Genomic DNA, 45,261 nt, shown 5'->3' on the forward strand with positions numbered 1-45,261 from the left:
CGGGCCCGGCTGCCCGCCCGGTCAGCCGTCGGCCCCCGCCGCGGGCCGCGCGAGGGGCCGTCGGCACCATCGGCCGGCCGCTGGCCGGCCCGCGCGCCGTCGGCCGGTCGTGGGCCGATCCGCACGGCGTCTGCCTGTCGCGGGCCGGCCAGCACGGCGTCGGCCCCCGGCGGGTCGGTGGCGACCGCCGGGGGCGCGGGGACGGTCACCGGCGGGCGTCGCCGGTGCGTACCGGATGGCTTCGTCGACTGAGCCAGACGCGCGTGGTGCGGCGCGGCAGGGCCCGGGCGAGCCGGTCGACCGCGGCCTCGGCGCGCAGCTCGGCGGCGTGCGTACGGTGGATCGAGAGGATGAAGTCTGCGTCGTTGCCGAACATGGCGGGCTCCCTGCGGTCGTCGTCGGCTGTCGACTCCGACTCTGCGCGCGAAGGTGCCCCGGGGGCATGGGTGTGCCGCCCGATCTTCGCCCGCTCCCCCTCCTTACTCCCGGCCCCCGGCGGCGGTGCGGGCGCGTAAGGTACTCAGCCCGGCCGCGGACAAGGCGACGTGCGGCGACCACTAGACTCTTCGGCATGGCAAAGCCCCAGGAGAAGGTCTCGTTCGGCCAGCGGCTGAAGCAGATCGGGATGGTGTTCAAGTTCACCGCCAAGCAGGACCGGTGGTTCGCGCCGTTGGCCGCCGCCGCGGTGCTGATCCCGCTCGCGCTCACCGTGGTCGCGGTCCTGCTCTGGGGCTGGATCTGGCTGCCGCTGGGCATCCTGTTCGCCCTGCTCTGCCTGCTGATCGTGCTCAACCTGCGCTCCAACCGGGCGATGATGAACGCCGCCGAGGGGCAGCCCGGCGCGGCGGCCCAGATCATGGAGAGCATGCGCGGCGACTGGCGGGTCACCCCGGCGGTCAGCTCCACCACGCAGATGGACATGGTCCACCTGGTCATCGGCCGGCCCGGGGTGATCCTGCTGGCGGAGGGCAACCCGCAGCGGGTACGCGGCCTGCTCGGCCAGGAGAAGCGGCGGCTGGCGAAGGTGATCGGCTCCGCCCCGCTCTTCGACTACGTGATCGGCCAGGAGGAGGGCGAGCTGCCCATCCGCAAGCTGCGGATGACGCTGATGCGGCTGCCGCGCAACCTCAGCGGCAAGGACGTCAACTCGCTGGACAAGCGGCTCAAGGCCCTCACCGCCCGCCCGCAGATGCCCAAGGGCGCGATCCCGAAGAACATGCGGCCCGCGCGCGGCGCGTTCCGCCAGACGCGGGGTCGCTGACCCCCGACGCGTACGCGAAGAGCCGGGCCCCGTGCGAAGGGGCCGGCTCTTGCCGTGTCAGGGGCGGGGGGCGTCGGTGACGACGGAGCCCGTGAGGCGGTCGTGCAGGCCGCGGCGGTGACCGTCCATCAGCAGGGCCGGCACGACCAGGGCGAGCAGCAGGCCGCGCAGCAGGGCCCGGGCCACCCCGATGCGACCGCCGTCGGCCCAGGCGACGCAGCGGACCTTCGTGATGAACATGCCCGGCGTCTGCGCGAAGAGCCCGAGGAAGAAGCCGTACTCGACGATCAGCACCAGCACGGGCGCCCACCCGTCGCGGACCGGGTCGGCGAAGACCCCGGCGATGAGCAGGCAGAGCACCCAGTCGATCACCAGCGCCCCGAACCGGCGCCCCAGGCTGGGCGGGGTGAAGGCGGGATCCGTCGCGGGCGGTACGGGGCGATCATGCGGCTTGGTCACAACGGTCAAGGGTATCCAGGGCGGGTGGACGGATCGGGGACGGTCGCCCGCGCCCGGGCGCAAAAAGGGGCTAAAGCGAGCAAGTGTCAATAGAATGGCACAGCCGATGGCGTCCCGCCGCGCGGTCCGGCCCGCCCGAGCGGCGCGGATGACGCTCCGCGAGGGACGTAACACGGCAGAAACACTCAAGACATGGCCGGGCAACCGCGCGGCCATAGCGTCGCCAGGAGCCTAGCCACCCGTGGACGTGCCAGGAGGACGTGTGTTCGCCAATCCCGAGGAACTCCTGCGATACCTCAAGAACGAGGACGTGAAGTTCGTCGACGTACGTTTCTGTGACCTGCCCGGCGTGATGCAGCACTTCAACCTGCCGGTCGAGTCCGTCGACGATGCCTTCTTCACCGAGGGCCTGGCCTTCGACGGTTCGTCGATCCGCGGTTTCCAGGCGATCCACGAGTCGGACATGCTCCTGCTCCCGGACGTCGCCACCGCGTTCATCGACCCCTTCCGGGCGCAGAAGACCCTCGCGCTCAACTTCTTCATCCACGACCCGTTCACCCGCGAGGCCTACAGCCGGGACCCGCGCAACGTGGCGAAGAAGGCCGAGGCCTACCTGGCCGCCAGCGGCATCGCCGACACCGCGTACTTCGGCGCGGAGGCAGAGTTCTACATCTTCGACTCCATCCGCCACGAGACCTCGGCGCACCAGTCGTTCTACTACATCGACTCGATCGAGGGCGCCTGGAACACCGGCCGCGAGGAGCCGGGCGGCAACCGCGGCTACAAGACCGCGTACAAGGGCGGCTACTTCCCGGTGCCGCCGGTCGACCACCTCGCCGACCTGCGCGACAGCATCGTGCGCCGGCTGGTCGACAGCGGGTTCACCGTGGAGCGCTCGCACCACGAGGTGGGCACCGCCGGCCAGTCCGAGATCAACTACCGGTTCTCGACGCTGCTGCACGCCGCTGACCAGCTCCAGCTCTTCAAGTACATCGTGAAGAACGAGACCTGGGCCAACGGCAAGACCGCGACGTTCATGCCGAAGCCGCTCTTCGGCGACAACGGCTCCGGCATGCACACCCACCAGAGCCTCTGGCTGAACGGCGAGCCGCTGTTCTACGACGAGACCGGCTACGCCGGCCTGTCGGACATGGCCCGCTGGTACATCGGCGGCCTGCTGCACCACGCCCCGTCGCTGCTGGCCTTCACCAACCCGACGGTCAACTCGTACCGCCGGCTGGTGCCGGGCTTCGAGGCGCCGGTCAACCTGGTCTACTCGCAGCGCAACCGCTCCGCCTGCACCCGCATCCCGGTGACCGGCAGCAACCCGAAGGCCAAGCGCGTCGAGTTCCGCGTGCCGGACCCGTCGGCCAACGTCTACCTGGCCTTCTCGGCGATGATGATGGCCGGCCTGGACGGCATCAAGAGCAAGATCGAGCCGCCGGCGCCGATCGACAAGGACCTCTACGACCTCCCGCCGGAGGAGTGGGGCGACGTCAAGCAGGTGCCGGGCTCGCTGTCGGCCGTGCTCGACAGCCTGGAGGCCGACCACGACTACCTGCTCGACGGCGGGGTGTTCACCCCCGACCTGATCTCGACCTGGATCGAGTGGAAGCGGGCCAACGAGGTCGACCCGGTGCGCCTGCGCCCCACCCCGCACGAGTTCGCCATGTACTTCGACTGCTGACGCAGCAGAAGAACCGCAGGAAGGCCCCGGGTCCGCCCGGGGCCTTCCTGTCTCTGTGCCCGCCGCACCGACCCACCGCCGGGCGGCGCGGCCGGAACGTTCCTCCGCTCGGCGTGTAACGGGCACCGGCATATCTTCGCGTCCGTTATATTGCGGGCGTGGACACACCGCTGCGCGAACCCACCTTCCTGATCCTCACCGCGCTGGCCGGCCAGCCGATGCACGGCTACGGCCTGATCGGCGAGGTCGCCGCCCTCTCCGACGGGCGCGTGTCGCTGCGGCCGGGCACCCTCTACGGCGCGCTCGACCGGCTGGTCGACGCCGGCCTGGTGGAGGTAGACCGCGAGGAGGTGGTGGACGGCCGGCTGCGCCGCTACTACCGCCTCTCCCCCGCCGGCGACGCCACGCTGACCGCCGAGACCGAGCGCCTGCGCCGCAACGTCGAGGCGGCCACCGCCCGGCTACGCGCCCGCGCGACCCGGCCGCTGGCCCCGCGTACCGCCGGGGGGTTGGCATGAGCGAGCTGGAGCGGCGCTACCACCGCCTGTTGCGCGCCTACCCGGCCGACTACCGCCGGGCGCGCGGCGCGGAGATCGTCGGCACGTACCTCGACCTCGCCGGCCCGGAGCGACGCTGGCCCTCGCCCGCGGACGCCGCGGACCTGCTGCGCGGCGGCCTGCGCCAGCGGCTGCGGGCCGCCGGGGCCGCCGACCTCATCCCGGGCGTACGCCTCGCCGCCGTCCTCGCGTTCCTCACCGCGGCCGCCCTGGCGGCGGCCTGGTCGGTGCTGGAACTGCACCCGCCGCGAGCGGAGTGGGGCGTGCCGAGCGCCGGGCCGTTCGTCTCCATCGGGATCGCGGTGTGGGCCGCCTGGCTGCTCGCCGCGGCGGTGCACGCGGCGGCGCCGGGTCGGTGGACCCGCCACGCCGTGGCCCTCGCCCTGCTGCTCACCGTCGCGGTCGTGCCGGTCGCGGCCCTCGCCGGCCTGCCCCGGCCGCCGCTGTTCGTGCTGCTGCCGCAGGTCGCGCTGGGGTTGGTCGCACTCGGCCTCCCGGAGCGGCCACCCATGCCGGTCCGGTCGGCGCCCCTGCTCGCCGTCGTCGCCGCCGGCCTCGCGAGTGTCAACCTGCTACCCCGCTACGCCTCCTACCTCAGCTACCACGGCTGGACGGCGAGCGGGGTGCTGCCTACCGCCGCCGTGGCCCTGCTCATCCTGGTGCTGCTGCTCGGGGCGGGGCTGGCCCTGCGGGCCGACCACCGGGGCGGCTGGGCGCTGCTGGTGCTGCTGACCCCGATCGGCCTGCTCTTCCTGGACCCGCTGGCCGGCGCGGTCGACGGCAACATGCGCGGCGCGCCCAGCGCGGGATGGGACGCGCTCGCCGCGACGGCCGTCGCGGTCGGCCTGGCCGGCCCCGCGCTGATGCCGCTGACGATCGCCCTGCACAGGCGGATGCGCCGACCCGGCCCGGTCCGAGCCGGCGACCGCTGCCCGACCTGCGGACACACCGCCGAGCGGGCCCCGTAGACCACGGCGGCGGCACCCGCCCGGTCGGTGGAACGCCATGGGTGTCACCCGCGGGTTTTGACACCCATGGCGTTCCACCCGCCCCGGCCGATCGGCGGCGGCGCATGGCGGAGCTGCGGCGGCGCATGGCGGGGCACCGGCCGCGGGGCGGAGCCGCGGCGGTGGGTGGTGGCGCGGCGGTGGGTGGTGGCGCGGATCGGCGCTCGCCGCGAGGGCCGCTCGCGCGGCGGCGGGGCGGTCAGCGCAGGGCGGTCTCCCATGCCTCGACGTGGGCGTCGAGGTAGTCGGCGGTGCCCAGCCAGTACGGGCCGTCCTCGGTCCAGATCCGGGCCCACGGCTCGCGCCGCTGCTCCGCGCCCTCCCGCAGCAGGTCGTACATGGCCCGGGCGCGACGGCCCAGCGTGACGGCCAGGGCCGGGCGGGACGCCTCGTCCAGGCGGTAGCCGTCGGCGAAGGCGCGCAGCCGGGCCGCCGACTCGGCCACCGGCCGGTCCGGGCGCAGGCCGGCCATGCTCTGCGCGGCGTACGCGACGTCCCAGAGCCGGGAGCCCGGCGCGGCGCCGTCCCAGTCGATCAGGACCCAGCCCCGGTCCGCCCTGATCAGGTTCCAGGGGGCCACGTCGTTGTGGCAGACGAGTTCCTCCCGGTCCGGCGGGATGAGCTGCTGCCACGCCGCCCCGGCCGGCGGGGTGAACCCGGCCAGCGCCTCGTGCAGCTCGGCCAGCATCCGGCCGATCGCGCGCAGGTCCGCCACCGGGTACGTGCCCGACGCCGCGCCGACCTCGCCGGGGACGTACTCCAGCACCTGCCGGCCCTGCGCGTCGCGGCCCAACGGTCGGGGCGCGCCGGAGAATCCCACCGCGTGCAGGTGTGCCAGCAGGTCGTCCACCGCGTCGGTCCAGGGGCCCACCGGGCGGCGGACGGTGTCGCCGACGCGCACCACCCCGGCGGTGGCGTTGCCCGGCAACGGTTCCTCGACTGCGCTCATCCCACGATCATGGACCCGCCGGCCGAAGCACGCCGCACGGCCCCGCTGGCCGAAGCACGCGGCACGGCCCCACCGGCCAGAGCACGCGGCACGGCCCCACCGGCCGGAACGCGCGCACGAATCCGCCCGGCAGGGGCGGCGCCGCACGGCCCTGCCACCGCCTGCTCCGGCCCCGCCGGCCGGAACGGGCTCCTCAGCCCGGACGCGCGGCGCCGGGGCGGCGCAGCCGGCGCAGGCCCCACGCCGCCAGCCCGAGCGCCAGCGCGGTCATCGCCAGGGCGCCCGGGGCCTTGCTGAACCGGGCCAGGTTGGTGCCGTCGGGCAGGGCGAGGAAGGCCGCCGCCGCACAGGGCGCCACGAACCAGGTGGTCCGCGTCGCGGCGACCGCGAGCAGCGCCAGCGGCCAGGTGGCGTACCAGGGGTGGAAGACCGGGGCCAGCACGACCGTGGCGACCAGCGCCAGGCCGGCGCCGAGCAGGGCGACCCGGGGCCGGGCGGCGTCCGGACGGCCCACCCGCTGCCGGACGTCGGCCAGGCGGCGCAGCCCCGCCCAGGCCCGCCACCACAGCGCCACCACCGCCACCGCGAGCAGCAGCAGCGCCGCCGCGCGGGTGACCGGCACCGCGCCCGGCTCCCGGCCGACGAGCCCGCCCGCGTAGTCGACGACGAAGCCCACCGCCGTGGGCGGGGACGTCCACTGCTCGGAGTCCCCGCTGCGGGTCAGCCCGCCGACCCAGCCGAGGCCGAGGCCGGACAGCAGCGAGGTGACCGCCACCGCGCCGAGCACCCCGCCGGCCAGCCAGCCGCCGTCGCGCAGCAGCGCCCGGACGGTGTGGCGGCCGTGCACCGCCGCCAGCGCCGCGAACGGGAGCACCACCACAGCGGTCGCCTTAACGGTCACCGCCAGCCCGAGCAGCGCCCCGGCCAGCAACAGCGGCCCCGGCCTGCCGGGCCGGCGCAGGAGCACCAGCAGGCCCGGCAGCAGCAGGCCGAGCATCACCGCGTCGTTGTGCGCGCCGGCGAGCAGGTGCACCCCGACCAGCGGGCTGGCCAGCGCCAGCCAGGCCGCCCGGCGGGTGGGCACGCCGGCGGCCCGGGCCAGGCCCGGCAGGCATCCGGCGGCCAGCAGCACCCCGGCGACCGCAAGCAGCCGGAACGCCACGATCGCGCCCACCAGGCCGCCGCCGAGGGCCACGGCGAGCGCGGCGAGCAGCACGAAGAACGGCCCGTACGGCGCGGGCGTGTCCCGCCAGATCGGCGCGACCGCGTCCACCCACGGGCAGCCGGCCTCGGCGACGCCGGTGGCGTACGGATCGACGCCGTGCGCGTACGCCCAGCCCTGGCAGGCGTAGGAGTAGACGTCCCGGCTGCCCAGCGGCGGGGCGGCCAGCAGCGGCAGCGCCCACAGCCCGGCGGTCAGGTACGCCCACCGCGTCGACGGCGCGCCCCGGCGCAGCGCCCACCAGGCGCCGACCAGCAGGGCGGTGCCGACGAGCCACAACGCGACGGCCCACGGCTCGTCCCAGGGGCCCGGCACACCGGTGGCCCGGGGCAGCGCGCCGCCCAGCCAGCCGGCGACGGTCAGCAGCACCGCCCCGGCCAGGCCGGCGTAGCGGGCGAGCCGGGCGGCACCGGGCGACGGCGGCGGAGGCCGGAGTGGCGGGCCCTCGGGCGGCGGCGGGGGTCCGGGCACCGGCGGGGGGCCAGGCGGGGCCGGCGGGGTGCCGGGATCGGTCACCGACGGCCCTCTCCTCAGTCCACGGCGGCCGGTCGACGGGCCGCCCGGGCCGACCGTACCAAGCGGACCACCACCACGATCACGAACAGCGTCATCAGCGGCGCCCCGACGGTCTTGGTGTACCGGGGCAGCCCCGTGCCGTCGGCGAGCACCAGGAACGACGAGACGATCGCGACCACCGCGAACCAGCCGGTGCGCCGCGCCGTGGCCGCGAGCACGGCCAGCGGCCAGGTCCAGTACCAGGGGTGGAAGAGCGGGGCGAGGGCGACGGTGGCGGCGAGCGCCAGGCCGGCGTGCCAGATCGGCTCCCGGTGGCGGGCCCGCCACCACAGCCAGAGCAGCACCAGCGCCAGCGCCGCCATGCCGATCCCCCGGGTCACCGGCAGCGGGTCGCCGTGCCAGCCGAAGGGCGCGGCGAGGTAGGCGACGGTCTGCCCCACCGCCGTCGGCGGCGAGGTCCAGGCGATCACCAGGCCGCCCTGCTCCAGGCCGGTGATCCAGCCGAAGCCCAGGCCGGTGGCGAGGGTCGCGCCGACCACGGCGGCGACCGCCCCACCGACCACCCACCCGCCGTCGCGCACCAGCGCCCTGATCGAGTACGCCCCGACGATCGCGGCCAGCCCGGCGAACGGCACCACGACCAGCGCGGTCACCTTGATCGCGGCGGCCAGCCCGAGCAGCACTCCCCCGGCGAGCAGCGGGCCGGGGCGGCCGGGCCGGGACACCACCACCGCCAGGCCGGCGACGAGCAGCCCCACCATCAGCGCGTCGTTGTGCGCCCCCGAGATCAGGTGCACCCCGATCAGCGGCGAGCCCAGCGCCAGCCAGACCGCCCGGCCGGCCGGTACGCCGCAGCGCCGGGCCAGCACCGGCAGGCTGGCCGCCGTCAGCCCCACCCCGACGACGGCGAGCAGCCGGAACAGCACGATGCTGCCGACCAGTGACCCGGTCGCCTCGACCACCGCCCCGGCGATCAGCACGAACAGCGGCCCGTACGGGGCCGAGGTGTCCCGCCAGATGTACGAGATGGTGTCCAGCCACGGGCACGGCAGCGCCGAGACGCCCTGCTCGTACGGGTTGATCCCGCCCGAGTAGCTGGCCCCCTGGCAGGCGTACGCGTAGACGTCCCGGCTGCCCAGCGGCGGCGTGAGGAGCAGCGGCAGCAGCCAGAGCCCGACGGTCACCAGTGCCCAGCCGGTCGACGGCACCCGGTCGCGCAGCGCCCACCAGGCGTACGCCATCAGGCCCGTGCCGACCGCCCAGGTGGCGATGATCAGCGGGCCGTGCGGGCCCTGCCAGATGCTGACCGGGGTGGGGCGCAGGTCGCCGTCGGGGAACGCGCCGCCGAGGAACGCGGCCACGGCGAGCAGCGTCGAGCCGGCGAGGCCGAGCCAGCGCGCGAGGTGGTGAGGCACGCCGGACATGCTGCCAGTACGGTGGTCGCGGTACGGAGGTGGGCATGCGGCGCAGTCGGGTGGTGGCGGTGGCCGCCGCGTCCGCCGTGCTCCTCGGGGTGGCCTACGTCGCCCTCCCGCCGACCGGCTCCGACCTCGCCGCGCAGGTCGCGCGGGCCGACTTCTTCGCCGCCCACGGCCTCGCCCCGGTGGACCTGCGCTGGTACGGCGGCGTGCAGCAGTTCGGCTACAGCCTGCTCTCCCAGCCGGTGATGGCGCTGCTCGGGGTGCGGGTCACCGGCGCGCTGGCCCTGGTGGCGGCGGCCACCGCGTTCGCGGCGCTGCTGGTGCGCACCGGGGTGCCCCGCCCGCTGCTCGGCAGCCTCGTCGGGGTGCTCACCATCGCCGGCAACCTGGTTTCGGGCCGGGTGACGTACGGCCTCGGGGTGGCCCTCGGCCTCGGCGCGCTGCTCGCCCTCACCCTCCCCCGGGGCCCCGCCGACGCAGACGCCGACGCAGACGCCGACGTCGACGCCGACGCGGAGCGGCGGGCGCGGCGCCGGCGGCTCGGGCGGCTCGGGCTGGCGGCGGCCGGGGCGCTGCTGGCCTCGGCGACGAGCCCGGTCGCGGGCCTCTTCGTCGGCCTGGCCGGGGCGGCGCTGCTGCTGACCCGCCGGTACGCCGACGGCCTGGTGCTCGGCGTCGCCGCCGCGCTGCCGCTCGGGCTGACCGCCCTGCTCTTCGGCGACGGCGGCTGGATGAACATCAGCCGCATCGACACCGTGCGCGCCGTGCTGACCAGCCTGCTCGTGGCCGCGCTGGTGGGCTACCGGCCGGTGCGGGTGGGGGCGCTGCTCTCGGCGGCCGGGGTGCTGGCGGCGGCGCTGGTGCACACCCCGGTCGGGCTGAACGCCACCCGGCTGGCCGTCATGTTCGCCCTGCCCCTGCTGGCCGCCGCCGCCCGCCCCCCGGCCCGGCCGACCGCGTGGTTCGGCCGGACGGCCGCGTCATCCGGCGCGCGACCCGTCGACGCCACGCGGACCGGAGTCGGGGGCGGCGGGTGGGTCCGGGGCGGCGTCGCGCTGGCCGCGCTGCTGGCGGCGGTGTGCTGGTGGCAGCCGCCGGTGCCCCCCGCCGACCTGCGCAGCGTCGACGACCCGACCGCCCGGGCCGCCTACTTCGCGCCGCTGCGGGCCTTCCTCGGCGGGCACCGACTCACCGGCCGGGTGGAGGTCCCGCCGACCCGCAACTACTGGGAGGCGGCGAGGCTGGGCGAGGTGCCGCTGGCCCGGGGCTGGCTGCGGCAGGCCGACATCGACCGCAACCCGCTCTTCTTCACCACCGTGCCGGGGGCGGCCGGCACCGGAGTGCCGCTGACCGCCGCGAGCTACCGGGACTGGCTCGACGACAACGCGGTGCAGTTCGTCGCGGTGCCGGACGCCCCGCTGTCCTGGGTGGGGCGGGCCGAGGCCGAGCTGGTCGCGGGCGGGCTGCCGTACCTGACGCCCGTCTGGTCCGGCCCGCACTGGCGGGTCTGGGCGGTGGCCGACCCGACCCCGATCGTCGGCGCGCCGGCCGAGCTGGTCGCGCACGACGGCGCCTCGGTGACGTTCCGGGCGCCGGCCGCCGGCACCGTGCCGGTCCGGGTGCGGCACAGCCGCTGGCTCACCGCCTCGGGCGGGGCCACGGTCGCCCCCACCGGCGACTGGACGGCGGTGACCGTGCCGCGCGCCGGGCAGTACCGGCTCGGCAGCTGACCGGTCACCCACCTGCGGCACCCGGCGGCCCTCGTTTTGCCGGTCCGGCAACGTTACTTGCTCCCTCTGCCGGGGTGCGCGCACGATCGACGCGGCAGGGCACGCAGGCAGCGCACCAGGAGGACGAGACGTGCACCACGACGCGACGGCCGGGCAGCACCGGCACGACGGCACCACTGCGGCCACCGCACCCGACGGTGGGCACCACCCGGACGTGGACGAGGAGACCGCGCGGTTCTGGGAGGAGCACTACGGGCGGCACGAGAGGGTCTGGAGCGGCCGGGCGAACCCGATCCTGGTCGACGTCGCCAACTCGCTGCCGGCCGGCAGCGTGCTGGACCTCGGCTGCGGCGAGGGCGGCGACGCGATCTGGCTGGCCGGGCGGGGCTGGCGGGTGACCGCCGTCGACGTCTCCGAGACCGCCCTCGCCCGGGCGGCCGAGGAGGCGACCGCCGCCGGGGTGGCGTCCCGCATCGAGTTCCGCCGGCACGACCTCACCCGGACGTTCCCGCCGGGCGAGTACGACCTGGTCTCCGCGCAGTTCCTCCAGTCGCCGCTGGAGTTTCCCCGGGCGGAACTGCTGCGGTCGGCGGCCCGGGCCGTGGCCCCCGGCGGCCGGCTGCTCGTCGTCGAACACGGCGAGGCCCCGCCGTGGGGACGGCACGACCACGCGCACGCGCGCTTCTCCACCCCCCAGGAGACCCTGGCCGCGCTCGACCTCGACCCCGACCGGTGGGACGCCGAGCGGCTCGACGCCCCGCGCCGCCAGGCCACCGGCCCGAACGGCGAGACCGGCGAGCTGGTCGACCACGTGGTGCTGGTCCACCGCCGGCCCTGAGGCCCGCGCCGGGGGCGGGACCGGTCGGCCCCGGCCCGAAAGCCGGCGGCGCGGGTGGGCCGAGCGCCTGCCGGGCCGCCCGCCGGCGCACCCGGCCGGCTCAGCCGTCGAGGACCCGTTCCATCGCCGCCCGGGAGCGGCGGCCGGTGCGCAGGTACTCGTCGAGGAACTCGCCGGGATCGTCCCGGCCGAGCAGCCGGACCACCCCGGCCAGCTCGACGCCGTGCCGGGGCAACTGGTCGCCCGCCCGGCCGCGGACCAGCATCAGCGCGTTGCGGACCTGCGCGGCCAGCGTCCAGCCGGCCGCCATCTCCACGGCGTCCGTCGGGTCGACCAGGCCCGCGTCCCGGGCCGCCGCGAGGGCGTCGAGCGTACGCGTGCCGCGCAGCGCCGGGATCGTCCCGGCGTGTTGGAGCTGGAGCAGCTGCACCGCCCACTCGACGTCGGCGAGGCCGCCCCGGCCGAGCTTGGTGTGGGTGGCCGGGTCGGCGCCCCGGGGCAGCCGCTCGTGCTCCACCCGCGCCTTGATCCGGCGGATCTCCACCACCTGCTCGCGGGTCAGCCCGTCCGCCGGGTAGCGCACCGGGTCGACCATCGCCTCGAACTCGGCGCCCAGGTCGGCGTCGCCGCAGACGAACCGGGCGCGCAGCAGCGCCTGCGCCTCCCACACCTTCGACCAGCGGGCGTAGTACTGCGCGTACGCGGCGAGGCTGCGCACCAGCGGGCCCTGCCGGCCCTCCGGGCGCAGGTCGGCGTCGACGCCGAGGGGCGGGTCGGGCGCGGGCACGCCGAGCAGCCGGCGCAGTTCCTCGGCGATCGCGCGCGCGGCGGCGCTGGCCGCGCTGTCGCCCGCGCCGGCCGGCGCGTCGTAGACGAAGAGCACGTCGGCGTCGGAGAGGTAGTTCGACTCGTAGCCGCCGAGGCGGCCCATGCCGATCACGGCGAAGCGCAGCCCCGGCACGGGCGGCTGGGCCGCGCGGGCGGCCCGCAGCGCGGCGGCCAGGGTGGCGTCGGTGACGTCCGCCAGGGCGGTGCCGACGGCGGTCACGTCGGCCAGGCCCAGCGCCGCCCGCCCGCCGTCGGGCCGGGGCGGCGACGGGGCCAGCGAGCCGGCCCGGCTCAGCAGGTCGGCGCAGGCGATCCGGACCAGTTCCCGGCGGCGCAGCGCGCGGATCGCCCGGGTGGCCTCGACCGGGTCGGCGTGCCGGGCCGCGGCGGCGGCGAAGCCCTCGCAGAGGACCGCACTGGGTCGGGGGGTCAGCTCGCTCTCCTCGGCCAGCAGTCGCAGCGCCTCCGGCTCGCGGGCGAGCAGGTCGGCGGCGTACCGGGAGGACGAGAGCACCCGGGCCAGCCGGCGGGCCACCGGGCCGGAGTCGCGCAGCAGGCGCAGGTACCAGGGGGTGCTGCCGAGCTTGTCGGAGACCTGCCGGTAGTTGAGCAGGCCGCGGTCCGGCTCGGGGGCGTCGGCGAACTCGCTGAGCAGCACCGGTAGCAGGGTGCGCTGGATGGCGGCGGTGCGGCTCACCCCGCCGGTGAGGGCCTGGAGGTGGCGCAGCGCCCCGGCGGGGTCGGCGAAGCCGAGGATCTCCAGCCGGTGCCGGGCCGCCTCGGGGGTCAGCCGCAGCCCGTCGGCCGGCACCCGGGCCACCGACTCCAGCAGCGGCCGGTAGAGCAGCTTGGCGTGCAGGCGGCGTACCTCGGTGGCGTGGGTGACCCACTCGGCGCGGAACTCCTCGACGGCGCTGCGGCCCGGCGTGGCGGTGTGGCCCAGCGCGGCGGCCAGCCAGCGCAGCGCGGCCGGCTCGGTCGGCACGGTGTGGGTGCGGCGCAGCCCCTGGAGTTGGAGGCGGTGCTCGACGCCGCGCAGGAAGCGGTAGCCGCGCAGCAGCGCCTCGCCGTCGGCCCGGCCGACGTAGCCGCCGGCGACCAGCGCGCGCAGCGCCGGGAGGGTGCCGGGGACCCGCAGCGACTCGTCGCCCCGGCCGTGCACCAGTTGCAGCAGCTGCACGGCGAACTCGATGTCGCGCAGCCCGCCCGAGCCGCGCTTGATCTCGCGCTCCAGCTCCTTCGGCGGGATGTTGTCGATGATCCTGCGCCGCATGGCGCGGACGTCCTCGACCGCCTCGGGTCGCTCGGCGGCCCGCCACACCAGCGGGGCGAGCTGGTCGATCCACTCCCGGCCCAGCGCCAGGTCGCCGGCCGCCGGCCGCGCCTTGAGCAGCGCCTGGAACTCCCAGGTGCGCGCCCAGCGCCGGTAGTAGGCGAGGTGGCTGGCCAGCGTCCGCACCAGCGGTCCCCGGTTGCCCTCCGGGCGCAGGGCGGCGTCGACCGGCCAGGCGACCAGCCCGCAGACGTGGATCAGCCGGGTGGCGACCGTGGTGGCCGCGGCTAGGTCGTCGTCCTCGGCGGCCACGAAGATCACGTCGACGTCGGAGACGTAGTTCAGCTCGTCGCCGCCGCACTTGCCCATCGCCACGACGGCGAGCCGGGGCCGGGGGGTGCCCGCCGGCAGCTCGCCGACCGCGATCTCGTACGCCGCCGCCAGGGTCGCGTCGGCCAGCGCGGAGAGCGCGGCCATGGTCTGCTCCAGGCCCCGGCCGCCGGTCAGGTCGGCCGCCGCGATCCGCAGCAGCGCCAGCCGGTACGCCCTGCGCAGCACCGCCACCGGCTGCCCGTCGCCGGACAGGTCGAGCCGTCCCTCGGCGGTCGGCGCCAGCCCGTCCGGGGCGGTACGCAGGGCCGGCCACTGGTCGGGGTTGGCGACCAGGTGGTCGCCGAGCGCGGAGGAGGCGCCGAGGACGGCGACCAGCCGGCGGCGCAGGCCGGGGTCGTCGGCGAGAGCCGCCAGCAGCGCCGACGGCGCCTGCTCCGGGGCGGTGCCCCGCTCGGCCTCGCTCGGCCTCCCGGGGCGGGCCTCTCCCCTGGCGGCCGTGCGGCGGCCCGTAGCGGGGCCGGTGCCGCTCGCCGCGGTGCGGCGCTCGGCCTCGACGATGCGGTGCAGCTGGCGCAGCGCCAGGTCCGGATCGGCGGCCCGGGAGAGCCCGGCGAGCAGCTCCGCCGCGCGGTCGTCGGTGGGCTCCTGCACGTCCGGCCGCCACAGCCCGAGCCCGTCCGGACCGAGCAGGTCTGCGGCGCGGCTCGCGCCGGTGCCGCCGTCGGTGCCGAAGCCGTAGCGGGCGAGCCGTCCCGCGGCCCTGACCGGCCGGCTCATCACTGCCCGAGCAGGGGCAGGCTTCGGCGAGGCGCGGCGTCGTCCAGCTCGCCCAGGGCCAGCGCGGCGAACCGGGCCGCGAACGGCTGCCAGACCTCCTCGACGTCGACCATCACCTCGTGGCAGGCCGCCACCACCAGGTCGGGGTCGTAGCCCAGCTCGGCCAGCAGCGTCGAGTCGGCGGCCCAGTCGGCGATCATGGCGGTGTCGCACTCGATGTGGAACTGCAACCCCCAGGCCCGGTCGCCGAGGCGGAACGCCTGGTGGGGGTAGCGGGTGGAGGCCGCCAGCAGGGTGGCGCCCCGGGGCAGCTCGGTGATCTCGTCGACGTGCCACTGGAACACGTCGGGGATCAGCGGGACGTAGCGGAAGAGCGGGTCGGTGTCGGCGGCGTCCCGCTTGCCGACCACGCACGGGCCGACCTCCGGCCCGGCGGCGCTGCGCTCGACCTCGCCGGCGTGCGCGGTGGCCAGCAGCTGCGCGCCGAGGCAGATGCCGAGGGTCGGCACCCGGTGCCGGACGGCCTTGCGCAGCAGCCCCTCCAGCGCCGGCAGCCAGGGCGCGGCGGGCGACCCGTCCGGCAGCGGGTACGGCGGCAGCGCGCCGCCGAGCACCACCAGCGCGGAGTATCCCGTCAGGTCGGCGGGGATCTCGTCACCGGCGTGGGCGCGGACGACCAACAGGTCGAGGCCGGCCTCGGTCAGCCACTCCCCCAGCCGGCGGACGTCGTCGGTCGGGTCGTTCTCGATCACCAACGCGGTAGCCACGACGTCGAGGCTAGCCGGTGGCCCGGACCGACCCCGGAACGCCTCCGCCGGCGCGGCGGCGGCCCGCCACCGACCGGCCGACGCGGCAGGGTCCTCGCGCCCGTCCCACCCTCGGCGGACCGTCCCACCCTCGGCGGACCGGGCCGGCCGGTACGTGGGCCGGTGAGGCGTCGCGACTAGGCTCTGCCGCTGTGCCCGACCACGCCCGCCCGACTCCCGCCACCGCCGTACGACCGCCGGTGCTGCGCCCCGGCGACACGGTGATGCTGGTGTCGCCCTCCGGACCGACCCGGCCGGAACGGGTGGCCCGGGGCGTCGAGCTGCTCACCGGCTGGGGCCTGCGGCCGGTGCTGGCCCCGAACGCGTACGCCCGGCAGGGCTACCTCGCCGGCGCGGACGAACTGCGCGCCGCCGACCTGAACACGGCGTTCGCCGACCCCGAGGTGCGCGGGGTGATCTGCACCCGGGGCGGCTACGGTGCGCAGCGGATCGTCGACGCGATCGACATGGCCGCCGTACGCCGGGACCCGAAGGTCGTGGCCGGCTTCTCCGACATCACGGCGCTGCAGTTCGCGCTCTGGCGGGGCGCCCGGCTGGCCGGCGTGCACGGCCCGGGGGCGGCCTGGTCGGACGAGCGCACGCCGCTGCGCTCGGCCGAGTCGCTGCACGCCGCCCTGATGACCACCGAACCGGTCACGGTGACCGCCGTCGCCGAGGAGGAGACCTTCGGGGTACGCGTGCCCGGCCGGGCCACCGGTCCGCTGCTGGGCGGCAACCTCTGCCTGATCGCGGCGTCCCTCGGCACCCCGGACATGCCGGACCTGACCGGCGCGGTCCTGCTCGTCGAGGACGTGCAGGAGCCGCCCTACAAGGTGGACCGGATGCTCACCCAGCTCCGCCGCGCCGGGGCACTGGACCGTCTGGCCGGGGTGGCGGTGGGCCAGTTCACCGGCTGCGCGGACGGGTGGTCGGTCGGCGTCGCCGACGTGCTGGCCGAGCGCCTCGGCGACCTCGGCGTCCCCGTCCTCGGCGGCCTCCCGATCGGCCACGGCCCCGGCCAGCTCACCGTCCCGGTGGGCACCGAGGCCACCCTCGACACGACCACCGCCACCCTGGAGATCACCCCCGCCGTCCGCTGACCCGCCCCGCCCGCCCCCGCGCTCGCGTCCACCTGGGTTGATCATGGGGTTGGCGGCAGCGGGACCGACATTTCGCACCGCCAACCTCATGATCGACCCGGTGGAGCGGCCGGGAGGGGCGGGCGGGTGGGAGGGGTTGGGGGGTGGGTCAGGGGGTCAGGTGGGCCAGGGCGCCCGTTTCCAGGGCGGCCCAGACCGTGGCGTCGGGGGCGACCGTGAGGCCGTGGGGCTCGGAGGCCGGGGTCGGGAGGTCGTGGGTGGTGATCGCGCCGTCGGGGGTGACGTGGCCGATGCGGTTGCCGCCCCACTCGGTGTACCAGCAGCCGCCGGCCGGGTCGGCGACGATCGCGTGCGGCCGGGCGGACCGGTCCGGCAGCGGGTACTCGGTGATCCGCCCGTCCGGGGTGATCCGGCCGAGCTGACCGGCGCCGATCTCGACGAACCAGAGCGCCCCGTCGACGCCGGCGGTGATGCCGACCGGCGCGGCCCCCTCGGTCGGCAGCGCGTGCAGGGTCACCGCGCCGTCCATGCCGATCCGACCCACCGCGTTCGCCCGGTTGAGCGTGAACCAGACGGCCTCGTCGGGCCCGGCGGCGACCATCGAGGCGAAGCCGCCGCTCACCGGCAGCGGGAACCGCGTCTGCTCCCCGTCGACGGTGACCCGACCGATCGCGTCGGCGCTCATCGCCGCGTACCAGAGGGCGCCGTCGGGACCGGTGGCGATGCCGCAGGGACCGGTTCCGGCCGGCAGTTCGACGGCGTCCAGCTCGCCGTCGGTGGTGATCCGGCCGATCCGGTCGTCGCCGGAGCGGGTGAACCAGAGGGCGCCGTCGGGACCGGGAGTGATGATCAACGGCCGGCTGTCGGCCGCCACCGGCCAGGTGCACAGCTCGCCGTCCGCACCCACCCGGGCGATCCCGCCCGCGTGGACCAGCGTCAGCCAGAGCGCGCCGTCGGGGCCGACCGTGATGCCGTACGGGCCGGCGCCCGCCCCGGTCAGCGGAACTTCCCGGATCTTCGCGGACGTCGTCAAGAGGGGGTCACCTTCCGTCATCTGCTCCGCCCCGGCGGGGCGCTGCCGAGCGCATACCCTTGCCGCCCGCGTGCGAAGGCGCAACCCGTTTGTCCGGCCGGAGGGCCCGGATTGCCAGCTCACTGACAGGGTCGCCACGGCTTCCCCCCAGCCCGGTCGGTCACCGTCGGTGAGGTCATCGCACCACCCACCGACGAGCTGGAGGACGACATGTCCCGCACCACGAGGAAGAAGCACCTGCTGGCCGGGCTGGCCGCGGCCGGCGTGCTCGGCGTGGGCCTCGCGGCCCCGGCGGTCGCGTTCGCCGCGGACGGCGACACCCCGACGCCGGGCGCCAGCACCAGCGCCGCCGAGGACGGCGACCGCCAGCAGCAGCGGGCCGACCGACAGGCGGAGTTCGCCGAGAAGCTGGCCCAGGAGCTGGGGGTCGACGCCGACAAGGTGACTGCCGCGCTGGAGAAGCTGCGCGAGGAGCACAAGCCGGCGGACCGGCCCGCGCGGGGCGACAAGGGCGACGCCGCCGACCGGCAGGCCGCGATGAAGGAGCGCCTGGCGCAGGCCGTCGAGGACGGCAAGCTCACCCAGGAGCAGGCCGATGCCGTCACGGCCGCCGCCGAGGCCGGCGTCCTGCCCGGCCCGGGCGGCCGGGGCGGACCGGCCGGCAGGTGACCGTACGCCGTCCGCCCCGGCAACCCGGCCGGGGCGGACGGCACGGCTCAGGCAGCCGGCGGGGTGAAGACGCCGAAGTGGTTGCCGGCCGGGTCGACCAGGTGGGCGAAGGTGAGACCGTTGTCGTTGGACCTCGCCGGCACCAGCACCTTGCCGCCGGCCGCCTCCGCCCGCCGCACCGTGTCGGCCACGTCGGCGACCTGCACGTAGAAGATCGCGTAGTTCGGGCTCGTCCCGCCGGTGTCCCGGATCGCCCCCTGGATCGAGCCCTCCGGCCCCGGCTCCGCCACCCGGTACGACGTCTCCGGCGTCCCCTGCTCGCTGAACGCCCAGCCGAACAGGTCGGTGTAGAAGCGCCCGGTCTCCTCCGGCCGGTCGGTGCCGACCTCGAACCAGGTGACCCCGTTGGTGATGGTGGACATGTGTCGCCTCCCGTTCGCACGCCGGCCGCGCGGCCGGCGTCGTCAGGAGTCAGCCTCGACCCCGCCCGCGACAGCGTCCTGTCGGTGTTTCCGGCCGGACCGACCGCTACTCGCCCGGACCGGTGAGCGGACGGAGCCGGGCCACCAGATCGGGGCGACGGGACCCGTGCCGGGCGCGGAAGCTCTCCGCTTCGGCCGGGGACACCGGATACCGCAGTACGCCCGCCTCGTACGTGCGGACCAGCAACTCCGCGGTGTCGATGTCCACCCAGTCGAGCCGACGAGCGCCGGCGGTGGCGAATCCCTGCGCGCCGTCGAGCAGGTCGTTGACGAGCTCACCGAGACCGCGGTCGGTCTGCCGGTCGCGGCCGAGGAAGGCGAGGACGCAGCGGGCCGCCGACGTCAGGAGCGAGCCGACGACCATCCGGTCCCGTTGGACGTGGCGCAGCACGTCGACGACGAATTCGGCGGACAAGCCGTGGTCGGTCGAGATCCGGTCCAGCACGAACCCCGGAATCGGCAACCCGTGCGGGTCGTCGGGATCCTCCACGGCCAGCAGGCGTCGGTAGGCCCGCTCCCGCTCCGGCGCCCCCGTGCCGAGGATCGGCAGAAGCGACACGTCGAGCAGGAGCCGGGCGTCCGAGCTGTCGCCGTCCGCGAACGTCCAGAAGCCGTCGAGCGCGTCGAGCGGATGACCCAGTGGTCCCAGCGCGTGCAGCGCCGTGTCGAGGTTCGGGTCGCACTCGAAGTGCGCGGCCCGGGCGAGCAGGGCGAAGTCGGCCCCGGGCGCCCGGTAGTAACCCGCCGCGTCCTCCGAAGGTCTGTCATCGCTCGATTCGCTGGCCCACCAGCGGGGGTCGCCCGCCGGCGGCAGCGACTCGTCCCGGCCCTCCTCGAGGGAGAGGAGGAGATCCCGTCGGGCTCCCGTCCACGTCCGCTCGACCCGCACGACGCCCAACAGGCTCTCGTACTCCCCCGAGCTGAGCTGGGAACGCCAGAAGAGCGCCTGCCGGTGCCACTCGGACGCCACGTCGCCGCCGTCCGGATGGAGCTCGGTGCCCCGCAGTTGCCCGCTCGCGGCGAGCGCCAGCACGAGCAGGTTCACGCCGTAGACCGCGTGGCGTGCCGGAACCGACATCTGCCGGGGCTGGTACGACTCGAAGTGTCGAGCCGGTCGCCGGCCGGGTGCCGCCCGGAACAGGCGCAGCAGCAGGTCGACGACGGCGTCCCGCCGGCTCCCGCCCCACGACGTCAGGATCTCGGTGAGGAAGGTGACGATCGGGGCGCGGCCGGTCAGTGTCGCGAAGGAGAGCAGGGCGTGCAGCGGGTCGTCGTCCGTCGGCGTGGCTCCCAGCAGGGCGCTCGCCTCCCGGGCCGCCAGGTCGCCCAGCACCAGCGAGGTCGTCCGGGCGATCAGGAACTCGCCGAAGGTGGCGTGCAGGAACTCGTACGTCCCGGCCTGGGTGTCGTCGCGCGTCGCCTGTGAGCGGTGCACGAAGAAGAAGCGACCGAGGACGATCTCGGCGGGTCGGAGCGGGGCGCGGAGGTGCCCGTCGGTCGCGACGACCGCCGGGCGGCTGCCCAGGAACGGCAGCGCGGCGAGATCCGACTCGAAGTCGTTCTCGGTGACCCACTGGACGCCCCGGTTGAACATGCCGAAGGCCACGATCGACAACCTGCGCAGCTCGTCCTCCGCCGCCCGGTCCAGGTCCCGCTCGGACAGGCCCGGCCGGTGCTTCACGACCTCCCGCCGGGCGAAGCTGCGCAGCAGGCGCTCGTAGAGCTCGCCCCGGCGCAGCTCGCCGGCCGACCGCAGGTCGTTGCCCTCGGCGTCGTAGAGCGCCAGCATCAGCAGCAACAGCGGCTGCTCGGCCAGCTCGCGATGGGTCAGCACCGTCGCCGGCGCCAGGGGTTGCACCCCGAGCGCCCGGAACGCGGCGGCGTTGACCCGGTTCCAGGTGGCGATCCACGCCCGCACCTGGTCGTCGTCGAACGGCTCCAGCCGCACCGCCACCGTGCCGGGCGGCGGCTGCGCCCGGTCGGCGACGCTGGTGCGGCTGGTGACCAGCACCGCCACCGGCCGGCCCTGGTCGGCCTCGCGGCGCTGGAACGCGGCCACCCGGCGCAGGTAGTCGGTCTGACTGACCCCGGTGGCCTGGAGCAGCTCGTCGAAGCCGTCGAGCAGCACGACCGGCAGCGCGTCGCCGGCCGACCTGGACAGGGCGGGCCAGTCCACCCGTTCCCCGGTGTCGTTGCGGACCGCCTGCTCGATCTGGTCCTGCAGCTCCCCGGCGGCGTAGACGTCCCGCAGCACCACCCGCACCACCATGAAGTCGGCGGCGGGCAGCTGCGCGGCGAGGACCCGGGTCAGCACGGACTTGCCGGAGCCCGGCTGGCCGAGCACCAGCAGCGGGGCGCGGACGGCGTTCGGCGAGGTGAGGTGCACGACGAGGGACTGCCACAGGTCGTCGCGCAGCGGCCGCCCGTCCCACCACGCCTCGTCGCTCGCCCGCGTGTGGGCGAACAGTTCCTCGATCCGGCACAGCGGCGGCACGTACGCCTCACCGAGGGTCGGCACCGTCAGCCCGGTCGGCACGTCCCCGGACGAGATGATGGGGCGGCCCAGCTCGGCCGTGTACGCCGCGGCGAGCGCCGCCCGGCGGTCGTCGGGCGAGCGTCCCGTGGAGAGGGCGAGGAGGGCCTGCCGCATCTCGCCCAGCCCCGCCGAGAGGGCACGGACCTGTGCCCGGGTCGCCTCGTGCTCGTGCAGGCCGATCCAGAAGGACACCTCGGGAAAGTCGGCCGCGAGCTGGGTCAACAGGTCCCGGTGCCGGTCGGCGGCGGTCACGGGCAGCCGGAGCAGCCCTTCCTCCGTCGCCTGTCGCCGCCACCCGTCGGCGGCCTCCCATACGGCCAGGGCGCGCAGGAAGTGCAGCACCCGGCCGACGAGCCCGTCGTAGTGGGCGACCAGGGCGTGCCGGAACGCCGGATAGGGCAGCTGCGGACCGGGCAGCGGCGCGGTGGTGACGAAGAACGCGTCGGTGAGGGGCGCCTCGTGCACCGCTCCCGCGCCGGCCAACGCCAACTGCTCTGCCTTGCTGATCCGGGCGCTCGCCACGTCGAAGGGCAGGTCGATCTCGTTCAGCGCCTCGAAGAACGCGGTCACCGCGATCACCGCGTGCGCCGCCTCCAGCCGCCGCGTACGGCCGTACCTCGACAGCCCGGAGCGCTTCTCGACCACGCCGCGCACCAGCTCGTGGCCGAGCCGGACGAACTCCACCTTCGCGTCGAAGATCCCCAGCAGCGCCGGCACGGGCACCGACGCGGCCAGCAGGGCACCCCCGGTCAGCTTGTCGAACCAGTCGACGACCCTGCTCTTCTCCCCGCCGAGCAGGCGGACGGCGTCGGCGTAGCTGAGCGTGTCGGGCACGCGGCGACCTCCTGTGGAAGCGTCCAGGAGGGACAGCATGCCGGGCGCGGGACCGCCCGCGCTGCCCCGTCTCAGACCAGGCTGAGCCGGCGGATCCGGTGCCGGGGGATGTCGAGGTCGTCGGCGGCCAGTTCGCGCTCCGGCACCCGCTCCGCCAGGGTGGTGACCGCGGTGATCCGGTCCGTGCGGAAGGCGCGGATGCCGTCACGCAGCCGGCACCAGCCCAGGAGGTACCAGTGCCGGGGGTTGCCGAGGTAGCCCAGCGGCTCCACGTCACGCAGCGAGCCGGCGCCCGCGCGGTCGGCGTACCGGATGCGCAGCACGCGTCGCGCGCGCACCGCGTCGGCGACGGCGGCCGGGACGGGCGTCACCGGCCCGTCGCCGATCAGGTGCACCCGCGCGGCGAGCCGGTGCGCCTCGGTGGCGTCGGCGGCGGGCATCACGGAGATCAGCTTGCGCAGGGCGGTGCCGGCCGCGGCGGCGAACGGCGTGCCGCGCATCCGGTGCAACGCCACCGCCATGGCGACCGCCTCGACGGGGGTGAGGTTGACCGGCGGCAGGGTGCGCGCCCGGTCGAGCGCGTAGCCGCCGGTGCGGCCCAGCTCGGCCCAGATCGGCACGCCCGATTCCTGGAGGGCGCCGATGTCCCGCTCGATGGTGCGGGTGCTCACCTCGAAGCGGTCGGCGAGCCAGCGGGCGCTGCGCGGCCGTGGCGACACGGCGCGCAGCTCCTCGACCAGGGCGTAGAGACGGTCCGTCCGGTTCACCCCCGCAACCTACGACGGGGGTGTGACGGAGAAGGTCAGGCGATGCAGGCGCAGACGATCAGCGCGGCGCCGAAGTGCGTGGCGGCGCTGACCCGCGCCGCCGGGTGCGGCTCGTCCGAGCAGATGATCTCGCCGAGCTTGCCCGGGGTGAGCAGGTCCAGCACGAAGAACGCCAGCGCCATGATGCCCAGCCCGACCAGGCCGAAGACGAGAGTCGAGGCGAGTCCCTTGCCGAAGTCGCTGTAGCTGGTCAGGATCGCGGTGAACACGATCCCGGCGATGCCGAGCTGGTTGGCGGCGAGCAGCAGCGCGGCGTTGCCGTTGCGCCGCACCCAGATCAGCTCCCGCAACCTGCCCGGAGTGAGCAGGTCGACCAGCCCGAACCCGGCCGCCATCAGGCCCACCCCGACGACCCCGAACACCACGCTCTGCCAGGCTCCGCTGAGCAGGTCTTCCAGCACCGACTGCCTCCCGAACTCTGCGCCTGACGGGGATGCCGGCGCGGTGACCGAGACGATAGCGGCACCGCGCCAGCACGGCAGCCCTCGCCCTACAGCGACAGGTAGCGCTGCCGCTCGTAGGGGGTGACCTCGCGGCGGTACTGCTCCCACTCGGCCCGCTTGTTGCGCAGGAAGAAGTCGAAGACGTGCTCGCCGAGCACCTCGGCGACCAGCTCGGAGCCGGCCATCACGTCGATCGCCTCGGACAGGTTCTCCGGCAGCGGCTCGTAGCCCATCGCCCGCCGCTCGGCGCTGGTCAGCGACCACACGTCGTCCTCGGCGCCCGGCGGCAGCTCGTAGCCCTCCTCGATGCCCTTCATCCCGGCACCGAGCAGCACCGCGAAGGCCAGGTAGGGATTGGCCGCCGAGTCCGGCGAGCGGACCTCGACCCGGGCCGAGTTCGGCTTGCCGTAGGCGGGGACCCGGACCAGCGCGGACCGGTTCAGGTGGCCCCAGCAGACGTACGCGGGGCTCTCGGTGACCCGGTCGGGCAGCGCCTGCGGGAACAGCCGCTTGTAGGAGTTGACCCACTGGTTGGTGACGGCCGTGTACTCCCGGGCGTGCACCAGCAGCCCGGCGATGAACGCCCGGGCCACCTTGGACAGCTTCATCGGGTCGCCGGCGTCGTGGAACGCGTTGCGCTCCCCCTCGAACAGCGACAGGTGGGTGTGCATGCCGCTGCCCGGCTGGTCGGTGAACGGCTTCGGCATGAAGGTGGCCTGCACGCCGGTGGAGAGCGCCACCTCCTTGACCACGTGCCGGAAGGTCATGATGTTGTCGGCCGTGGTGAGCGCGTCGGCGTAGCGCAGGTCGATCTCCTGCTGGCCGGGGGCCACCTCGTGGTGGCTGAACTCCACCGAGATGCCGATCCGCTCCAGCGCCAGCACGGCCTGCCGGCGGAAGTCGCGCGCCACGGCGTGGGTGGTGTGCTCGAAGTAGCCACCGGTGTCGACCGGGATCGGCACCGAGCCGTCCAGCGGGCCGTTCTCCAGCAGGAAGAACTCGATCTCGGGGTGGGTGTAGAAGGTGAAGCCCTTCTCGGCGGCCTTGGACAGCGCCCGGCGCAGCACGTGCCGCGGGTCGGCCCAGGACGGACCGCCGTCGGGGAGCAGGATGTCGCAGAACATCCGGGCGCTCTCGCCGCTGACCCCACCCTCGAACGGGAAGACCTGGAAGGTGGTCGGGTCGGGCATGGCCACCATGTCGGACTCGAAGACCCGGGCGAAGCCCTCGATCGCCGAGCCGTCGAACCCGATGCCCTCCTCGAAGGCCGCCTCCAGCTCGGCGGGGGCCACCGACACGCTCTTGAGCGTGCCCAGCACGTCGGTGAACCACAGCCGGACGAACCGGATGTCCCGCTCTTCCAGCGTACGGAGGACGAACTCCTGCTGACGGTCCACTTCCACCCCTCGCGACACCTTGCGCACCTGCGACCGGGTTCACCCGGCCTGACCGACCAGTCTCCACCGGCCTCGTTACGCCGACGTTACGCGACCGGCCGGCGGGCGTCCCGCCCTGTCCCGTGGCTCCCGCATCTCGCCCCGCCCGCCGTGTCGGGCCCGAACGGCTGGGGCAAGATGAGCACATGCCCACCCTGCGTCTCGCCCTGTGCCAGGTCAACCCGACCGTCGGCGACCTCGCCGGCAACTCCGGCCTGGTCCGTGACTGGACCCGCCGCGCCGCCGACAGCGGCGCCCAGATCGTCGCGTTCCCGGAGATGATGCTGACCGGCTATCCGGTCGAGGACCTGGTCTTCCGCCGGTCCTTCGTCGCCGCGTCGAAGGCCGCGCTGGAACGCCTCGCCGCCGACCTCGACGCCGAGGGGCTGGGCTCGGTGGCGGTGCTGGTCGGCTACCTGGACGCCGACGGCCCCCCGCAGGTCAGCGGCGACGCCGAGCCCGGGCGCGGCGCGCGCAACGCGGCGGCCCTGCTGCACCACGGCGGGATCGTCGCCACCTACTTCAAGCACCACCTGCCCAACTACGGCGTCTTCGACGAGGACCGCTACTTCCTCCCCGGCGACGCGCTGACCGTCGTCCGCGTCGGCGGGGTGGACGTGGCGCTGACCATCTGCGAGGACCTCTGGCAGGCCGGCGGCCCGTTCGCCGCCGCCCGCCAGGCGGGGGTCGGTCTGGTCCTGAACATCAACGGCTCGCCGTACGAGCTGAACAAGGACGACGTCCGGCTGCCGCTGGTCCGCCGCCGGGCCGCCGAGGCCGGGGCGACGATCGCGTACGTCAACATGGTGGGCGGGCAGGACGAGCTGGTCTTCGAGGGCGACTCGATGATCGTGGGCGCCGACGGCGCGCTGCTCGCCCGGGCCCCGCAGTTCGTCGAGCACCTGCTGGTGCACGACGTGGAGCTGCCCCCGGCCGGGGAGGCGGCCGGCCCGGAGCAGGTGCTGGCGGACGGGATGCGGGTGGTCCGCGCCGGGGCCGGGGACCTGCCGCCGGCGCCCGCCGGGCCCGCCGCCACGGGCGGGACGATCGCCCCGGTCGCCGACGAGGCCGAGGTGTGGCAGGCGCTCGTGCTGGGCCTGCGCGACTACGTGAACAAGAACCGGTTCCCCTCGGTGGTGCTGGGCCTCTCCGGCGGCATCGACTCGGCGGTGGTGGCCGCGCTGGCCGTCGACGCGCTCGGGCCGGACCGGGTGGTCGGCGTGTCGCTGCCCAGCCAGCACTCCTCCGAGCACAGCCGGGAGGACGCGGCCGACCTGGCGAAGCGGACCGGGCTGGACTACCGGGTCGAGCCGATCCAGCCGATGGTGGACACCTTCCTGGCGAACATGTCGCTCTCCGGGGTCTCCGTGGAGAACCTCCAGGCGCGGGTACGCGGGGTGATCCTGATGGCGCTGTCGAACCAGGAGGGGCACCTGGTGCTGACCACCGGCAACAAGAGCGAGCTGGCGGTCGGCTACTCCACCCTCTACGGCGACTCGGTCGGCGGCTTCAACCCGGTCAAGGACGTCTGGAAGACGCTGGTCTGGCGGCTGGCGAAGTGGCGCAACGCCGACGCCGCCCGCCGGGGCGAGACCCCGCCCATCCCGGAGAACTCGATCGGCAAGCCGCCGAGCGCCGAGCTGAGCCCGGGGCAGCTGGACAGCGACACGCTGCCCGACTACGACGTGCTGGACCCGATCCTGATCGGCTACGTCGACGGTGACCTGGGCCGGGACGGGCTGGTGGCGTCCGGCCACGACCCGGCCGTCGTCGACCGGGTGCTGCGGATGGTGGATACCGCCGAGTACAAGCGCCGCCAGTCCGCGCCGGGCACGAAGATCTCGATGAAGGCCTTCGGGCGGGACCGGCGGCTGCCGATCACGAACCGGTGGCGCGAGGACGGCTGAGCCGGGTCGCTCCCGGGCCGGTGTCGGCCCGGGAGTGACATCCTCCACTGCGCTCTGCCGCCGGCAGGTCGTCGGGTGCGACGATCGCGGCGGAACCCGGGGACCGCGCACGCGGCCTCGAGGAAGGAGAGAGTCATGGTGGAGTCCACCCCGTCCGAGGTGACCGCCCTCTACGGCGGCCCGGCCACCCGGCGGGTCCGCACCCGCGACCTGGTCGCCGCCAAGGAGCGCGGCGAGCGGTGGCCGATGCTCACCTCGTACGACCAGTACACGGCCTCGATCTTCGACCAGGCCGGGATCCCGGTGCTGCTGGTCGGCGACTCGGCGGCGAACAACGTCTTCGGCTACGAGACGACGGTGCCGGTGACCGCCGAGGAGTTGCTCCCGCTGGTCCGCGCGGTGGTCCGGGCGACCCGGCACGCGCTGGTCGTCGGCGACCTGCCGTTCGGCTCCTACGAGGAGGGCCCGACGCAGGCGCTGCGCACGGCCGTGCGGTTCATGAAGGAGGGCGGCTGCCACGCGGTGAAGCTGGAGGGCGGCCGGCGCTGCGCGGCGCAGATCGCCGCGATCACCGGCGCGGGCATCCCGGTGATGGCGCACATCGGCTTCACCCCGCAGAGCGAGCACGCCATCGGCGGCTACCGGGTGCAGGGGCGCGGCGACACGGCCGACGACGTGATCGCCGACGCGCGGGCCGTGGCCGAGGCGGGCGCGTTCGCCGTGGTGCTGGAGATGGTGCCGGGGCAGGTGGCCAAGCGGATCACGGCGGAGCTGCCGATCCCGACCGTGGGCATCGGCGCCGGCGCGGACACCGACGGCCAGGTGCTGGTCTGGCAGGACATGGCCGGCCTGCGTACCGGCAAGGCGCCGCGCTTCGTGAAGCGCTACGCCGACCTGGCGGGTGCCCTGGCCGACGCGACCCGACGGTTCGCCGACGAGGTCCGCGGCGGCGACTTCCCCGCCGCCGAGCACACCTTCTGACGCCGGAGGGCCGCCTCCCGCTCGGACCCGCGAACAGATCTTGGTAGGAAACGGTCCCTCCCTGGGCCTGTTCCTACCAGGATCTGAAGCGGCGGAGGCGGCCCGCCGTCAGAGGTCGGTGACGCGGATGCCGGCGTGCGCCTTGTAGCGCTTGTTGATGGCGATCAGGTTGGCGGTGAACGCCTCGATCTGGTGGGCGTTGCGCAGCCGGCCGGCGTAGATGCCACGCATGCCGGGGATCCGCGCGGCGAGCGCGGCGACCACGCCGACCAGCTCCCGGTCCTCGGTGCAGATCAGCACGTCGAGGTCGATCCGGTCGACCTCCGGGTCGGCCAGCAGCGGCGCGCTGACGTGGTTGAACGCGGCGCAGACCCGGGAGTCGGGCAGCAACGCGGCGGCCTGCTGCACGGCACTGCCCTCGGCGACCGTGAGCGCGTAGGGGCCCTGCTTGTCGAAGCCCAGCGGGTTGACGCAGTCGACGACGATCTTGCCGGCGAGCGGCTCGGCGAGCGCGGCGACGGTGGCGGCGTGCCCGTCCCACGGCACCGCGATGACGACCACGTCGCTGCGCCGGGCCACCTCCTCGTTGCCGGCGCCGGCCACCCGGGCCCCGGCGGGCACGCCGGGCAGGGCCGCGATCTCCTCGGCGGACTGCGCGGCCCGCTCGGCGGAGCGGGATCCGATCAGCACGGACTGGCCGGCGCGGGCGAACCGGTAGGCGAGGCCCCGCCCCTGGTCGCCGGTGCCGCCGATGATGCCGACGGTCAGCCCGGACACGTCGGGCAGCGTGCTCGCGTCGTAAGCCATGCCGCCATCCTCGCAAACCGGCGGCGCCGGCAGCAGCGGCGGGCGCTGTGACAATCCCCGCTGCCAGCGGCGGGCACCGGCGGCGTCAGGCCCGCTCGACGCGCGAGCCCCGGCGGCATCAGGCCCGCTCGAAGGCACCGCGCAGCGCCGGCGGTGTCAGGCCCGCTCGAAGGCCACCGCGCGGGCGACCGGGTCGGCGGTGACGAGCCGGACCCGGACCCGCTCGCCGAGCGGCAGCTCGCCGAGGCAGCGGGCGCGCACCGGCGGGTCGTCCAACGCCACCGTGCCGCCGGGTCGCCGGCCCGGTCGGGCCTTGCCGTCCGCGGGCGCGTCGACGTCCAGCACCGCCGCGTCGAAGGTCTCCCCCACCCGGTGCTGGAGCACCACCGCCTCGGCCAGCTCGATCGCGCCCCGGGTGGCCGCCGAGGCCGTCCGGTCGGTCGTGGCCATCGCCTCCGGCAGCCGGGGCAGCGCCGCGCGGGCCCAGTCGGGCACCGCCCGGCCCTCGTGCAGGGCCAGGCAGACCTCCGTGGCGTAGCGGTCGGCCAGTCGTCGCAGCGGCGCGGTGACATGGGCGTACGCGGCCGCGACCCCGCCGTGCTCCCGCTGCTCGGGCGGCGCGCCGTCGAAGGCCGTGTACGCGGCGCCGCGCATCAACTCGGCGGCCTGGTCGACGAAGGCGGCGGCCCGGGGCTGCGACGGGTCCAGGCCGGCGATCACCTCGCCGGGGCCGGCCCCGTCCGGCCAGTGCACGCCCAGCGGGGCGGCGGCGGCCCGCAGCCGCGCCACCGCCTCGGGCTTCGGCGCCGGCATCGTACGCAGCAGACCGATCCCCCCGGCCAGCATGATGTCGGCGGCGGCCATCCCGGTCAGCAGCGAGATCTGGGCGTTGTGCTCCTCCATCGGCACCGGCCCGCGCAGCACCAGCCGCCAGCCGTCGCCGTCGGCCTCCACGTCCTGCTCGGGCAGCGGCAGGTTGATCGCTCCCCGGCGCAGGCCGCGGGTGGTGAGCAGCGCCCCGATCTCGGGCAGCAGGGCGATCGGGTCGGGCAGCCGGCCCGCGTCGGCCGCCGCCTGGACACCGATGTAGTCCAGCTTGGCCCGGCTGCGGACCAGCGCGCGTTCCAGCGCGACCCCGACGGTGCCGCCGTCGGAGTCCAGGTCGACGGTCCACACGACGGCGGCCCGGTCGACGTCCGGCAGGAGGCTCGCCGCGCCCTCGCTGAGGGTCGCGGGGTGCAACGGCACGGTGCCGTCGGGCAGGTAGACGGTCTGCCCGCGCCGCCAGGTCTCCTCCTCCAGCGCGCCGCCGGGGCGCACGTGGGAGGCGACGTCGGCGATCGCGTACGTCACCCGGTAGCCGCCGCCGGGGCGGCGGGCGAGGTGCATCGCCTGGTCGAGGTCGCGCGACTCGGCGGGGTCGACGGTGACGAACGGGACGTCGGTGCGGTCGGCGGCGGGCCGGGGCGGCGTGGTCGCCGCGGCGTCGGCCTCGCGCTGCGCCGCGGCCGGGAACCCCTCGGGCAGTCCCAGCTCGCGGCGCAGCGCGCCGAAGTCGATGCGGGGTGCGAGTACGCGTCGGATCACCACGGGGTCAATCCTGACAGTGTGGCGGATGATCCGCTTCCCGGCGAGCGCCGGTCGCCCGCGTCGGGGTCAGTCGGCCATCCGCGTCGCGGTCAGCCGGTCGCCCTGCGCGCGCTCGCCCGTACGCCCCGGGGAGCGGTGGCCCGGGCCGCGGCCGTCGGAGCGGGCGCCTTGCGGGCGGTGACCTTCCTGGCCGGCGCCTTGACGACGGTCGCCTTCTTCGCCGGGGCCTTCTTCGCCGCCGCCTTGCGGGTGGTGGCCGAGGAGGTCGCCGTGGCCTTCCTGGCGGGAGCCTTCGTCGCGGCGGCCTTGCGGGCGCCGCCGGTGGGCCGGGTCGCGGCCGTCTTCCTGGGCGGCGTCGTCTTCTTGGCGGCAGCCTTCTTCGCCGTCGTGGCGGTCTTCTTCGCGGGGGCCTTGGCCGCCGTGGCGGTCTTCTTCGCCGGAGCCTTGGCCGCCGTGGCGGTCTTCTTCGCCGGAGTCTTCGCCGCCGTGGCGGTCTTCTTCGCCGTCGAGGTGGCCTGGCGGGCGGCGGTGGTGGTCCTGGCGGGGGCCTTCTTCGCCGGCGCGGTGGTCTTCCTCGCCGTGGTGGCGGCCTTCGTCGCCGCCTGCCGGGCGGGCGTCTTCGCCGACGTCGTCTTCTTCGCCGCCGTGCTCCTGGCCGCCACCGTCGTCCGCTTCGCCGCGGCGGGGGCCTTCTTCGCGGCGGTGGCGGTCGCCTTCTTCGCCGCGGCCGTCGTCTTCTTCGCCACGGTGGCGGTCCTGGTCGCCGCCTTCTTCGCGGGGGCCTTCGCGGCGGTGGTCTTCTTCGCCGGAGCCCGGCCCGCACCGCCGGTCGCCTTGCCGGCCGGCGCCTTCTTCGCCGCCGTGGGCGTGGTCGACGGGCGTGCGGTCCGCGTCGTACCCGCGGTCCGCTCCGCCGCGGCGGTCTTCCTGGCGGTCGTGGTGCGGCTGGCGGCCGGGCGGGTGGTGGCCTGCTGTGCTTCGGCCATCTGGGTTCCCTTCCTGGGGAGTGCTCTCGCCCTCGCGGAGCACCGATCACCTCGGCGCGGGCCGTCCCGCGCCGCCTATCTGTCCTCCCCGGCCCAGCGGGCGTCCTCGGCCTCCCACGCGTCGTTGCGCTCCCGCACGGTCTGCAGGGCGTTCTCCGCGTCGGCGGCTGAGGCGTACGGCCCGAGAACGTGCCTGGCGGGGCACACGTCGGCATCGGTCTCGACCCGGTGGTGTCGGGTGCACCAGTAGAAGTGCCCACCGCTTCCGCTGTCGCTCATGGGATCACTGTGCACCGGGAACCACCCGGCCGCCACCGGAACACCACAAGTCGCCGACGTTCTCCACAGTAGACGTGCTCCCGCCGCCAGGGGCTGGAACTGGGAAAACAGGGCTGCCGGGGTGCGCGGCGCCCCGCCGGCGTCGGCCGCGACGGGGCAGCCGCTCGGCCCGCGACGCGGCGGAGGCCGGGGAACGGACGCCCGCACCGACGCCGCCCGGCGAGGGAGCACGCCCGGGCGGCCGGCTGGTCGGGAGGTGACGCGGGGCGGCCCGCCGGTCGGGGGCGGGTTAGGGTCGCCGGATGGGCGTTCAGGACGACCTCCGGCCGCGTGGCTCCCGCCCGCCGGGACGGATCCGATGACCGGGTTCGACCCACCCCTGCGCCGCTACCTCGCCGACCTGGTCGCCGCCGCCCGCGATGTCCTCGGCGAGGACCTCGTCGGGGCGTACGCGGCCGGCTCGGTCGGGCTGGGCGCGTACCAGCCGGGGCGCAGCGACGTCGACGTCGCGCTGGTCTGTGCCGACGCCCTCGACCTCGGGCGGAGGCAGGAGCTGGTGGCGCGGCTGCGGCACGAGGCGCTGCCCTGCCCCGCGCGCGGGCTGGAACTGGTCGTGTACCGCCGGGCGGTCGCCCGCTCCGGCACGCCGGAACCCGGGTTCGAGGTCGAGCTGAACACGGGGGCGCGGATGCCGTTCCGGGCGACCTGGGCCGCCGCCGAGCGACCCGCCGAGGACGGCCTGTTCTGGTACGGCCTGGACCGCAGCATCCTGCACCAGTGCGGGCACGCCCTGCTCGGGCCGCCGGCCGCCGAGGCCTTCGCCGACCTCTCCCCCGCCGACCTGCGCCGCCTGCTGACCGACGCGCTGCGCTGGTGGCTGGCCCTGCCGACCCCGCCCGGCGACGGTCCCGCCCCGGGGGCCGAGGACGCGGTGCTCGGCGCCTGCCGATCGCTGGTCAAGGTCCGCCACGGGGTCTGGCTGTCGAAGGTCGACGCCGGCCGCCGGCTGGTCGCCGACGGCCGGCCGCCCCACGCGACCGCCGGGCCGACCGGCGACGGCGGGGCCGCCGACCTGATCGCACGGTCGATCGCGGCGCGGGTCGGCGGGCCGCCGCCGAGCGGTCCCGAGGCCCGCGCCTTCCAACGCGACGTGCTGGACGAGATCCGCGCAGCGGCGGTGTGACGGACGGACCGGGCCGGACCGGATCGGACCGGGCGAAGCATGGCGGGGCCGGCCGTTCGGACCGGTCGCTCGGCCCGCTACCGGGTCAGGACGGGCGGATGACCGGTTCGGGGAGGACGTGGTCGGCGACCGGCTCCGGCCGGCCCCGGGCGGCGCGGATCGCCCAGGCCAGCGCGTAGGGGGCCCAGGCGAGGTAGAGCAGCGGCTCCAGCAGGACCGCGTCGGTGATCAGGAAGATCTCCTGTTCGGTCGGCCCGGGCAGCCCGAGCGCCGAGTCGGTGTAGCAGGCGAGGAGCCACAGCGGGGCGAAGGTGGGGTCCACGCCATCCGGCACCCCGTCGACGACGGTCCCCGTGCCCGTCGGAACCTGGCTCAGCACGGCGACGATCGTCGCCAGGTCGGCGACGACGATCGCGCCGAGCACGCCGACGCACCACGCGAGGCGGACCCGGCCGCGCCCGGCCAGCCTTGTCGTCGCGCGCAGCACCAGTGCCAGGCCGGCGAGCCAGAGCGTCAGCCCGGGCGCGACGCGGGCCAGCGCGTCGACGTCGTCGAGCACGGCGTACCCGGCGGCCGCGACGGTCAGCGCGACGGGGACCACGATGCCGAGGGGCACGCGCCACCCTCCGGCGGGCGCGCCCCGGGCCAGCCGTTGCGCGAGCGCGGCCAGCCCCACCGCTCCACAGAGGGTCAGGACGGTGGCGATCGGCAGTTGCAGGTCGAACGCCCACACGAACCGCCGGCTCAGCCATTCGGCCACGGCGCTCATCGTGACCAGGCTGACGAGCACCACCCCGACGCAGACCGACGGGGCGAGCAGGAGCGGAAGGGCGGTCCGGAGCAGTCGGCGGGCGATCGGCGCGCGGTCGGCGGCGACGCCGGAGCGGCGGGCGGCCAGGCTGGCGGCGAAGCGCAGCATCCGCACCCGCTGCCCCCGCTCGGCGAGGACCCGCAGCTCGGCGGCCCACTCCCGGCCCAGGTCGGCGCGGAGCTCCCTCGGCCAGCGGCGTCGCGCGACAGCGAGCAGCACCTCGGCCACGCGGCGGCTCACCATGCCGGCGCGCCGGTGGGCTCGATGGCGCCCCCGGACGATCGGGCGTCGGGGGTCAGGGCCCGCAGCTCCGCGAGCGCGCGCCGGGCGGCGGAGACACCCTGCGCCGTGAGCCGGTAGTAGCGTCGCGCCGGCCGGCCCACGCTGGACGGGTCGACCGCCTCCCACTCGGCGGTGAGCCACCCGGCGGAGCAGAGCCGGTGCAGCACCGGGTAGAGGGTGCCGCTGGGCAGGCCCGTCATGGCGATCAGATCCAGGCCGTAGCGCGCGACGTCCGGTTCGGCCAGCAGCGCGGCGAGCACCCGCGCGACCGGGATGGTGATGCGCACGGCAGGTACTATATCGAAACTCTACATAGGGTGGGGGCCCTGCCGGTTCTCGGCCGGGCCCCCACCGGGTCAGCCGGTGACGGGCTCCACCGGGATCCAGAGTTCGGCATCCGCCTCCGTGCCGTCCGCCGACAGGCGGGTACGCGAGATCTCCGGCCCCGGCCGGCTGCGGTACGGGTTGGACGGGAACCACTGGGTGAACACGTCCCGCCACAGGTACTGCACCGCCTGCGGGAACGCCCCGGAGGTCTCGAAGACCGCCCAGGCGCCCGCCGGCACGGCCAGCGCGTCCAGGTCCTCCGGCGCGTCCGCGCCCGTCACCACGCCGTACCAGTAGTCCAGCTCGGTGCCCTCCGCGCGGCTGTCCGCCACGTTGGCGCTGACGTTGACGATGCCCTGCGGCTCCTGGTCGGACAGGGCCTCGATCCGGCGTACCGTCTCGGGCGGGATGCCCTTGACGAAGGCGACGATCGCCGGGTTCATCCCCTCGTGCACGAGCGGTACGCGGGCCTTGCGGCCCACCAACCGGAACCCGTCCTTCTGCACGATCCGGTATCGCATGCTGCTGCTCCCTTCGACGACGAGTCGGAAGGACATCCGGGGCTGGGAGCGCAACGCCGCCCCCGTACGCCGGGCCTCGCCGGGGCCCACGCCGTGCATGGCGTGGAACGCCCGGGCGAACGCCTCGGTGGAGCCGTAGCCGTAGCGGACCGCGACGTCGAGCAGCGTCCGCTTCCCCGCGAGCACCTCCGCGCCCGCGACGGTGAGCCGCCGCCGGCGGATGTACTCGGACAGCCCGACGCCCGCCAGCGCGGAGAAGAGCCGCCGGAGGTGGTACTCCGACGTCACCGCGATCCGCGCCAGCTCGGTCACCTCGATCGGCTGGTCGAGGTGCCGCTCGATGTGCTCCATGGCCTCGTTGAGCCGCTCCAGCACCCGGTTCCCCTTCCCTGTTCCGTGCCGTAACGCTAGGCGCGCGGGCGGATGCCCGACCCGACATGCCGTGCCCGAAAGGATCGCCCCACCCCGGCCCGTCGATCACGCAGGTGTGGTGGGCGATGTAGCGCACTATGCCTGTTGTGCGGGGCACCACGACTGCATGATCGACGCGGCCGGGGCGAGGTGGTCAGGGCAGGTGGGCTGGGTCAGCTTGCCGCGACCGGGTATCCGATCGCGGTCACGGCCTCGTGCAGCCCTGCGAGGGTCACGGCCGGGTTGAGGGCCCGCACGACGGGGTCGGTGAGTGGAAGCTGGGCGACGATGCGCTCGACCGCCGTCCGGTCCAGCTCGACGTCGTCGTAGTGGTCCTCGGCGAACGCGACGTACCGCTCGGCGATGTCGTCGAGCAGTATCTCGAGCAGGCCGGAACCGTCGGGGTCGAACACGCGGATGAACGCGCCGTCGGCGGTGAACACGACGGTCCACTCGTCGCCGCTGCCGTTGTCCATCGACGCCGCCTCGTCCGCACCCCAGTCGCGGGCGTAGGCGTAGTAGGGCTCACCACCATCGACGACGCACTCCAGCACGGCGAGCGCCCTGCAACGGTCCCGCAGCACGTCGATGGACGGCAGTTCGGCGGCGATGTCGTACACGGTCACCCGGCGACCCTACGCACGGGCAGCACAGACAGCGTCACGCAACTCGGGGCGAGCGTCGAGGTCGGGGCTTCCGACTGCCCCGCCAGCCCACACCCCGGACTGGCCTGCCACGGGGTCACCCGGGTCACGGCACCGAGCGGGCGCGAGTCAACCAGCCGCTTCGACGTACGACGCCAGGTTGGCCAGCGAGGAGGCGATCCCGGCCTCGTGGACCGCCTGGTCGATGCCGGGTGGCACGTCCGTGGCGGTGACGGTCACCTCGGTCCCCCCGTCGGCGGCGGCGAAGTGCCAGGTCATGGTCATGGTGCCCGCGTACGACGGGTCGTCGGCCTCGAACACGGCCCGCTGCACCACGCGCTCCGATGGCACCAGGGCGGCAAACTCGATGTCGACGACATCCGTCGCCGCTGACGTCTTGCCGGGACTGTCGGCGGAGTCCAGGTAGGTGAGGACCATCCGGAACCCGCCACCGGGCCGGGGATCCCACCGCTCGACCCGCCCGCGCATGCCGTCCGGCGGCAACCATGCCTCCAGCGACTCCCGGTCGAGCAGGGCGCCGTAGACGGTCGCCGGTGGTGCCGCGATCACCCGGGTGGCGCGGTCGGTCCTTCCCATGGCCCGATCCTAGGACCGGGGCTCCGCAGGCCCATCCTCATCGGCGGGGTCGCGGCGCCCCGCGCATCGGACTCAAGGGCGGCCCGGGCGACGCTGGCGTGCACTCACACACCGTGAGCGGACATTCGATCTTCCGGGGCAGCGGCGTCAACTGGTGCGAGGCCGGCTGTGTCGCGCGTCGTCAATCTGCGGGTACCGGCTCGGTGGGCCGCGGCGCGAAGAAGCGGACGATGTCGTCGGCTGCGGTGGGAGACAGCATCATTGCCTGGACCCGTGCGGACATTTCGGCGATCGGGCGGATCCTGGTGAACATCGCCTCCTCGTACGCCCGGATCGCCGAGTCGGGGTCGGCGGGGTTGGTGGCGAGTTCGGCGGCGAGTTCGGCGGCATCGAGCATGGCCTGGTTGGCGCCCTCGCCGACCGGCGGCATGAGGTGCGCGGCGTCACCGATGAGGGTGATGCCCAGTCGGTGGACCCAGCGTGTGCCGGTGGGCATCGCGTCGATCGTGCGTGGGGTCGGCGGGCCGTCGCCGGCTTCGATGAGTGCGGTGAGGCTGGGGTCCCAGCCGTCGAACATCTCCAGCAGAGCCCGCTTGCTGCGGTAGGTGTCCAGGTGGCGGCCGTCCGCGCGTAGGGAGATGCCGACTCGGATGCTGCCGTCGCCGAGGCGTTGCGCTGCCAGGATCTGGTTCACGCCGACGCACCAGAGGTTTCCGGGGCCGACCAGTTCGGCGAGCTCCGGGTGGCGCCGGTCGGCGTCGCTGATGCTCAGCTCCACCAGGGTGGCCACGGAGGACAGCGGCGCGTCGGTCAGCAGCGACCGGACGACCGAGCGTGCGCCGTCCGCGCCGACGAGCACGTCGCAGTCGGCGCGGTGGCCGCCGTCGAACGTCAGCCCGAAGCCGCCGTCGGGTCGTGGCGTCGCCGCGAGGAGCCGGTGCTGCCACATCACGGTGCCGGCGGGGAGTGAATCGAGCAGAAGATCACGCAGTGCGTTGCGGTCGATCTCGGGGCGTCCCGAGAATGCGCCGGGTTGCGGCTTGTGGTGCACGAGGGTGCGTCCGGCCGGGTCGAGGATGCGATGTTCCTCGCCCTCCGGCCGGGCCTCGGACCGGAACCGGCCGGCGAGGCCCGCCGCGGCCAGGGCCTGTTGCCCGGACTCCGGGTGCAGGTCGAGCGAGCCGCCCTGCGAGCGCGCGGATCGGCTTGCCTCGCGTTCGTACACCACCGCGCCGATGCCGTGCCGGTGCAGGATCCGGGCCAGCGTCAGGCCGCCGAGGCCACCGCCGGCGATCGCGATTCGCATCATCATTTCCATTACCGTACGCTGTATATCGTGGATACGCCGTACGGTAACGCACCCCTGCCCGTCTGGGAACGGCCCGAGCCCCAGCCCCGGGCGGCTCCGGTGCCGCTGAGCCGCGCGAAGATCGCCGCCACGGCTGTCCGGCTCGCCGACGCGCACGGCCTCGACGGACTGTCGGTACGCAAGATCGCCAAAGAGCTCGGCGTCGGCCCGATGCGGCTCTACGACTACGTGATCAACAGGTCCGAACTGCTCGATCTGATGGTCGACACCGTGTACGCCCAGATCGCCGAGGCCGACCAGCACGCCGAGTGGCGCGCCACGGTGCTGGCCCTCGCCCACGCGACCCGCGAAGCCGCCCTTGACCACGAGTGGTTCGCCGACCTGCTCGGCGCACGGCCACACATAGGACCGCACGCGCTCGCCGTGGGCGAATCGACCGCGGCGGCGCTCAGCCAGGCTCCCGGCGTACGCGGTATCGACGATCTACAGCGGGCCATGGACGCCCTCAACGCGTTCGTCGTCGGAGCGCTCCGCAGGGAGATCACCGAGCGCCGCACCGCCCGTTCCACCGGCACCGACGTGCCCGCCTGGCAGGCCGCCCTCGGGCCCTACCTGACACGCATGCTCGAAACAGGCCGCTACCCCACCGTCGCCCGGCTCGTCATCGACGGCGCCCACCTCGACGCCGAGGAGACCTTCCACCACACCCTGATCACGATCCTGGACGGCATCACCAACCATCCCCGCACGTGACCTCCTGCTCGCAGGCCCGTACCGGCCGAACGCCGACCATTGCCAATCATCAACGACCATCGGCGTTCGAAGACAGAACCAGCTCAGAGCCTCATCAGGTCTCTGAGCTGGTGGGCGACGGACGAGTCGACCTGTACGCCGGATTATGACGGTGAGACGTCCGCTGACCTGGGGCGGAGCCTGGCGACAACCGCTGTAGGCCGTCGCCAGGCCGTCAGGCGTCGCAGGTGCGAAGATCGCATGTCGTCGGTTGTCACACGGACGGGTCCCAGGCGGCGAGCTGATCGAAGATTCGACGGTCGCCTTCGAACTTGAGCGACTCCAGCGGTATGCGGCCGTAGAAGAACAGGACCAGGTCGCTTGCCGTGCCCCGGGCGGAAGCGTCGGCCGTTTCGGGATCCTCGCCGGCAGCGGGCGTGAAGCGGGCGACCTGTGCCCCGTCGCGGGAAAGCCGAAGGCGCCAGGAGTGGCCCTCGGTGGCGTGGTAATCGACGATGGCGGGGTCGTGTGGCCAGGCGACCGTGGTTGCGCAGACGGTGAACTGGCAGTCGTCGAAACCGTCGAGGGCGACCTCGTCTGGTAGCGGCTGCGGGGCACCCAGGGTGAGCTGAGCGTCGTAGGTGTACACCGCGATCTCGGGGACCTGTCGCCGCGCCCAGGCACCAGAGGTTTGTGGTGACGGCGAGTCATCCCACCACGTCCAACAACTGCGATCCGGGCCGGCCTCACGCAGCGCGCTCGTCAGTTGCTCGATGGACTCGGTCCACCAGGCCAGCAGTGCCTCGCGTTCCCGAGGCGCACCCATGCCGTCGTCCCAAGCCGACTTCTCTGGAGGCGCGTCTGCCGGCCCTGCGGCGACGATGGCGGCTGATTTGCGGCGGGCCATGCCCACGTGTTGCACAAGATCGAACAGCGTCCGCTCGGGATGGGTCGGAACCTGCATGTCGAGGCGGGGCGCCGCAGCGACCGCGGCGCGGAAGGCGGTCGACCGTTCGTTGATCAGCCGCAGATGATCAGAGAACGTGAGAGTTTCATGCACCCGGTTTTCTACCACTGGGCTCCGACGACCGGACAGCGAATTTCGCAACCGATCGCGCCGGCCGCCCTACGGAAGCTGCAAGATGAGCGGCTGATCGTCACCCGCCAGGGCAGCGGCACCTTCGTACGCGCCAACACGGAACGCCCGGTCGGACTCCGGCCGCACCCCGGAGTCGATCCGGGTCCGCGTCCTGATCTCCGACATGACCGCACCGATGGCGATCCCCTGCCGCGCCGAGGACCAGGCCGACGACCCCGGCATCCGCGCCCGAGCCCGCCGCATCACCGACCGCTCGATCGACGCCCTCACCGACGCCGTCCAGCAACTTGCCGACCTCGGGTTGGTCAAGACCGCCACCACCGAGGTACGCGTCCACCGAGCCGCCCCACTGTTCAAACTCTTCATCATCAACGAGCAGGAAGCGTCCTTCGGCTTCTACCCGGTGGTCAAGCACACCGTCTCCGTCGAGGGCAAGCCGATGGCGATCTACGACGCGATGGGCAAGGACGCGATCCTCTTCCCGTTCACGCCCAGCGACGAGGACGCCAGCAACGACGCCCTCTACGTCGAGCAGGCCCGCGCCTGGTTCGACAGCATGTGGGGCAGGAACCAGCCCCAGCGAGTCCGTGACGGAAGCCGGCGGGTCGGCCTGGTCGAGTGGTCGGGGCTTCCGGCTGCCGCGCCAGTCCAACCCCGGAACTGGCTTGCCACGAATACCGAGTCGCGGCACCAACTCCACCGCCAGGACGTGCCCGCCCCTTCCCCGCAGCTGCCGGCCCTACTCGGGAGCCACCGGGCGCCGGCCCCGGAGATGTCCCCACGGCGGCACAGCGCGCCCTACCCCAGCCCCGATTTACTGAGCCCGTACTCAGGGCGTCCCCAGGGCGTCAGGGGCGTCCTCAGGACGTCAAACGTCGGCCAAAGTTGGCCAAGAACGACCATTGACACCCCGAACATAGAACCAGCTCAGAGCCCTTGATCGCAGCTCTGAGCCGGTGGGCGACGGACGAGTCGACCTGTACGCCGGATTCTGTGACCGGCGCGCGCCCCGAGGGCTCGCGTCGGCGGCGGCCATCCATCTAGGCCTGCCGTCGCCGGCAGGCTCGAGCGGCCTACCCGCAGACATCGGGCGGGCCGCCCTCAAGCGTCTGCGCGGGTCGTCAACCTGCTGGCCGACGGCCCTTTCTTGGCCTTGCTCCGGGTGGGGTTTACCGAGCCACCCCGGTCACCCGGGGTGCTGGTGGGCTCTTACCCCACCGTTTCACCCTTACCGTCCCCGATGGGGTCGGCGGTCTGTTTTCTGTGGCACTGTCCCGCGGGTCGCCCCGGGTTGCCGTTAGCAACCACCCTGCCCTGTGGAGTCCGGACGTTCCTCGGCGGCGGGCCGGAGCCCGCCGACGCGACCGCCCGGTCGACTCGTCCGTCGCGCACCCATCCTAACGACGCCACGGCCGCGTCTATTGCCACCCCGGTCGACCGGCACCCGTCCCGCCGGGAGCGCGTACTAGCCTCTGGTGACCATGGATGTCTCCGACGCCGCGCTGCTGCTCGCCGCCGGTCTCGCCGCGGGCACGGTGAACGCGGTGGCCGGCGGGGGCTCGCTCATCACCTTCCCGGCGATGATCGCGGTGGGCCTGCCGCCGGTGCCGGCCAACGTGAGCAATTCGGTCGCGGTCTTCCCGGGGTACGTGGCGAGTGTGGCGGGCAGCCGGCAGGACCTGCCGCCCCGGCGGGCGCTGGTCACGTTGGTGCCCACCACGATCGTCGGCACGATCGCCGGCGCCCTGCTGTTGCTCGCCACCCCCGCCCGGGCGTTCGAGCTGGTGGTGCCGTTCCTGGTGCTCGGGGCGACGGCGGTGCTCGCGTTCCAGGATCCGCTGCGCCGGCTGGTCGGCCACCCCCGCGATCTGTCGCCGCGCCGCCGTACGGTCACCGTGCAGGCCATGGTCGCCGTCGGCGCGGTGTACGGGGGCTACTTCGGCGCGGCGCTCGGGGTGATGCTGGTCGCGGGCCTGGCCCTGGTGCTGGACGTGACGCTGGCCCGGGTGAGCGCGATCAAGAACCTGCTCTCCGCCCTGGTCGGGCTGACCACGCTCGTGGTGTTCGCGCTGTTCGGGCCGGTGAACTGGGCGGCCGTCGCGGTGGTCGCGCCCGCGACGCTGGCCGGCGGGTACGCCGGCGCGCGGTTGGTCCGCCGGCTGCCGCCGGTGGTACTCAAGGTGCTGATCGTGGTCTTCGGCACGGCGATCGGGCTCTACCTGCTCCAGCGCGCGCTGCGTTGACCCGGCCCGCCCGCCGGCCGACCCGCGGCACGGCGGCCGGCTAGTGGTCGTTCAGCGTGAAGAAGAGCGTCCGGTGCTCGACGTCCAGGAAGGCGGCCCGCCACCGCGTCGACGGGTTGCCCTCGTCGTACGACCGGCTGTGCAGCCACCGGGGCGCGGCCGGCAGGAACGGCGCGAGGGCGGGCCACGCGTCCGCCGGCCCGCCGGAGTGAGGAGCCTGGTCCGGACCGGCGGGCGCGTACGGCTCGAAGCCGTACCGCTGCGCCAGCGTCCGCGCGTCCTCCGGGCGCAGCCGGACCACGCCCTGGTACGCCCAGTCCGTCGGGCCCGGCGCGCGGCCGCACGGGTCGCCCGACGCGCGCAGCTGCCAGTGGATCTCCGGGTAGTCGCCGAGGTCCGGCAGTTGCTCGGGCGGGGCCCACCGGTCGGTGCGGACCTTCGCCTCCTCGACGCGCACCGACTCCCGGCACGCGCCCGCCTCGTCCGGGTCGTCGCCGACGGCCAGGATCGCGGCCCCCACGCACCCGGCGACCAGCGTCAGCAGCGCGGCGGAGCCGCCGAGGACGGCCACCAGCACCGCGCGTCTCGTCATGGTCGTCAGCGTACGAAGCGCGTCCACCCCGACCGCGCGGGACGGCGCGTCGCCCCCGGCCGGGAGGGGCCGGGGGCGACGCGATCCGGGAGGGGCTCAGGCGACCGGTTCCGGGGCGGCGTCGGCGTCGGCGCGCGGGCCGGGCACGACGCGCGGGTCGCCCTCGTCGGCGAAGTAGTCGTCCGACGTGGTGCCGTCGCCGCCGTCGCGCACCTTCGCCGCCCGCAGCACGACCGTCAGCAGCGCCGCGACCGCGAGGTTGACCAGCACCGCCACGATCCCGACGTAGATCGTCTTCGGGGTGTCGAAGCCGAAGTCGGCCAGCGGGAACGCCGAGCCGCCGAAGTGCTTGCGGCCGGTGGCGGCGTTCGGGATCTGGTAGAGCATCCACATGCCCAGCCCCATGCCCGCGACCCAGCCGCCGATCAGCGCGCCGCGGTGGAACCAGCGGGTGTAGAGGCCGAGGGCCACCGCCGGCAGCGTCTGAAGGATGATCACGCCGCCGATGAGCTGGAGGTCGATGGAGAACTGCGGGTCGAGGAAGACGATGCAGGCCACCGCGCCGACCTTCACCACCAGCGAGGTGATCTTGGAGACGTTCGCCTCCTGCGCCGGGCTGGCGTCCCGCTTCAGGTACTCCTTGTAGATGTTGCGGGTGAACAGGTTCGCCGCCGCGATCGACATGATCGCCGCCGGCACCAGCGCGCCGATACCGATGGCCGCGTAGGCCACGCCGGCGAACCAGTCGGGGAACTGCTGGTCGAACAGGACCGGCACCACCGTGTTGCTGTCCACGGTGCCCTCCTTCGACCCGGGCAGCGGCTTGACCCCGGCCGCGATGGCCATGAAGCCGAGCAGCGCGATCAGGCCGAGCAGCAGGCTGTACGCGGGCAGCGCCGACATGTTCCGCTTGATCACGTCGCGGTTCCGGCTGGCCAGCACACCGGTGATGCTGTGCGGGTAGAGGAACAGCGCCAGTGCCGAGCCGAACGCCAGCGTGACGTACTGGAGCTGGTTGTTGGCGTTGAGCAGCACCCCGTCGTTGGGGTTCGGCGACGCGTCGAACTTCGCGTCCGCGGCGTCGAAGATCTCGCCCCAGCCGCCCAGCTTGTACGGCAGGTACAGCACCGCCACCAGGATCACGATGTAGATCAGCGTGTCCTTGACGAAGGCGATCAGCGCCGGCGCGCGCAGCCCCGACTGGTAGGTGTACGCGGCCAGGATCGCGAAGGCGATGATGATCGGCAGGTGCCGGGCCAGGGTGCTCTCGCCGGTCACCCCCATGGTCTTGAGCACCGCCTCGATGCCGACCAGTTGCAGCGCGATGTACGGCATCGTCGCCACGATGCCGGTGATCGCGATCAGCAGCGCCAGCACCGGGGAGTCGAACCGTTTGCGGACGAAGTCCGCCGGGGTGACGAAGCCGTGCCGGTGCGAGACCGACCAGAGCCGGCACAGCACCAGGAACACCAGCGGGTAGATGACGATGGTGTACGGGACGGCGAAGAAGCCGGCCGCGCCGGCACCGAACATCAGCGCCGGCACCGCCACGAAGGTGTACGCGGTGTACAGGTCACCGCCGACCAGGAACCAGGTGATCCAGCCGCCGAAGTTGCGCCCGCCCAGCCCCCACTCGTCCAGGTGGGCCATGTCCTTCGGGGCGCGCCAGCGGGCCGCCACGAAGCCCATGGCGCTGACCAGCAGGAAGAGCACCGAGAAGACGACGATCTCGGTGAGGTGGTCGCGCCACATCAGCGGCCACCCGCATCCGTGCCGGCCGGCCCTTCCGACGGACGGCCACCCCGCTTCTTCGTCATCTGGTACACCAGCGTGGTGGTGGCCACGCCGAGCAGGATGTAGGCGAGCTGGAGCCAGTAGAAGCGCGGGAAGCCGAGGAACCGCGGCGAGTCGGCGTTGAAGAAGACCGGGATCAGGGGCACCACGATGGGGATGAAGAGCAACCAGTTCCAGGGGCTGTGGTCCTTCGCCCTGGACCGCGCCACTGTGGGCGCCTCCGGCTCGGGTGCGGCCATTGCGACAAACCTCCGCGTGTCGTAGATCGGCACTGATGACGGCCGGAGGCTACGACTCTGTGAGCCCGGTCACGTTCGACCGGGGGAGGTTGCTGCGCCGAACGGCGGACGGCGTGCGCCGAACGGCGACGCCGGGGCGGCCGGACGACCGGCCGCGCCCGGCTCAGATCGCGGCGAGGTGGGCGGTGTCGTTGACCGTGCGGACGGCGACGCCGCCGTCGGGCCACGTGTCGAGCACCGAGATGCCGGCCGCGTCCAGGAACAGCCGGTGCAGGAAGCCGTCACCGGCCGCGAGGGCGTCGCGCAGCACCAGCTTGATCGGCGAGACGTGCGAGACCACCACCACGGTCTCCCCGGGGTACGCCCGGCAGAGCCCGTCGACCGCGCGGCGGCAGCGCTCGGCGACGTCGGCGAACGACTCGCCGCCCGGCGGGGCCACCCGGGCCGAGGCGAGCCAGGCGTCCATCTCCCCCGGCCACTCCTGGCGTACCTCGGCGAAGGTGCGCCCCTCCCAGGCCCCGAAGTCGCACTCGATCAGGTCGTCCTCGCGGCGCACCGGCACGCCGCCGAGCGCCCCGGCGATCGCCTCGGCGGTCGCCGTACACCGGGACAGGGGCGAGCTGACCACGGCCGCGACGGTCGGGGCCAGCCCGGCCACCCGGGCGGCCGTGGCCCGGGCCTGGGCCCGGCCGCGCTCGGACAGCGGCACGTCGCCGCGGCCGGAGTAGCGGCGCTGCTCGGTGTACGCGGTCTCGCCGTGCCGGACCAGGACGAGCCGGGTGGCGGTGAAGCTCGGCCGCGGCTCCCAGGAGGCGGGCGCGGTGGCCGGGTCGGTGCCGGTGGTCGCCGCCGACGCGGCGCGGGCGGCCTCCTCGCGGGCCCGCGCCCGGGCCGGCGAGTCGG

40 protein-coding genes, 1 other RNA gene and 1 pseudogene are annotated in these 45,261 nt (G+C 74.6%); 15 read left to right on the forward strand and 27 right to left on the reverse strand.

The features are described 5' to 3' along the window. Positions 1-205: 205 nt before the first annotated feature. Positions 206-376, reverse strand: a complete 171-nt coding sequence (locus AB0G08_RS24355) for a hypothetical protein (RefSeq protein ID WP_358091787.1) — start codon at positions 374-376, stop codon at positions 206-208. A 195-nt stretch (positions 377-571) separates the two neighbouring features. Between AB0G08_RS24355 and AB0G08_RS24360 the strand changes: the two genes are divergently transcribed. Further along, the gene (locus AB0G08_RS24360; RefSeq protein ID WP_358091789.1) at positions 572-1,261 is read left to right on the forward strand and encodes a DUF4191 domain-containing protein; all 690 of its coding nucleotides are present in this window, start codon (positions 572-574) and stop codon (positions 1,259-1,261) included. 57 nt (positions 1,262-1,318) lie between these two features. On the opposite strand, the gene AB0G08_RS24365 is transcribed toward AB0G08_RS24360, so the two are convergent. Beyond that, the gene (locus AB0G08_RS24365; protein ID WP_358091855.1) at positions 1,319-1,657 is read right to left on the reverse strand and encodes an RDD family protein; all 339 of its coding nucleotides are present in this window, start codon (positions 1,655-1,657) and stop codon (positions 1,319-1,321) included. Positions 1,658-1,982: 325 nt separating this feature from the next. Between AB0G08_RS24365 and glnA (AB0G08_RS24370) the strand changes: the two genes are divergently transcribed. The 3 genes from glnA (AB0G08_RS24370) (at position 1,983) to AB0G08_RS24380 (ending at position 4,932) form a co-directional block, all read left to right on the forward strand. After that, the gene (glnA, locus tag AB0G08_RS24370; protein WP_121400424.1) at positions 1,983-3,407 is read left to right on the forward strand and encodes a type I glutamate--ammonia ligase; all 1,425 of its coding nucleotides are present in this window, start codon (positions 1,983-1,985) and stop codon (positions 3,405-3,407) included. Between the two features lie 158 nt (positions 3,408-3,565). Then, a complete protein-coding gene (locus tag AB0G08_RS24375) occupies positions 3,566-3,925 on the forward strand; it encodes a PadR family transcriptional regulator (RefSeq protein WP_358091791.1) in 360 nt (119 codons plus the stop codon). After that, positions 3,922-4,932 carry a hypothetical protein gene (locus AB0G08_RS24380; protein WP_358091793.1) on the forward strand — a complete coding sequence of 337 codons (1,011 nt, stop codon included), beginning with the start codon at positions 3,922-3,924 and terminating at the stop codon, positions 4,930-4,932. The genes AB0G08_RS24375 and AB0G08_RS24380 overlap by 4 nt, the downstream gene beginning before the upstream one ends. A gap of 238 nt (positions 4,933-5,170) precedes the next feature. Here AB0G08_RS24380 and AB0G08_RS24385 read toward each other — a convergent pair whose 3' ends face one another. From AB0G08_RS24385 to mptB (AB0G08_RS24395), 3 genes are all read right to left on the reverse strand, one after another. Further along, entirely contained in the window at positions 5,171-5,920 is a 750-nt protein-coding gene (locus AB0G08_RS24385) for a phosphotransferase (protein ID WP_358091795.1), read from the reverse strand. A 193-nt stretch (positions 5,921-6,113) separates the two neighbouring features. Next, positions 6,114-7,523 (reverse strand): polyprenol phosphomannose-dependent alpha 1,6 mannosyltransferase MptB, encoded by a 1,410-nt coding sequence (gene mptB, locus AB0G08_RS24390; RefSeq protein WP_358091857.1) that lies wholly within the window; start codon positions 7,521-7,523, stop codon positions 6,114-6,116. 149 nt (positions 7,524-7,672) lie between these two features. After that, a complete protein-coding gene (gene mptB / locus AB0G08_RS24395; protein ID WP_358091797.1) occupies positions 7,673-9,073 on the reverse strand; it encodes a polyprenol phosphomannose-dependent alpha 1,6 mannosyltransferase MptB in 1,401 nt (466 codons plus the stop codon). 44 nt (positions 9,074-9,117) lie between these two features. On the opposite strand from mptB (AB0G08_RS24395), the gene AB0G08_RS24400 reads away from it, so the two are divergent. Both AB0G08_RS24400 and AB0G08_RS24405 read left to right on the forward strand, forming a co-directional pair. After that, positions 9,118-10,809 carry a hypothetical protein gene (locus AB0G08_RS24400; RefSeq protein ID WP_358091799.1) on the forward strand — a complete coding sequence of 564 codons (1,692 nt, stop codon included), beginning with the start codon at positions 9,118-9,120 and terminating at the stop codon, positions 10,807-10,809. Between the two features lie 130 nt (positions 10,810-10,939). After that, positions 10,940-11,647: a class I SAM-dependent methyltransferase gene (locus AB0G08_RS24405; RefSeq protein WP_358091801.1), complete on the forward strand. Its 708-nt coding sequence runs from the start codon at positions 10,940-10,942 to the stop codon at positions 11,645-11,647. A gap of 100 nt (positions 11,648-11,747) precedes the next feature. Here AB0G08_RS24405 and AB0G08_RS24410 read toward each other — a convergent pair whose 3' ends face one another. Then, positions 11,748-14,858: a bifunctional [glutamine synthetase] adenylyltransferase/[glutamine synthetase]-adenylyl-L-tyrosine phosphorylase gene (locus tag AB0G08_RS24410; RefSeq protein ID WP_358091803.1), complete on the reverse strand. Its 3,111-nt coding sequence runs from the start codon at positions 14,856-14,858 to the stop codon at positions 11,748-11,750. Beyond that, positions 14,858-15,625 carry a type 1 glutamine amidotransferase gene (locus tag AB0G08_RS24415; protein ID WP_358091805.1) on the reverse strand — a complete coding sequence of 256 codons (768 nt, stop codon included), beginning with the start codon at positions 15,623-15,625 and terminating at the stop codon, positions 14,858-14,860. The genes AB0G08_RS24410 and AB0G08_RS24415 overlap by 1 nt, the downstream gene beginning before the upstream one ends. A 263-nt stretch (positions 15,626-15,888) precedes the next feature. On the opposite strand from AB0G08_RS24415, the gene AB0G08_RS24420 reads away from it, so the two are divergent. Beyond that, complete coding sequence (locus AB0G08_RS24420; RefSeq protein WP_358091859.1) at positions 15,889-16,764, forward strand: LD-carboxypeptidase; 876 nt, start codon at positions 15,889-15,891, stop codon at positions 16,762-16,764. Positions 16,765-16,912: 148 nt separating this feature from the next. On the opposite strand, the gene AB0G08_RS24425 is transcribed toward AB0G08_RS24420, so the two are convergent. After that, a complete protein-coding gene (locus AB0G08_RS24425; protein WP_358091807.1) occupies positions 16,913-17,797 on the reverse strand; it encodes a virginiamycin B lyase in 885 nt (294 codons plus the stop codon). Positions 17,798-18,007: 210 nt separating this feature from the next. On the opposite strand from AB0G08_RS24425, the gene AB0G08_RS24430 reads away from it, so the two are divergent. Beyond that, on the forward strand, positions 18,008-18,466 hold the full coding sequence (locus AB0G08_RS24430) for a hypothetical protein (protein WP_358091809.1): 459 nt from the start codon (positions 18,008-18,010) through the stop codon (positions 18,464-18,466). A 47-nt stretch (positions 18,467-18,513) separates the two neighbouring features. On the opposite strand, the gene AB0G08_RS24435 is transcribed toward AB0G08_RS24430, so the two are convergent. From AB0G08_RS24435 to glnA (AB0G08_RS24455), 5 genes are all read right to left on the reverse strand, one after another. Beyond that, positions 18,514-18,888, reverse strand: a complete 375-nt coding sequence (locus AB0G08_RS24435) for a VOC family protein (RefSeq protein ID WP_358091811.1) — start codon at positions 18,886-18,888, stop codon at positions 18,514-18,516. A 106-nt stretch (positions 18,889-18,994) separates the two neighbouring features. Continuing rightward, complete coding sequence (locus AB0G08_RS24440; RefSeq protein WP_358091813.1) at positions 18,995-22,318, reverse strand: AAA family ATPase; 3,324 nt, start codon at positions 22,316-22,318, stop codon at positions 18,995-18,997. Positions 22,319-22,389: 71 nt separating this feature from the next. Beyond that, positions 22,390-23,085, reverse strand: coding sequence for a WYL domain-containing protein (locus AB0G08_RS24445; RefSeq protein ID WP_358091815.1), 696 nt, complete (start codon positions 23,083-23,085; stop codon positions 22,390-22,392). A 35-nt stretch (positions 23,086-23,120) separates the two neighbouring features. Next, complete coding sequence (locus tag AB0G08_RS24450; protein ID WP_358091817.1) at positions 23,121-23,546, reverse strand: DUF350 domain-containing protein; 426 nt, start codon at positions 23,544-23,546, stop codon at positions 23,121-23,123. A gap of 89 nt (positions 23,547-23,635) precedes the next feature. Then, positions 23,636-24,985, reverse strand: a complete 1,350-nt coding sequence (gene glnA / locus AB0G08_RS24455) for a type I glutamate--ammonia ligase (RefSeq protein ID WP_121400411.1) — start codon at positions 24,983-24,985, stop codon at positions 23,636-23,638. 185 nt (positions 24,986-25,170) lie between these two features. Between glnA (AB0G08_RS24455) and AB0G08_RS24460 the strand changes: the two genes are divergently transcribed. Both AB0G08_RS24460 and panB read left to right on the forward strand, forming a co-directional pair. Next, the gene (locus tag AB0G08_RS24460) at positions 25,171-26,931 is read left to right on the forward strand and encodes an NAD+ synthase (protein ID WP_358091819.1); all 1,761 of its coding nucleotides are present in this window, start codon (positions 25,171-25,173) and stop codon (positions 26,929-26,931) included. Positions 26,932-27,066: 135 nt separating this feature from the next. Further along, on the forward strand, positions 27,067-27,912 hold the full coding sequence (gene panB / locus AB0G08_RS24465; RefSeq protein ID WP_358091821.1) for a 3-methyl-2-oxobutanoate hydroxymethyltransferase: 846 nt from the start codon (positions 27,067-27,069) through the stop codon (positions 27,910-27,912). A gap of 108 nt (positions 27,913-28,020) precedes the next feature. Here panB and npdG read toward each other — a convergent pair whose 3' ends face one another. Both npdG and AB0G08_RS24475 read right to left on the reverse strand, forming a co-directional pair. After that, the gene (gene npdG, locus AB0G08_RS24470; protein WP_357875802.1) at positions 28,021-28,719 is read right to left on the reverse strand and encodes an NADPH-dependent F420 reductase; all 699 of its coding nucleotides are present in this window, start codon (positions 28,717-28,719) and stop codon (positions 28,021-28,023) included. Positions 28,720-28,875: 156 nt separating this feature from the next. Next, entirely contained in the window at positions 28,876-30,309 is a 1,434-nt protein-coding gene (locus AB0G08_RS24475; protein ID WP_358091823.1) for an RNB domain-containing ribonuclease, read from the reverse strand. Between the two features lie 18 nt (positions 30,310-30,327). On the opposite strand from AB0G08_RS24475, the gene AB0G08_RS24480 reads away from it, so the two are divergent. Together AB0G08_RS24480 and AB0G08_RS24485 are read left to right on the forward strand one after the other, a co-directional pair. After that, a complete protein-coding gene (locus AB0G08_RS24480) occupies positions 30,328-31,545 on the forward strand; it encodes a hypothetical protein (RefSeq protein ID WP_358091825.1) in 1,218 nt (405 codons plus the stop codon). 387 nt (positions 31,546-31,932) lie between these two features. Continuing rightward, a complete protein-coding gene (locus AB0G08_RS24485) occupies positions 31,933-32,757 on the forward strand; it encodes a nucleotidyltransferase domain-containing protein (RefSeq protein ID WP_358091827.1) in 825 nt (274 codons plus the stop codon). A gap of 85 nt (positions 32,758-32,842) precedes the next feature. On the opposite strand, the gene AB0G08_RS24490 is transcribed toward AB0G08_RS24485, so the two are convergent. The 6 genes from AB0G08_RS24490 to AB0G08_RS24515 form a co-directional block, all read right to left on the reverse strand. Next, positions 32,843-33,811: a hypothetical protein gene (locus AB0G08_RS24490; protein ID WP_358091829.1), complete on the reverse strand. Its 969-nt coding sequence runs from the start codon at positions 33,809-33,811 to the stop codon at positions 32,843-32,845. Further along, positions 33,805-34,137: a PadR family transcriptional regulator gene (locus AB0G08_RS24495; RefSeq protein WP_358091831.1), complete on the reverse strand. Its 333-nt coding sequence runs from the start codon at positions 34,135-34,137 to the stop codon at positions 33,805-33,807. Before AB0G08_RS24495 ends, AB0G08_RS24490 begins: the two co-directional genes overlap by 7 nt. A 69-nt stretch (positions 34,138-34,206) precedes the next feature. After that, entirely contained in the window at positions 34,207-35,073 is an 867-nt protein-coding gene (locus tag AB0G08_RS24500; RefSeq protein WP_358091833.1) for an AraC family transcriptional regulator, read from the reverse strand. Between the two features lie 209 nt (positions 35,074-35,282). Next, positions 35,283-35,735: a hypothetical protein gene (locus tag AB0G08_RS24505; protein WP_358091835.1), complete on the reverse strand. Its 453-nt coding sequence runs from the start codon at positions 35,733-35,735 to the stop codon at positions 35,283-35,285. A 147-nt stretch (positions 35,736-35,882) separates the two neighbouring features. Then, entirely contained in the window at positions 35,883-36,350 is a 468-nt protein-coding gene (locus AB0G08_RS24510; protein WP_358091837.1) for an SRPBCC family protein, read from the reverse strand. A gap of 181 nt (positions 36,351-36,531) precedes the next feature. Continuing rightward, complete coding sequence (locus AB0G08_RS24515; RefSeq protein ID WP_358091839.1) at positions 36,532-37,815, reverse strand: FAD-dependent monooxygenase; 1,284 nt, start codon at positions 37,813-37,815, stop codon at positions 36,532-36,534. On the opposite strand from AB0G08_RS24515, the gene AB0G08_RS24520 reads away from it, so the two are divergent. Then, positions 37,759-38,412: a TetR/AcrR family transcriptional regulator C-terminal domain-containing protein gene (locus tag AB0G08_RS24520; protein ID WP_358091841.1), complete on the forward strand. Its 654-nt coding sequence runs from the start codon at positions 37,759-37,761 to the stop codon at positions 38,410-38,412. The two genes, AB0G08_RS24515 and AB0G08_RS24520, sit on opposite strands and share 57 nt — an antisense overlap. A 253-nt stretch (positions 38,413-38,665) precedes the next feature. Here AB0G08_RS24520 and AB0G08_RS24525 read toward each other — a convergent pair whose 3' ends face one another. After that, positions 38,666-39,451 (reverse strand): maleylpyruvate isomerase family mycothiol-dependent enzyme, encoded by a 786-nt coding sequence (locus AB0G08_RS24525; RefSeq protein WP_358091843.1) that lies wholly within the window; start codon positions 39,449-39,451, stop codon positions 38,666-38,668. A 60-nt stretch (positions 39,452-39,511) separates the two neighbouring features. On the opposite strand from AB0G08_RS24525, the pseudogene AB0G08_RS24530 reads away from it, so the two are divergent. Further along, positions 39,512-40,055, forward strand: a pseudogene (locus tag AB0G08_RS24530) (GntR family transcriptional regulator); the annotation flags it as partial. 399 nt (positions 40,056-40,454) lie between these two features. On the opposite strand, the gene rnpB reads toward AB0G08_RS24530, so the two are convergent. Further along, an RNA gene (gene rnpB, locus AB0G08_RS24535) (RNase P RNA component class A) lies at positions 40,455-40,870 on the reverse strand. A 101-nt stretch (positions 40,871-40,971) separates the two neighbouring features. Here rnpB and AB0G08_RS24540 point away from each other — a divergent pair. Then, complete coding sequence (locus AB0G08_RS24540; RefSeq protein ID WP_358091845.1) at positions 40,972-41,733, forward strand: sulfite exporter TauE/SafE family protein; 762 nt, start codon at positions 40,972-40,974, stop codon at positions 41,731-41,733. Between the two features lie 40 nt (positions 41,734-41,773). Here AB0G08_RS24540 and AB0G08_RS24545 read toward each other — a convergent pair whose 3' ends face one another. The 4 genes from AB0G08_RS24545 to AB0G08_RS24560 form a co-directional block, all read right to left on the reverse strand. Beyond that, entirely contained in the window at positions 41,774-42,325 is a 552-nt protein-coding gene (locus tag AB0G08_RS24545; RefSeq protein WP_358091847.1) for a hypothetical protein, read from the reverse strand. Between the two features lie 96 nt (positions 42,326-42,421). Beyond that, positions 42,422-44,077, reverse strand: coding sequence for a monocarboxylate uptake permease MctP (gene mctP, locus AB0G08_RS24550; protein WP_358091849.1), 1,656 nt, complete (start codon positions 44,075-44,077; stop codon positions 42,422-42,424). Continuing rightward, entirely contained in the window at positions 44,077-44,358 is a 282-nt protein-coding gene (locus AB0G08_RS24555) for a DUF3311 domain-containing protein (protein WP_358091851.1), read from the reverse strand. The genes mctP and AB0G08_RS24555 overlap by 1 nt, the downstream gene beginning before the upstream one ends. 163 nt (positions 44,359-44,521) lie before the next feature. Next, positions 44,522-45,261, reverse strand: a 740-nt coding sequence (locus tag AB0G08_RS24560) for a histidine phosphatase family protein (RefSeq protein ID WP_358091853.1), incomplete at its 5' end; no start/stop codon positions are given.

It is taken from the genome of Micromonospora sp. NPDC023644 (assembly GCF_040640115.1).
GTDB lineage: Bacteria > Actinomycetota > Actinomycetes > Mycobacteriales > Micromonosporaceae > Micromonospora.

Coding starts and splice junctions, on each gene's coding strand:
- AB0G08_RS24385 (WP_358091795.1), bottom strand. CDS start 5,920: ATGAGCGCAGTCGAGGAACCGTTGCCGGGCAACGCCACCGCCGGGGTG.
- npdG (WP_357875802.1), bottom strand. CDS start 28,719: ATGGCTTACGACGCGAGCACGCTGCCCGACGTGTCCGGGCTGACCGTC.
- AB0G08_RS24410 (WP_358091803.1), bottom strand. CDS start 14,858: ATGAGCCGGCCGGTCAGGGCCGCGGGACGGCTCGCCCGCTACGGCTTC.
- AB0G08_RS24510 (WP_358091837.1), bottom strand. CDS start 36,350: ATGGGAAGGACCGACCGCGCCACCCGGGTGATCGCGGCACCACCGGCG.
- AB0G08_RS24460 (WP_358091819.1), top strand. CDS start 25,171: ATGCCCACCCTGCGTCTCGCCCTGTGCCAGGTCAACCCGACCGTCGGC.
- AB0G08_RS24555 (WP_358091851.1), bottom strand. CDS start 44,358: ATGGCCGCACCCGAGCCGGAGGCGCCCACAGTGGCGCGGTCCAGGGCG.
- AB0G08_RS24545 (WP_358091847.1), bottom strand. CDS start 42,325: ATGACGAGACGCGCGGTGCTGGTGGCCGTCCTCGGCGGCTCCGCCGCG.
- AB0G08_RS24360 (WP_358091789.1), top strand. CDS start 572: ATGGCAAAGCCCCAGGAGAAGGTCTCGTTCGGCCAGCGGCTGAAGCAG.
- AB0G08_RS24355 (WP_358091787.1), bottom strand. CDS start 376: ATGTTCGGCAACGACGCAGACTTCATCCTCTCGATCCACCGTACGCAC.
- panB (WP_358091821.1), top strand. CDS start 27,067: ATGGTGGAGTCCACCCCGTCCGAGGTGACCGCCCTCTACGGCGGCCCG.
- AB0G08_RS24420 (WP_358091859.1), top strand. CDS start 15,889: ATGCTGGTGTCGCCCTCCGGACCGACCCGGCCGGAACGGGTGGCCCGG.
- AB0G08_RS24540 (WP_358091845.1), top strand. CDS start 40,972: ATGGATGTCTCCGACGCCGCGCTGCTGCTCGCCGCCGGTCTCGCCGCG.
- AB0G08_RS24490 (WP_358091829.1), bottom strand. CDS start 33,811: ATGGTGAGCCGCCGCGTGGCCGAGGTGCTGCTCGCTGTCGCGCGACGC.
- AB0G08_RS24485 (WP_358091827.1), top strand. CDS start 31,933: ATGACCGGGTTCGACCCACCCCTGCGCCGCTACCTCGCCGACCTGGTC.
- AB0G08_RS24400 (WP_358091799.1), top strand. CDS start 9,118: ATGCGGCGCAGTCGGGTGGTGGCGGTGGCCGCCGCGTCCGCCGTGCTC.
- mctP (WP_358091849.1), bottom strand. CDS start 44,077: ATGTGGCGCGACCACCTCACCGAGATCGTCGTCTTCTCGGTGCTCTTC.
- AB0G08_RS24430 (WP_358091809.1), top strand. CDS start 18,008: ATGTCCCGCACCACGAGGAAGAAGCACCTGCTGGCCGGGCTGGCCGCG.
- AB0G08_RS24380 (WP_358091793.1), top strand. CDS start 3,922: ATGAGCGAGCTGGAGCGGCGCTACCACCGCCTGTTGCGCGCCTACCCG.
- AB0G08_RS24435 (WP_358091811.1), bottom strand. CDS start 18,888: ATGTCCACCATCACCAACGGGGTCACCTGGTTCGAGGTCGGCACCGAC.